Source organism: Bacteroides sp. B1-V-101 (assembly GCF_023656585.1).
In the GTDB taxonomy this organism is placed as follows: domain Bacteria; phylum Bacteroidota; class Bacteroidia; order Bacteroidales; family Bacteroidaceae; genus Bacteroides; species Bacteroides thetaiotaomicron.
Window position 1 is genome coordinate 1 of sequence record NZ_JAMOKH010000033.1, and the last position, 57,671, is coordinate 57,671.

45 protein-coding genes and 1 tRNA gene (1 of these 46 running past the window's edge) are annotated in these 57,671 nt (G+C 41.6%); 20 read left to right on the forward strand and 26 right to left on the reverse strand.

Going from position 1 to position 57,671, the window contains the following annotated elements:
* Positions 1–439 precede the first annotated feature (439 nt).
* Positions 440–982: a glutathione peroxidase gene (locus tag NBH01_RS19755; RefSeq protein ID WP_016269479.1), complete on the forward strand. Its 543-nt coding sequence runs from the start codon at positions 440–442 to the stop codon at positions 980–982.
* On the opposite strand, the gene NBH01_RS19760 is transcribed toward NBH01_RS19755, so the two are convergent.
* Together NBH01_RS19760 and NBH01_RS19765 are read right to left on the reverse strand one after the other, a co-directional pair.
* Positions 960–1,502: an NUDIX hydrolase gene (locus NBH01_RS19760; protein WP_008760888.1), complete on the reverse strand. Its 543-nt coding sequence runs from the start codon at positions 1,500–1,502 to the stop codon at positions 960–962. The two genes, NBH01_RS19755 and NBH01_RS19760, sit on opposite strands and share 23 nt — an antisense overlap.
* 20 nt (positions 1,503–1,522) lie before the next feature.
* Entirely contained in the window at positions 1,523–2,743 is a 1,221-nt protein-coding gene (locus NBH01_RS19765) for an S-adenosylmethionine:tRNA ribosyltransferase-isomerase (protein ID WP_008760889.1), read from the reverse strand.
* Between the two features lie 515 nt (positions 2,744–3,258).
* Here NBH01_RS19765 and NBH01_RS19770 point away from each other — a divergent pair.
* The 9 genes from NBH01_RS19770 to NBH01_RS19810 all read left to right on the forward strand — a co-directional run bounded on the left by NBH01_RS19770 (position 3,259) and on the right by NBH01_RS19810 (position 10,945).
* Positions 3,259–4,536, forward strand: coding sequence for a site-specific integrase (locus NBH01_RS19770; RefSeq protein ID WP_055278650.1), 1,278 nt, complete (start codon positions 3,259–3,261; stop codon positions 4,534–4,536).
* 392 nt (positions 4,537–4,928) lie between these two features.
* Entirely contained in the window at positions 4,929–5,285 is a 357-nt protein-coding gene (locus NBH01_RS19775; protein ID WP_070099494.1) for a helix-turn-helix transcriptional regulator, read from the forward strand.
* 1 nt (position 5,286) lies between these two features.
* Positions 5,287–5,661, forward strand: a complete 375-nt coding sequence (locus NBH01_RS19780) for a DUF6291 domain-containing protein (protein ID WP_143919454.1) — start codon at positions 5,287–5,289, stop codon at positions 5,659–5,661.
* A gap of 54 nt (positions 5,662–5,715) precedes the next feature.
* Positions 5,716–6,717, forward strand: coding sequence for a PriCT-2 domain-containing protein (locus tag NBH01_RS19785; RefSeq protein WP_055278647.1), 1,002 nt, complete (start codon positions 5,716–5,718; stop codon positions 6,715–6,717).
* Positions 6,718–7,267: 550 nt separating this feature from the next.
* Positions 7,268–8,260, forward strand: a complete 993-nt coding sequence (locus NBH01_RS19790) for a PGN_0703 family putative restriction endonuclease (RefSeq protein ID WP_055278646.1) — start codon at positions 7,268–7,270, stop codon at positions 8,258–8,260.
* Between the two features lie 53 nt (positions 8,261–8,313).
* Positions 8,314–9,462, forward strand: a complete 1,149-nt coding sequence (locus tag NBH01_RS19795; RefSeq protein WP_055278645.1) for a hypothetical protein — start codon at positions 8,314–8,316, stop codon at positions 9,460–9,462.
* 34 nt (positions 9,463–9,496) lie between these two features.
* Entirely contained in the window at positions 9,497–9,781 is a 285-nt protein-coding gene (locus tag NBH01_RS19800; RefSeq protein WP_055278644.1) for a hypothetical protein, read from the forward strand.
* 7 nt (positions 9,782–9,788) lie between these two features.
* A complete protein-coding gene (locus NBH01_RS19805) occupies positions 9,789–10,259 on the forward strand; it encodes a hypothetical protein (protein ID WP_055278643.1) in 471 nt (156 codons plus the stop codon).
* A 2-nt stretch (positions 10,260–10,261) separates the two neighbouring features.
* Positions 10,262–10,945 (forward strand): hypothetical protein, encoded by a 684-nt coding sequence (locus NBH01_RS19810; RefSeq protein WP_055278642.1) that lies wholly within the window; start codon positions 10,262–10,264, stop codon positions 10,943–10,945.
* Between the two features lie 113 nt (positions 10,946–11,058).
* Here the strand turns inward: NBH01_RS19810 and NBH01_RS19815 are convergent.
* A tRNA-Pro gene (locus NBH01_RS19815) sits at positions 11,059–11,132 on the reverse strand.
* 295 nt (positions 11,133–11,427) lie between these two features.
* Here NBH01_RS19815 and NBH01_RS19820 point away from each other — a divergent pair.
* Positions 11,428–12,291 carry a helix-turn-helix domain-containing protein gene (locus tag NBH01_RS19820; protein WP_008760890.1) on the forward strand — a complete coding sequence of 288 codons (864 nt, stop codon included), beginning with the start codon at positions 11,428–11,430 and terminating at the stop codon, positions 12,289–12,291.
* Between the two features lie 123 nt (positions 12,292–12,414).
* Here the strand turns inward: NBH01_RS19820 and aroB are convergent, their stop codons facing one another.
* On the reverse strand, positions 12,415–13,476 hold the full coding sequence (gene aroB / locus NBH01_RS19825) for a 3-dehydroquinate synthase (RefSeq protein ID WP_008760891.1): 1,062 nt from the start codon (positions 13,474–13,476) through the stop codon (positions 12,415–12,417).
* Between the two features lie 80 nt (positions 13,477–13,556).
* Here aroB and NBH01_RS19830 point away from each other — a divergent pair, with 80 nt between their 5' ends.
* The 3 genes from NBH01_RS19830 (at position 13,557) to cls (ending at position 18,554) form a co-directional block, all read left to right on the forward strand.
* Positions 13,557–13,961: a hypothetical protein gene (locus tag NBH01_RS19830; protein WP_008764219.1), complete on the forward strand. Its 405-nt coding sequence runs from the start codon at positions 13,557–13,559 to the stop codon at positions 13,959–13,961.
* Between the two features lie 80 nt (positions 13,962–14,041).
* Positions 14,042–16,972, forward strand: coding sequence for a TonB-dependent receptor (locus tag NBH01_RS19835; RefSeq protein ID WP_225679745.1), 2,931 nt, complete (start codon positions 14,042–14,044; stop codon positions 16,970–16,972).
* Positions 16,973–17,114: 142 nt separating this feature from the next.
* Positions 17,115–18,554, forward strand: coding sequence for a cardiolipin synthase (cls, locus tag NBH01_RS19840; protein ID WP_008764220.1), 1,440 nt, complete (start codon positions 17,115–17,117; stop codon positions 18,552–18,554).
* A gap of 41 nt (positions 18,555–18,595) precedes the next feature.
* On the opposite strand, the gene NBH01_RS19845 is transcribed toward cls, so the two are convergent.
* From NBH01_RS19845 to NBH01_RS19855, 3 genes are read right to left on the reverse strand one after another with little or no spacing between them, the layout of a single operon-like run.
* The gene (locus tag NBH01_RS19845) at positions 18,596–19,129 is read right to left on the reverse strand and encodes an RsmD family RNA methyltransferase (RefSeq protein WP_225679747.1); all 534 of its coding nucleotides are present in this window, start codon (positions 19,127–19,129) and stop codon (positions 18,596–18,598) included.
* The gene (locus NBH01_RS19850) at positions 19,120–19,890 is read right to left on the reverse strand and encodes a DUF3822 family protein (protein WP_225679749.1); all 771 of its coding nucleotides are present in this window, start codon (positions 19,888–19,890) and stop codon (positions 19,120–19,122) included. The genes NBH01_RS19845 and NBH01_RS19850 overlap by 10 nt, the downstream gene beginning before the upstream one ends.
* The gene (locus NBH01_RS19855) at positions 19,890–20,576 is read right to left on the reverse strand and encodes a hypothetical protein (protein ID WP_008760896.1); all 687 of its coding nucleotides are present in this window, start codon (positions 20,574–20,576) and stop codon (positions 19,890–19,892) included. Before NBH01_RS19855 ends, NBH01_RS19850 begins: the two co-directional genes overlap by 1 nt.
* 95 nt (positions 20,577–20,671) lie before the next feature.
* On the opposite strand from NBH01_RS19855, the gene NBH01_RS19860 reads away from it, so the two are divergent.
* The gene (locus NBH01_RS19860) at positions 20,672–22,090 is read left to right on the forward strand and encodes an ATP-dependent DNA helicase (RefSeq protein WP_055216480.1); all 1,419 of its coding nucleotides are present in this window, start codon (positions 20,672–20,674) and stop codon (positions 22,088–22,090) included.
* Positions 22,091–22,271: 181 nt separating this feature from the next.
* On the opposite strand, the gene NBH01_RS19865 is transcribed toward NBH01_RS19860, so the two are convergent.
* From NBH01_RS19865 to alaS, 12 genes are all read right to left on the reverse strand, one after another.
* The gene (locus NBH01_RS19865; protein ID WP_225679751.1) at positions 22,272–23,774 is read right to left on the reverse strand and encodes a BACON domain-containing protein; all 1,503 of its coding nucleotides are present in this window, start codon (positions 23,772–23,774) and stop codon (positions 22,272–22,274) included.
* A gap of 36 nt (positions 23,775–23,810) precedes the next feature.
* Positions 23,811–25,232, reverse strand: a complete 1,422-nt coding sequence (locus NBH01_RS19870) for a BT_3987 domain-containing protein (protein WP_225679753.1) — start codon at positions 25,230–25,232, stop codon at positions 23,811–23,813.
* A 25-nt stretch (positions 25,233–25,257) separates the two neighbouring features.
* Entirely contained in the window at positions 25,258–26,427 is a 1,170-nt protein-coding gene (locus NBH01_RS19875; RefSeq protein ID WP_225679755.1) for a DUF1735 and LamG domain-containing protein, read from the reverse strand.
* Positions 26,428–26,436: 9 nt separating this feature from the next.
* Positions 26,437–27,501, reverse strand: coding sequence for a glycoside hydrolase family 18 (locus tag NBH01_RS19880; protein ID WP_225679757.1), 1,065 nt, complete (start codon positions 27,499–27,501; stop codon positions 26,437–26,439).
* 62 nt (positions 27,502–27,563) lie between these two features.
* Positions 27,564–29,159, reverse strand: a complete 1,596-nt coding sequence (locus tag NBH01_RS19885; protein ID WP_225679760.1) for a RagB/SusD family nutrient uptake outer membrane protein — start codon at positions 29,157–29,159, stop codon at positions 27,564–27,566.
* Positions 29,160–29,172: 13 nt separating this feature from the next.
* Positions 29,173–32,565, reverse strand: a complete 3,393-nt coding sequence (locus NBH01_RS19890; RefSeq protein WP_250700235.1) for a TonB-dependent receptor — start codon at positions 32,563–32,565, stop codon at positions 29,173–29,175.
* Between the two features lie 397 nt (positions 32,566–32,962).
* Positions 32,963–35,233, reverse strand: coding sequence for a GH92 family glycosyl hydrolase (locus tag NBH01_RS19895; protein ID WP_225679764.1), 2,271 nt, complete (start codon positions 35,231–35,233; stop codon positions 32,963–32,965).
* Positions 35,234–35,256: 23 nt separating this feature from the next.
* A complete protein-coding gene (locus NBH01_RS19900) occupies positions 35,257–37,542 on the reverse strand; it encodes a GH92 family glycosyl hydrolase (RefSeq protein WP_225679767.1) in 2,286 nt (761 codons plus the stop codon).
* Between the two features lie 31 nt (positions 37,543–37,573).
* Positions 37,574–38,584 (reverse strand): FecR family protein, encoded by a 1,011-nt coding sequence (locus NBH01_RS19905; protein ID WP_225679769.1) that lies wholly within the window; start codon positions 38,582–38,584, stop codon positions 37,574–37,576.
* 37 nt (positions 38,585–38,621) lie between these two features.
* The gene (locus NBH01_RS19910) at positions 38,622–39,176 is read right to left on the reverse strand and encodes an RNA polymerase sigma-70 factor (RefSeq protein WP_195591639.1); all 555 of its coding nucleotides are present in this window, start codon (positions 39,174–39,176) and stop codon (positions 38,622–38,624) included.
* Between the two features lie 27 nt (positions 39,177–39,203).
* On the reverse strand, positions 39,204–41,435 hold the full coding sequence (locus NBH01_RS19915; protein ID WP_225679771.1) for a GH92 family glycosyl hydrolase: 2,232 nt from the start codon (positions 41,433–41,435) through the stop codon (positions 39,204–39,206).
* A gap of 270 nt (positions 41,436–41,705) precedes the next feature.
* Positions 41,706–44,324 carry an alanine--tRNA ligase gene (alaS, locus tag NBH01_RS19920; protein ID WP_225679773.1) on the reverse strand — a complete coding sequence of 873 codons (2,619 nt, stop codon included), beginning with the start codon at positions 44,322–44,324 and terminating at the stop codon, positions 41,706–41,708.
* A 107-nt stretch (positions 44,325–44,431) separates the two neighbouring features.
* Between alaS and NBH01_RS19925 the strand changes: the two genes are divergently transcribed.
* Both NBH01_RS19925 and NBH01_RS19930 read left to right on the forward strand, forming a co-directional pair.
* Complete coding sequence (locus NBH01_RS19925) at positions 44,432–45,400, forward strand: M23 family metallopeptidase (RefSeq protein WP_061474349.1); 969 nt, start codon at positions 44,432–44,434, stop codon at positions 45,398–45,400.
* 21 nt (positions 45,401–45,421) lie between these two features.
* The gene (locus tag NBH01_RS19930) at positions 45,422–45,763 is read left to right on the forward strand and encodes a MerR family transcriptional regulator (protein ID WP_008760912.1); all 342 of its coding nucleotides are present in this window, start codon (positions 45,422–45,424) and stop codon (positions 45,761–45,763) included.
* Position 45,764: 1 nt separating this feature from the next.
* Here NBH01_RS19930 and NBH01_RS19935 read toward each other — a convergent pair whose 3' ends face one another.
* The 5 genes from NBH01_RS19935 to NBH01_RS19955 all read right to left on the reverse strand — a co-directional run bounded on the left by NBH01_RS19935 (position 45,765) and on the right by NBH01_RS19955 (position 51,964).
* Positions 45,765–48,008 carry a RelA/SpoT family protein gene (locus NBH01_RS19935; protein WP_250700236.1) on the reverse strand — a complete coding sequence of 748 codons (2,244 nt, stop codon included), beginning with the start codon at positions 48,006–48,008 and terminating at the stop codon, positions 45,765–45,767.
* Positions 48,009–48,080: 72 nt separating this feature from the next.
* On the reverse strand, positions 48,081–49,376 hold the full coding sequence (locus NBH01_RS19940; RefSeq protein WP_008764235.1) for a lytic transglycosylase domain-containing protein: 1,296 nt from the start codon (positions 49,374–49,376) through the stop codon (positions 48,081–48,083).
* Between the two features lie 33 nt (positions 49,377–49,409).
* Positions 49,410–50,297 (reverse strand): DUF5683 domain-containing protein, encoded by an 888-nt coding sequence (locus NBH01_RS19945; protein WP_225679778.1) that lies wholly within the window; start codon positions 50,295–50,297, stop codon positions 49,410–49,412.
* Positions 50,298–51,188, reverse strand: a complete 891-nt coding sequence (locus tag NBH01_RS19950; RefSeq protein ID WP_008760916.1) for a ParB/RepB/Spo0J family partition protein — start codon at positions 51,186–51,188, stop codon at positions 50,298–50,300.
* An 11-nt stretch (positions 51,189–51,199) separates the two neighbouring features.
* Positions 51,200–51,964 (reverse strand): ParA family protein, encoded by a 765-nt coding sequence (locus NBH01_RS19955; RefSeq protein WP_016269488.1) that lies wholly within the window; start codon positions 51,962–51,964, stop codon positions 51,200–51,202.
* 360 nt (positions 51,965–52,324) lie between these two features.
* Here NBH01_RS19955 and surE point away from each other — a divergent pair, with 360 nt between their 5' ends.
* The 3 genes from surE (at position 52,325) to NBH01_RS19970 (ending at position 55,160) form a co-directional block, all read left to right on the forward strand.
* Positions 52,325–53,104: a 5'/3'-nucleotidase SurE gene (surE, locus tag NBH01_RS19960; RefSeq protein ID WP_008764237.1), complete on the forward strand. Its 780-nt coding sequence runs from the start codon at positions 52,325–52,327 to the stop codon at positions 53,102–53,104.
* A 51-nt stretch (positions 53,105–53,155) separates the two neighbouring features.
* A complete protein-coding gene (gene lpxB / locus NBH01_RS19965) occupies positions 53,156–54,292 on the forward strand; it encodes a lipid-A-disaccharide synthase (protein WP_008764238.1) in 1,137 nt (378 codons plus the stop codon).
* 91 nt (positions 54,293–54,383) lie between these two features.
* Positions 54,384–55,160 (forward strand): NigD1/NigD2 family lipoprotein, encoded by a 777-nt coding sequence (locus NBH01_RS19970; RefSeq protein WP_008764239.1) that lies wholly within the window; start codon positions 54,384–54,386, stop codon positions 55,158–55,160.
* A gap of 112 nt (positions 55,161–55,272) precedes the next feature.
* Here NBH01_RS19970 and NBH01_RS19975 read toward each other — a convergent pair whose 3' ends face one another.
* Both NBH01_RS19975 and ftsH read right to left on the reverse strand, forming a co-directional pair.
* Positions 55,273–56,115: a phosphatidate cytidylyltransferase gene (locus NBH01_RS19975; protein ID WP_008764240.1), complete on the reverse strand. Its 843-nt coding sequence runs from the start codon at positions 56,113–56,115 to the stop codon at positions 55,273–55,275.
* 16 nt (positions 56,116–56,131) lie between these two features.
* On the reverse strand, positions 56,132–57,671 hold the 3' portion of the coding sequence (gene ftsH, locus NBH01_RS19980) for an ATP-dependent zinc metalloprotease FtsH (RefSeq protein ID WP_062695721.1). The gene runs 605 nt beyond the window's last position; only the last 1,540 of its 2,145 coding nucleotides appear in the window; the start codon falls outside the window, past its right edge; it ends in the stop codon at positions 56,132–56,134.

Consider the following 57,671-nt stretch of genomic DNA (forward strand, 5'->3'; position numbering starts at 1 on the left):
AAGTAAACCGGAGGCAGGAATAATAAATAATAAAGTAAACAGCTGCCAGGGTTAGTAATATTTCTAGTCAACACATAGCAGCTATTAGAGATAAACAAGTCAACCATTATTAGGGAAGTACATGGTTAGATCTCAATGACTTATAGTTTCCTGTCATTTCTTGTAATGGAAACTGTCGTTTCCCGGTGAGGGAACGGTCGTTCCTTATAATGGAGACGACCGTTCCTTTTAAAGGGAACTGGCGTTTCCTCCGAGGAAACCAACGCTTGCCCCATATGATACTGATGCTTGATTTATATGGACTGACAATTTAGCTTATAACTGAATCGTTGTTGAGCCATTCGGCATGGATACGAAGAAACAAGCAATCTCATGCTACGGCAGAACATTTCTTTGCATAACCTCGTTTATTATATAACAAACTAAATATATATTCAGTATGAAGTCATTCATCTTAATGGTTATAACAATGGTATGTGCAATCTCTCTGGAAGCGCAGAATAAGTCTTTCTACGACTTCAATGTGACCACGATTGATGGTAAGGAATTTCCGCTTTCTTCTTTGAAAGGAAAGAAAGTGCTGGTAGTAAATGTAGCCTCCAAATGCGGACTGACGCCACAGTATGCCAAACTGCAAGAGCTATATGATAAATATAAGGATAAGAATTTTGTAATCATCGGCTTTCCTGCCAACAACTTTATGGGACAGGAACCGGGAAGCAATGAAGAGATCGCTCAGTTCTGCTCCTTAAAGTATGACGTTACTTTTCCGATGATGGCCAAGATTTCCGTCAAGGGCAAAAACATGGCGCCACTTTACCAATGGCTGACGGAAAAGAAACTGAACGGCAAAGAAGATGCGCCCGTCCAGTGGAATTTTCAGAAGTTTATGATTGACGAGAACGGAAACTGGGTCGGCTTTGTGGCCCCCAAAGAGAGTCCGCTCTCGGAGAAAATCGTTACTTGGATAGAGCAGGAGTAGGAGCAGGGAAAAGAGACGGAATAAGGGATACTTTCTTTAATTCCCCTTCGAAGTTGGGGGTGAAAATACCTTTTCCGAGGTTTTCTTCTATTTCTTCGATGGTCCAGAATCGTCCGCCGTCCAGTTCGTCACTGGGGTGCAGTTCACCGTCGTAAACAGTTTTGTGAACAAAGACAAGTTCTTTCTCACGATCCGATTCGAATACATAGCTGGTTAGCAGTTCGGGAGTAAAGTCCGTGATGCCTAGTTCTTCGCGGACTTCCCGTTTGAGTGCGATTTCTACGCTTTCGCCCAGGTCAATATGTCCGCCAACGGCTGTGTCCCATTTTCCGGGCTGGATGTCTTTCCATTCCGGACGTTTCTGCAGATATAAATCTCCTTTCGAATTGAAAACGTGAAGATGGATGACAGGATGAAGGAGCTTGCTTCCGCTATGGCATTCTCCGCGTGTGGCGGCTCCGGTGATGTTTCCCTGTTCGTCTACGATGGGAAACATTTCTTGATTATTATCGCTTGGCATAGTTGTTTTTATTTTTTGGTTTACGGTATCAGCAGAGAAGAATCTCCATAGCTCAGAAAACGGAAATCGTGCGCCAGCGCATAATCATAAATTGTGCGCCAGTTTCCCTTCACGAAGGCGGAAACCAAAAGTAACAGCGTACTTTGCGGCTGGTGAAAGTTGGTCACCATCGCTTTCACTATCTTATACTGATATCCCGGAGCTATGATAATCTGCGTACTGCTGTGAAGGGCTTCCAGCCCGTTCCTGTCGAGGTAACCTAAAATCTTTTGCAGTGCGACTACAGGCGGAATCTGATCATACTTTTCGTATGGCTGCCATTGCTTGACGTGCAGTTCTTCTTCCGTAGCATCGGGATTTTCTGCCAATGTTACTCCGATGTGATACAGGCTTTCGAGCGTACGCACCGAAGTGGTGCCTACAGCAACAGCGCAACCGTCATGATCGATCAGCTTTTTGATCGTAGCCCGATTGACGGAGATATACTCCGTATGCATCTCATGTCCTTCTATCTCTTCGCTTTTCACGGGCTTGAAGGTTCCTGCGCCTACATGAAGTGTCAGTTCTTCCAGATCAATGCCTTTTTCCTGCAATGCTTCCAGTACACGGGGAGTGAAGTGCAGTCCGGCTGTCGGTGCGGCTACCGAGCCTTTTATTTTGGAATAAACGGTCTGATAAGTTTCTTTATCGCTCTCTTCCGTATCCCGGTTCAGATATGGGGGAATCGGCAGTTCTCCGAACACTTCGAGGATATCGGCAAAGGTTACTTCCGGATTGTCCCAGGAGAAATCAATCCAGTGGCTGGTGCCCCTGCATTCTCCACGGGTAGCGGTCAGAGTGATCGGGAAACCTTTTACCGTCATCTCCCGTTTCAGTGCTCCGTCTTTCCATTTCTTCAGGTTACCGATCATGCAGAGCCAGGCAGCGTGTTCCGTCTGCTGGAAGTTCAATACATAATCGTTGGGCTGAATCGGTTCCAGACAGAAGACCTCGATCAGCGCCCCCGTTTCTTTGCGGAAGTGGAGGCGTGCCTGAATCACCTTCGTGTTGTTGAATACCATCAGGCTTCCTTTCGGAAGATAGTCCGGCAAGGATGTGAAGACATCTTCGCTTACTTCACCGTGGCGATATACCAACAGTTTTGACTGGTCTCGTACTGCTAAAGGAAATTTGGCGATTCGTTCATCCGGTAGTGGATAGTTGTATTCGCTGATGTGAATATGTTTCGGGTCTTCTTTCATTCTCGTTTCAATAAAAAAAGCATCAATAACCCATCGATTATCAATGCTTTGTCGGTAGTCGGGATGACAAGATTCGAACTTGCGACCACACGCCCCCCAGAGGTATTTTTATGATAATCTATTGGTTATATTACTTTATATTAATTGTGTATGTAGCTGTAAATCAAAAGAGTATCTTTTATTGAGTTTTACTTATTTTGATTACATGTGTTCCAAATGTGTTCCACTAAACAAAGAGCTATATACACGTTATTTCAATTTGGGTACAAAGATAATGAATAAAATTGTTTTCTGAACCGATTCGTTTGTCTAAATGTCGAGGTATTATTAAAGGATAAACCTTGAACTTTTCTATCTAAATGCTTTAGATATTTTTAACCTTAAGGATATAGCTTTGATTATCAGTTTGTTGCCGTTTTATGACGCACGAAAAATAGGAATCTCAGTTTCTTCTTATCGTATTAGAGAATATAGAGGTATTAATACTCCTCATAACGATATAAAAGATATTGAGCATGATAAGTTTTATAAAAAGGAATGATGTTGCTAATGCACAAGGATTATATGCTGTTCGTTTGAGAATATGTAAGGAACGGCAACGCAGGTATTTTTCCTTAAACATATTTGCGGATAATGAGTACTGGGATGAGGAAAACGAATGTTTCCGTATTCTTAAGAATGTGAGAGATAAAAAGCAGAAAGAAGAAAACGAACAACGCAAACAGTATAATTATTTGCTGAATAGCTATAGGATGCAAGCGCAAGAAATAATAGAAAGTTTTCGGAGAGAGCACATAGATTGGACTTTGAATCAATTTGCAGATGCTTTTTTGAATAAATCGAAGCAGGGGAAAATAAAAGCTTATTTGGAGGATCATATCAATATTTTACGTGAAACGGGACATGTTGGCAATGCTAATTGTTATGCTGCAACTTTAAATATGCTTGAACATTATGATAGCAAATTGGATAAGAAAGTATTTTCAGAGATTGATATAAAGTTTGTAAATGGATTCGATATTTATCTTCAAAAAAGAGGATGCAAAGGAAATACAAGAAAGTATTATTTCAAAGCATTGCGCAGCATATTAAATAAGGCTATTCAAGAAAAGGAAGCAACGGAAAAAACTTATCCTTTTGGTAAAGGTGGTTTTCAAATCGCAAAATTGGATGAAGAAACAGAAAAGCGTTATCTTCCTGTAGAATATTTGAATAAAATAAAAAATACCGTATCGGAAAAGCCGCAACGAGAGTACGCCCGCAAGCTATTTCTGTTGTCATATTATTGCTATGGAATATCATTTATTGATATGGCATATTTGACAAGAAGCAATATTGTAAAGTTCAATGGTGGAGAGTATATTGTCTACAAACGCCATAAAATACAACATCAAAAAGGGGTGAAACCTATTAAGATTAAAATAACGAAAGAAATTGAGCGTTTATTAGATAGCCTTAAAGAGAATAGCCCTACAGTGGATGATTTTATTGTACCAATAGTTTCTATAAGTGGATATACAGGAGAAAAACTATATAATCACATCCGTTACAGGTATAAAAAATATAATGATTATTTGGCAGAGTTAGCAAAGGAACTGCAAATAACTGATATGAAATTGACAACATATGTAAGTCGGCATACTATGGCGATGATGTTGCAACGCAATGATGTTTCCCGTGAACAAATTTCCCAAATGTTGGGACATGCAGATATGAAAACTACCAATACTTATTTAGATAGCTTTGATACAACTGTAATAGATGAGGCTGCAAAGGTTTTATATGACGTGTAATTTTGAGATAGCATTTCTGTGGGTATTCGTAGTTTATTAAACCTAAGTAGAATTTAAACTAAAATATAAAATAGGCTTTTAGAGAAAAGACTTATTTTAAATCAAAATGTTTATGGCTTTATTCCGATTCTTAAAGAACGGATGAATATAAGTTACTTGATAATTCCTCTTAAAAACATCCAACGAAACAATCTGAAATATGTGATGTTTCTCTTAAAAAAAGGTGTATAAAAGGATATGCTTTGTTATGTACATGATTTTCTTTTTAATTTATTTGTAATTACCTGAATATTAGCATTATAGTCTTGCTGAACTTTTTGTTGAATGGATTCGTTAAATAGTTGAGTTAAATTGCTGTTTTAGAATTCTAATTATAGCGAAAAAAAATGATTATGAAAAACGAATTTATTTGCAATGACTTGTTGGTTGTGCATTTAACAGTTAGTCAAATAAAGGCTATCATTGAAAGTGCACTTAAAGAAGCAACATTATCGAAGAACGTTCAAACTGAAATGCTGACTATTCAAGAGGTTTCAGAGTTGACAGGTTATAAACGAGCTACTATTTATAAGCTTACTTGTGAGCGGAAAATTCCTTTTCATAAGCCAGCGCATGGCGGACGGAGAATTTTCTTTAAACGGGAGGAAATCAATCAATGGTTAGAATCTAATTGCATTGAAACTCTTGAAGAATCTTTTAAAAAACGAGAGAAGAAAGAAATTAATTTTAAACCAAGAAAAAATGATTAACATGAAAACAATGATTAGTAAAGAAAACATGGAGAGAGAAACTTTTGTTTTTTATCGCTCATATTTTGATGCGATAGAACTGTTAAGTAAGAAAAACAGGTTGTTAGCGTATGAAGCGATTGCAAAATATGCTCTAACTCAAGAAGAAATACAAGATTTGCCACCACAAGTAGCGATTATCTTGAAAATGGCTAAGCCTAATATTGATGCGACTATTCGAAATTACAATCGAAGAGTTAAGAGTAAGAGACAAAAAAAGACATCTGATTTTGAGGATAAGCTTAATGAAGAGGTACAATTACCAAGAAAAAAAAGTTCCTCAATTATAGACGATAGCTTTGAAGATAATGATGAAAATACGCTCTATTTAGAATAAATCTTGTTCCGTTTTAGAATAGAAAACACATTTAATCCATTAATAATTAATCATATGGATATCATGAAAAACGTCCTTAATAAGAATGACAATTCTAATAAGGAAAAGAAAAAAAATAAAAATAAAAAGAAAGAGGAAAGTTGCATAATCTTTACTTCTCCTTTTGAAGAACCAATAGTATCTTTATTTGAAAACTTTTATAGTAAAGAACCAATTAGGGAAGTGAAGCTAAGTAGTTTTTTGCATACTCGTAAATTTAAAGAAAAGGTCGAGTTGTATAGGACTAATACCGATGAAAAAATAAGGAAAAAGATAAAAGAAAGTATTGAATGTGTCACGCCAAGTGGCACATTCAATCAAAGGCGAGAGTCTGCCCTTATTAAACATACTAACTTATTATGTATTGATATTGATTCTAAAGATAATCGAATGGTTGATTTGCCGGAATGTAAAGCTATATTGGGAGAATACTTTAATAGTTTATATTATGCCGGAGTGTCAATTGGTGGAGACGGAATATTTCTGATTTTTAGAATATCACACCCGGAATTTCATAAACAGCATTTTGCGGCTCTTGAATTGTTTCTTAATAAGGTGTTTCATTTACAAGTAGACAAAGGTGTAAAGAGCCCTGTTAGTTTGCGAGTAGGAAGTTATGACGCAGAGCCTTATTATAATCCAAATCCCATGCCATTTACACATATGCTGGAAATAGATAAGTGGGCAAATGATATGATAAGACCGGTAACGGAAAGGAATGAAACCCGTGACCGCATTGAAAAAGCTGTCTCGTTTATTGTGGAAAATGGAATTGATATTACTTCTAGATATAAAGATTGGTTTAAGGTAGGATGTGCATTAGCGTCTGAGTATGGAGAAAATGGACGATATTGGTTTCATTTGGTTAGTCGTATGTATAAAGGATATTATGGGTACGATGAAGGTGAGTGTGACTATCAATATAATAAATGTCTGAAATATCAAAGAAATGAGGGAGGAATTAAAATTGGAACATTTTTCTATTTATGTGAATGTCATGGAGTAAAATATAGGTAATAGTGATGAGTTACAATCTCCATAATGTCTTTTAATAGTTAAATAATGATAATGAACTAAAGGGGGTAAACTTGCAAATTAATAAAGTAATTCAATTAAATTGTTTATAATCAATATTTAACGGACTTTAGATAATAAAAATTAGAAAAGAGAAGAGTGAAAAAGTGTTTTTCTTCTTCTCTTTTCTAATTTTTATTATCGTATTAATAATATAACCCAAAGCAAAGAAAACAATACTCCTTAATCAGAGTGTTTTAAGTATTTTACTATCTTTGCAAAGTCACAAATAGTGGCAAATGTAATAGTGAAAGTGTTTCGCTTTTATCCTGTGTAGGAAATCTGACAGTTTCAAAAAAGCAGGGGTAAGCAATGACATTCATCACTTGGGTAGCGTATGTTCAAAAGACATATACTAAACAGGTGTGGAGTATTGTTTATTTGCTTTTGGGTTTTGTCAGAACCTCCTACACAATAAACGAATGGCTCCACACTTTCTTTTTGTCTAATCCTGTCATTAAAGGAGTCGAATGGCGCAACTTTACTAATTACTATGAATGGATTAGATTTTATTAAATCGAAACAACAGAGTTGGGCAAAAAGAAAAAACTTCAATTTACTAGGAGGTACAATTCCCAACAAAGGAGAGAAAAACTATTTGTATAGTTTAGCAGATAATTTGTTTGAGCCGTTGTCTAAGGAGAATTTAGATTCTTATAATTCGGGTGACGGGAACGAAACAAAAGACTCTAAAACACGATTGGCAAAAATGAAAGCACTTCATTCATCTTCTGCGATTGTGGTTAATCTGTTCCAATATTGGCAGGGAAAAGATGTTTGCCCGATTCTAAATGTATGCAAATTAACTTCAAGAACTACTAAGGTAGGCTATCTGATTAAGAATGTCGGTTCTGTTTCTCCTGAAAAAATTCCCATAATTCCCTCTCCACTCAATTACGAAATTAAATTTGAAGAGCAGTTTGAAATAAGTGAAGATAAATCTCAATTTCCACATTCACCTAATATTGATGTTGTGATTTATACTCCACTGTCTACTATTGGTATTGAGTCTAAATTTACAGAGCCATATAGTAGTAGAAAACATAAAGGATTAAAACAAAAGTATGTTGAAAATCTCTCTTTTTGGAACGGATTGCCTAATCTGTATGAATTAGCAAAAGAAATTTCTCCTGATGATACTAAGTTTCAGTATTTAGATGCGGCACAATTAATAAAACACATATTGGGACTGAAAAAGAACAGTGACGAATATAATGCAAATCTTGTTCAAAAGCATCATTTTGTAGAAGGTAAAAGGAATTTGATACTCAAACGCAATTTTCATCTCTTATATCTTTGGTACGATGTAATAGGGAAAGAGGGAAGTAAGCATAGAAAAGAGATAGAGCAGTTTGCAGAAATTGCTAAAAAGGACAATATAAAGTTTAGTCATATAACCTATCAAGAAGTGATAGCGAAACTGTTAAAAGAATTTTATAATGGCAATGAATCTTATTGCAATTATCTAACGGATAGGTATTTGTAAAACGTATAAGTAATTCTAATAAAAGTGTTTGTTCAATTTAAAGATAAAAAAACATGAAAACTATTATTTTAGGTATGTTATTTGCGTTGTCTTGTAATTATTGTTTTGCACAACTAAAAATAGAAAATTCAACTCCAAAACCAGAAAAAAAAGATGTTTATGATGTATCTCAAGACCTTTATATACGAGAATCACATCGAGGGAGGTTTAATGATTCTTTAGACTATAAATCTTACCACAAATTTATCAATCAACGAATTTTCTGTATCTCGGACGAGGCTTTTGCTCCTTATGGAAACCGTTACGCTTTGAAACGTCAGCTTGTCGATCTTCCTACTCCGATAAAGGGTTGCATTCAGTACAAGAAAAAAGAACTGGACTTTTCTATTAATCAAATAGCAACTTACTTGTATCATCCAATCATTAAATCTGTCGAACCTCAATCTTCTAATGTAAAGGTTATTGATGATATGAGAGGGGATAATGCTAATTGGTCCTGTTATGAGAAGGACGATAAAAACCGGAAACCTTATACAATGGTTTTATATAATGCATACGCTCCTGATAATGTTGTAGTAAACGAACATGTTTCTTTGGTAGGAGATTCTTATCTTATTAAGAAAATATTAACTCTTGATGAAGCCTTGAAACTTCTTGAAGAAGACCCACAAATAAAGCTTATTACAAAAAGTGAAAGTACACATGGTTTGGGTAAAAGAGAAACCTATTATTATGAATCACTTGTTTCAGGGAAAACATTTTTAACCCCATCTGTACAAAATGATATTTTGATTAAAAATGACATAGAATTTGGTGGAAGTAATGATTGCGAATCTCCCATCTTTTTGATGGAAAGTAAAAGCGGAGAACTTTTTCTCACACGGCTGAATGAAGACAAGTTTATATCAGGAATATCAATGAAGGATGGCTCTGCGTTTGCTTATACAACTTATATTTTAGAGAATCATATAGAATACTTGAAAGAAAAGTTTATAGGGAAACTGTATTCCATACAACATTACCCTAATCCTAACGAGAAAGGTCTGATAGAAGATATTGTACTTCGGGATAATGCATTGAGTGTAAAATACGTAAATGTAGAAACAAAAGAAACAGGATATAGGTCTATGGAATGGGATTCTACAAATAAGCGATGGGTAGTTGCTGATGCAGGCGAGATTATGCCAAAACAAACTAAATAAATATGTTGAATATTAACCGATTAATATTGATATTATGAAATTTATATGTAACTTCTTATTAGTATTGAATTATATTGTTTATATCATTGCCGATGTTAGTGCATGGGCGACAGATGTAAAATATGGACTTTTGTTTCTATTGCCTTTGATTGTATTTCCAATTGTTGTAAAATTAGCCCATAAGTTTGCAGTTTCGCAAGCTGATAAGTTTTTCAAATCAGAATGGAATGTGTTTTTGAAGAAATTAGAATGGGGAAATTCTGTTGTTGTAGCAATCGTTGCTCTTTTTTATTGGCTGTTCTTAAGTAAACCAAATTAATAATCATATGATTGTTACCAAGATTGATACACCGTTTAGAAAGTTTTTGGAAAGTTTGAAAGTTCCGTCTGCACCACGAATGAAAGGCGGAACAATTTTCAACCCTGATGAGATAAACTATCTTGCACGATATTCAATTCCATTGGTTTATGAATTTGTGCAAGAGAATGAAACCGATAGGGATTTTTATGAGAAGTTTGTTAAATGGCTACATGAAGAAATGCCTGTTTATGGGTATGTTGATGTTTATATGGTCGTTTACTTACGTTATGGACAATATTTAAGTAACGATGAATTTGAGTATTTGGAAAGGAATGTTCCGGAGTGTTTCGAGAAAGGGCATGTATGGCTCTATGAAATAAACTATCGTAGGCGTTTCCGTTTGCGTATTCAATTGATTCGTTGCTTAAAAAAGGACTTTCAAAGAGTGATTCGGAAGGGTATTCATAAAATTGATTCCACAACAAATAAGTTATAATTATGTATTTCAAGAGCATATTTTTAAGTATTATATGTAGTGCGATAGCATTTACTGCTAAGGCTCAAAAGAGTCTTCCTGTATTCCAATCTTGGAATAAGGATAATTATCCCGTGTATGTTTCTCATATAGAACCACTAACTAAGGGAGCTAATAAACTTCCTCAAGAGACTATTCTGGAACTTAAGTCTCAATATTGTGCAGACAATGGCGCAATTCTATCCAAACTCACAAAGAAAGATATCATAACCTCTGATCCTATGGTCACCATAGTCCAGTTAAATGAATCAGAGCATGTAATTATTCCTACTTTGTTTTGGAATGTCAATCATTCTTCTAAAGATTGGTTAGAGATGTTTCAGATAAATGATTTTAAACAGAAGAACTGTGAAGCTGTAGCAATAGTAGATGGCAGTATCACATTCTTTGTTAGGAAAAGTTCTACCGAAGTAACTGTATTTTATTATAAGGATTTGTTTGCATTTATTTCACATAATATGAAAAAGAAAGTTTCTTTGACAGAACCTGGAATAGAAGAATTAATTAAATGGTTGCATTATGTTCCTGTTAAAGATATAACAAAAAGTGTAGAACATATAATCAAGGATATTAAGTCTAAGAAAGGTGATTTCTATTCTTTTGATTTTGATAGTTCTGTTTTTGATAGACAATTGAAAGACTTATAAAACTGAATTAATGTCTAATCATGCTACTTTTATTTGTAGTTTGTGTTCCAAATGTGTTCCACTAAAAAATAAATCAGCCACTTACTTAGTTGTAAATGGCTGATTTCCAGTAGTCGGGATGACAAGATTCGAACTTGCGACCACACGCCCCCCAGACGCGTACTCTACCGGGCTGAGCTACATCCCGAATTGCGGTTGCAAAAGTAGTGCTTTATTTTTAAATAGCAAATAAATAGCCTGTTTTTTTCCATTAGCTGATTTTAGGATAAGTTTCCGTTTGCGGAATAAAAAGTCCTTTAGTCCATAATAATTCTAAATAATATAGGTGGTTGCAAACTAACATAACAGGGTTTTGTTTATGAAATTAAGTGAATAGATAGTGCGTAACTTCTTTAAAATGAAACCATATCGGCATACGAGACATGAGAGTAGTTTAGGATAGTATATTTTTGTATTTAGTTTTATTTAATGAGGGGGTAAATGTGTATAATAAAAATAGAGAAACGTTAGAAGCTTATGTCTTAGGTGATGATTTTAAGTATTTTCAGAATTTGAAGTATCTTCCCCTAAGCGTTTATCCTTCTAATATTCAGTCTGCTTTGGTCGTGTATTGCTTCAGCGGAAAGGCCAAGCTTAATGTATATGATGATTCGCATTGGATACAGCCGCAGGAATTGATTATTCTGTTGCCGGGACAATTCGTTTCGTTCACCGAGGCCAGTGATGATTTTCTGACTACTACGTTGGTGGTGTCGCCTACAATGTTCAGCGATGCGCTGAGCGGTGTGCCTCGCTTTTCACCGCATTTCTTTTTCTATATGAGGACCCATTATTGGTATCCTCAGACCGAAAATGATACCCGGCGGTTGATGAATTTCTTTGGAATGGTAAAGGATAAAGTGACGTCTAATGATATATACAGGCGTGAGCTGATTATTCATTTATTAAGATACTTATATTTGGAATTGTTTAATGCTTATGAAAAGGAGGCATCTCTGATGACTACCCGAAAAGATACTCGTAAAGAGGAACTGGCTAATAAATTCTTTGGGTTGATAATGAAGCACTTCAAAGAGAATAAGGATGTTGCTTTCTATGCTGATAAGTTGTGTATCACATCCAAATACCTGACGATGGTGATCAAGGAAGTGAGCGGCAAATCTGCCAAAGACTGGATTGTAGAATACATCGTACTCGAAATAAAGGCTTTGCTGAAGAATACGAATATGAATATTCAGGAAATTGCCGTGAAAACAAATTTTGCCAATCAGTCGTCTTTGGGACGTTTCTTCAGGAAACATACCGGAATGTCATTGTCCCAATACCGGATGAGTAACTTAGGATAATATTGAAGATGCCTGTGGGGAATAAAGGCATATGTGGGGAGAGGAGAATGGGAAAGGGAAAGAAGAAATGGGAAACCTTTTAGGGAATCCCATTCTCCTTCATTATTATAATAAGTTTCAAGATCAGACTCCCATACATTCGCGATAGAAGTCAAGCATTTCAAAAATTGTGTCTTTATCAGCTGTCTGGTTGATGCAAATATCTCCGATCTCTTTCAGTAAAGTAAAATTGACCGTTCCTGAGGTATTTTTCTTATCATGTTGCATAAATGCGTAGAGTTGTTCGTACTGCTTACAGTCGAATGCGAATGAACCATAATTCTCTTTGATGAATTGGATGGTCTGTCGCATCTTGTCTTTCGGAAAGCCGACTTTGAGGTGTGACAGGTAAAGCTCGCATACGATTCCCCATGCTACGGCATAGCCATGCAGCACGGGGCGATTCTCAGCCAATGCCAGACTTTCGAAGGCATGTCCTGCTGTATGTCCCAGGTTCAGTGCTTTACGGATGCCACGCTCGAAGGGGTCTTGCTCCACAATGTCTTCCTTCACCTGTACCGATCGTCCCACCATATTTTTGAGATATGCATAATCAATGTTATTGGTATTGAAATCCAGTAATTCGACCCAGTGTGCGGTATTGCTGATTAATCCGTGCTTTAACATTTCAGCATAACCGGAGAAGAAATTCTGTGCATCGAGGCTGCGCAGGAATTCAGTTTCAATCAGCACACTGTCTGCCGGAGCAAACGAGCCTATCTCGTTTTTCAGTCCGTTGAAGTTGATACCTGTCTTACCGCCGACGGATGCGTCGACCATAGCCAACAGTGTAGTGGGTATATTGATATAAGAAATCCCCCGTTTGAAGGTAGCGGCGGCAAAGCCTCCCAAATCTGTTACCATGCCCCCACCAAGGTTGATGAGCAATGAGTGACGTGTAGCCCCTTGCTGACTCAGTGCCATCCATACGGAGGCCAGAGTCTCCAGTGTCTTATGCACATCTTCGGCTCCGATACAGATTTCGACTGCGTCTTTCAGAAACGATACCTCTTTCAATGAGGGCAGACAAAGACGCTGGGTATGTTCGTCTGTGAGGATGAATAACTTGTCATGCGGACACCTTTCAATGGCACGACCGAGGCTTGTTTCCAAGCTTTCGCAGAGAATGACTTCTTGTTTACTCATGATTCTTTTGCTTTTTCTTGGTGCAAATGTATATAAAATATCTTTTTTTACTTACTTTTGTCTCGTTAAAACGTTCAATTATGAAAGCATTGTTTCCTGTATTTTGCCGTCCTTTGGGATATGTGGTGTTGTTAGTAGCTTTGTTTCTTCTTCCGATTTTGCTAATGCAAGGGTTGATAACCGACCATAACCTGCTATTTTATAAGGAATGTACGAAGCTGTTGATGATGGCAGGATGCTTGCTGATCATCTTTGCCTTAAGCAAGAATGAAAGCCGCGAGACGGAACAGATTCGTAATGCGGCAGTCCGGAATGCAGTCTTTCTGACTTTTCTGTTTGTTTTCGGTGGTATGTTGTGGCGTGTTCTGCAAGGAGATGTGATCAATGTGGACACTTCTTCTTTTCTCACCTTTTTAATCTTTAATGTGCTTTGTTTGGAGTTTGGTCTTAAAAAAGCGCTTGTTGATCGATTCTTCAAAAGATAATTTTCTATTAAATTAAACCTTTTACGATTCTATTTGTCAAAAAGACATTGTTATTACTCTACTAATCGTAATTAAGGTAAATGAAAAGATTATCAGTTTGGTGGGTGCTTACACTGTTATGCACCTTCTCTATTTTTGCACAGAATAAGGTGATTACCGTTTCGGGGCGTGTTGTCGAATCTGACTCTAAAGAGCCAGCTGCACAAGCAACTATTCAATTGTTATCGTTGCCGGATAGCGCTTATGCAGCCGGTATAGCAAGTAGTAATAAGGGTTGGTTTACGCTCCCTAAAGTGAAAGCGGGGAAATATTTGTTGAAGGTTTCTTACATCGGTTTCCGTACGAAATTCGTTCCTGTACAATTATCCAACAATGTGACTGAAAAGAAAATGGGGACAATCTCTCTGGACCCTGATGCAGTGATGCTGAGCGAGGCTGTGATTACGGCGGAAGCTCCGCAGGTAACGGTGAGGGAAGACACACTGGAATATAACTCTACCGCCTATCGTACTCCCGAAGGCTCCATGCTCGAAGAACTTGTGAAAAAACTTCCGGGTGCTGAAATTGATGACGACGGAAACGTGAAGATCAACGGAAAAGAAGTCAAGAAAATCATGGTGGATGGCAAAGAGTTTTTTGGTGGTGATGTGAAAACCGGATTGAAGAATCTGCCTGTCAATATGATCGATAAGCTCAAAACATATGATAAGAAATCTGACTTGGCACGTATCACCGGAATAGATGACGGAGAAGAAGAAACCGTACTCGATCTGAAGGTGAAGAAAGGTATGAATCAAGGATGGTTTGGTAATGCAAGTGCTGCTGCCGGTACTGAAGACCGTTATGCTAGCAATCTGATGCTGAATCGGTTTGTCGAAAATAGCCAGTTCTCATTGATTGGTTCTGCCAATAATGTAAATGACCAGGGATTCTCCGGTGGAGGTGGCGGCGGTCGTTTCCGGACTAATAATGGTCTGACCGCTACTAAAATGCTGGGTGCGAATTTTGCTACTCAGACGGATAAACTGGAATTGGGAGGTAGCGCACGCTATAATTATAGCGACAGAGATGCTACTTCGATGAACTATTCAGAACGTTTTCTGAAAGGTGGAGGAGGAAGTTCATTCTCTAATTCGAACAGCAAAAACCGTAATAAGAATACGAACTTTAATGCTGATTTCCGATTGGAATGGAAACCGGATACATTAACGAATATCATTTTTCATCCGAATGTCTCTTATGGTAAATCAAATGGGGCTTCTGTTTCCGAATCCGGAACTTTTAATCAGGATCCATTTAATTTTGCAACAAATCCTAATGATTACTTGAATCTGAAATGGCTGGAAGAACATCCGGATGAAGATCCTCTGCAAGGTCGCATAAATACCAGTAATAATCAGTCTTTGTCTGAAAGTAATAGTTTGTCAGCAAATGCTTCTTTACAAGTAAACAGGAAGTTAAATAACCAAGGACGTAATATTACTTTTCGTGGAACATTTGGCTATGGTGATAATGATAGTGAACAATTTACTGATTATCAGACATATTATTATGATAAAGATAAGAATGATATCCGTAAACAGTATATAACCAGTCCGACGAAGAATTATGATTATACAGCTCAATTGACATATAGTGAACCGATTGCTCGTGCAACTTTTTTGCAGTTAAGTTATAGGTTTCAATATAAACACAGTGAGAGTGATAAGAGTACATATAGTTTGATTCCTGAAGATGAAAAGGAACAAGATTGGCTTTGGGAGTTGGGAGATAATTTGCCTGAGAGATATAAAGAGAATTTTGTTGATAGTTTGAGTAAAAATGCCAAATATGATTATTACAACCATGAGATAAATGCTGGTTTGCGTTTTATTCGTGAAAAATACCAGTTGAATATTGGTGCATCTTTGCAACCGCAGAATACAAGATTGGCATATCGCAAAGAAGAAATAGATACAGTAGTAAAAAGATCAGTTTTTAATTTTTCTCCAAATGTTGATTTTCGTTACAGATTCTCTAAAGTAACTCAGTTACGCTTCACGTATAGAGGGCGTGCTAGTCAACCAAGTATGGAAAACTTGCTGGATATTACGGATAATTCTAATCCATTGAATATTCGGATGGGTAATCCTGGTTTGAAACCTTCTTTCTCTCATTCAGTCCGCTTGTTTTATAATACTTATAACGCGGATAAACAACAGGGCATAGTAGTACATGCTAATTTTAATTCAACACAAAATAGTATCACCAATTCTACTACTTATATAGAAGAGACGGGAGGGGTCATTGTGAAACCGGAAAATATTAATGGTAACTGGAATGCTTCAGGTATGCTTGGCTATAATACAGCTCTAAGAGACAGGCGTTTTACTATTAATACATTCTCTACTGGTACTTACTCTAATAAAGTAGCCTATCTTTATGATAGAAGTACGCATATGAATGATAAGAACACAAGTACTACGCTGACTTTGGAGGAAAGACTAAATGGAACTTTCCGGAATGATTGGTTTGAATTTACGGTGAATGGGGCGATTAAGTATAACTTTGAGAAAAATAAACTAAACCCTGATGCAAATCAGGAGCCTTATACCTTTGGTTATGGTGCGAGCACTAATATCTTTTTGCCTTGGAATATGTCAATATCTACCAATATAACGAATAATGCACGCCGTGGATATCGTGATGCAAGTATGAATCGGAATGAGGTTATCTGGAATGCACAGATTGCTCAGAATTTCTTGAAAGGTAAAGCCGCTACAGTTAGTTTTGAAATATATGACATTCTAAAACAACAAACTAATATCAGTCGTGTAATGAATGCTGATATGCGCTCTGTCTCTGAATATAATGGTATCAACAGTTACTGTATGCTGCGCTTTACTTATCGTTTGAATGTCTTCGGTAATAAAGAAGCTCGTGGCAATATGCGTCAGGGCGGTTTTGACGGCGGTGGTCCTCGTGGTCCTCGTGGCAATTATGGCGGCGGTGGCAGACCTATGCGTTTCTAAATCGTGACTAGCTCTGAATAAAAACGGGAAAGTCCCGATGGCAATGAACATGACTAACATGACTTGCTATCGGGACTTTTTTGTTTATCCGATAATTTGCTTTATATTTGTTGTTTAGTATCCATATAAAAAGGAGTATCCTATGATTGACTGGAACATACTAGTTAGCCAGATAGCTACGGTTGCTTTTGATATCGTTTATTTTGGAGCCATTATCAGTACGATTGTCGTTATCATTCTTGATAACCGGAATCCGGTGAAGACTATGGCATGGATACTCATATTACTTTTCCTCCCAATTGTCGGTCTTGTTTTTTATTTCTTCTTTGGTCGGAGTCAACGTCGGGAACGTATCATCGGTCAAAAAAGTTATGACCGCCTCCTAAAGAAACCTATGGCGGAATACATGGCGCAAGACTGTTCGGATGTACCTGAAGAATATGCCCGCCTTATCCAACTTTTCCAGCATACCAATCAAGCTTTCCCATTTGAGGGAAACCGTATTGCTGTGTATACGGAAGGCTATACCAAATTGCAATCATTGCTTCGTGAGCTCCAAAAGGCGAAACAACACATTCATATAGAATACTATATCTTTGAAGATGATGCTATAGGACGTCTGGTAAGGGATGTACTAATCGAAAAAGCATCTCAGGGGGTTGAAGTAAGAGTAATTTATGATGATGTGGGGTGCTGGCATGTACCTAACCGCTTTTTCGAGGAAATGCGTAATGCAGGTATTGAAGTCAGGAGCTTCTTGAAAGTACGCTTCCCTTTGTTTACAAGCAGGGTCAATTATCGTAACCACAGAAAAATAGTCGTGATAGACGGACGTATCGGTTTTGTGGGAGGTATGAATCTGGCAGAACGTTATATGCGTGGTTTCTCATGGGGGATTTGGCGTGACACCCATATTCTGATAGAAGGAAAGGCTGTGCATGGTCTGCAAACGGCCTTTTTGCTCGACTGGTATTTCGTTGACCGTACATTGATTACAGCTTCACGTTATTTCCCAAAGATAGAATCTTGTGGAAGTTCATTAGTGCAGGTGGTTACCAGCGAACCTATCGGTCCCTGGAAAGAAATCATGCAGGGACTGACTATGGCGATCAATGGAGCGAAGAAGTATTTCTATATGCAAACTCCTTATTTCTTACCGACAGAGCAAGTACTTGCCGCTATGCAGACAGCCGCACTGGCGGGAGTAGATGTGCGTTTAATGTTGCCGGAACGTGCCGACAACCGAATCACTCATTTGGGATCGCATTCTTACCTGGCAGATGTGATGCAGGCAGGTGTCAAAGTCTATTTTTATAAGAAAGGGTTTCTGCACTCCAAACTGATGGTTTCTGATGATATGCTCTCTACAGTAGGGTCTACCAATGTCGACTTTCGTAGTTTTGAACATAATTTTGAAGTAAATGCCTTTATGTATGATGTGGAAACGGCTCTTGAAATGAAGGAGATATTCCTTCAGGATCAGCGGGAAAGTACACAGATCTTTCTGAAAAACTGGGTGAAACGTTCGTGGAGGAGGAGGGCAGCAGAGTCTGTCGTTCGTTTGTTGGCTCCGCTGCTTTAAAAAGGATGATTTCCTTATCTGCTATACTTTTATCTTATATTTTATCTGAAAAGCGAGAAGTTAACACTTCCATAGACTCTTCTTTCTATGAAATGCGGATGATCCTCAAAGTTATTTTGCTTACCATGCTCCAATACAAACAAACCTCCTTCTTTGAGCAGGTTGTTTTTGAATATCAGCTCCGGTATTGATTCCAGCTCCTTTAAAGCGTAAGGAGGGTCGGCAAAGATAAAATCAAACTGCTCTCGTCCGCTGTTGATAAACTTAAATACATCGCCACGGATAGGCAGACATTTGTCAGTTTGTACTTCTTTCATTATTTTGCAGATAAACGAGTGATGAGCAGGATCTTTCTCGATACTGATCACACGATCACATCCTCGGGATACCAATTCGATACTGATACTGCCCGTGCCTGCAAATAAGTCAAGTGCAGTTATTCCTTCTTCAAAATCGATATAATTATTAAGTACATTGAACAGATTCTCCTTGGCGAAATCTGTTGTAGGGCGTGCTTTGAATGTACGTGGTACATCAAATCTTCTTCGTTTATAAATACCGCTGATTACTCGCATGTTAATAAGGCTTGCATGTCAATATTGTTGGCAGGATTCATAATGAATACCTGTAGAATGAATTTTTTCAGTTCGTTCATCAATGTCTCTTTGTCCGACAGAGTGCCTGTCAGATGTAGTTCATCACGTTCCTGATTAAATTCTAGTTGCTTCCAGACATATAATAGATAATAGATACGATCTTCGGTTTGCATGCACTCGAAAGAGTTGGCCAAAAGTAGCTGGCCCCGTTCGAAACAGTAGATGTCAATGGCATCTTTGCGCACTGAAGCATACATTTTCTTACTATTCCCCAGTCTGCTTTTGATAGAAAAATACTCGATGAGCGGGGTAGACTGAGAGTAGAAGCGGGCTTCGGGATATTGTTCATTTAAGAATGTATAAGTGCTTTTGTCTATGCCGAAGATTACGACTACATTATTCTTTTTCAGAATATTGTATATCACTATTTCATTCTCCCGTTTCTGATGATTGTGATAGAATAAAAGTTCTGCCTGCTCTTCCTCAAACAGTTCTAATGGTATCATGGTAAAGCGTTTGCTCGCTATCATGATGTTCACTCGTTTGTAGGAGTAGCTTAAAAAGTCCGATTCGTGGAAAACGTTTTTAAGATTGGCTGTCAGAGACAGAGAGGTGTCTACCTCTTTTTCGAACAGCGACTGCGAATTGTCGTTAATCGGATTGTAGATAGAAAAAGAAAATCCATCCGTACTAAGACGGATGGATAAAGTATATTGTTTTGATTTTGTAAAATCAATCATTATTCCCAGTTACCAGCACCATTGTTAGGATTGTCAATAGAACCTACCATCAAACCTGAGTATCTGCCCAGTTTTTCATTAAGGTCTTTCAAATTGATAATTTCTTGTCTGTCAAGTCCGCCCAAATAAGTTTCATATGGAGCTTTCACTTCAAACAAGTATACAGGAGCACCTGATTTAGCTGTGTCGTTTTTAACATTCATTTCAAAGATAGCGCCGTTTCCGTAAGGAATGTACTTCATTGAATCTGCATTGAAACCTTTTGGATAGATGGTGTCCATTACAGCTACCCACATGGTGTCACGCTTAAAGTTTTCAAGTCCGTTTTTCTTAACTTCATCATACTTGCCTGTCTTTTTAGCTTTGTTGATGATTGCCATTGCTTTCTTCTCAGTCAAGCCGCTTTCCAATTGGTCGTCTGTCAGCTGACCAACTTTCATAACGAAAGGTAATTTTTGATTTTTAACGAAATCAATCAGTGTGTCAAAATGTTCTGTGTACATTCCGTGATGAAGCGAACGGTATTCCTGTTGTGCTTTACGGATGTCGATCAAACGGGCAATGACAGCCTGCTCTCTTTCCTTTTTCGCTTTTTCAAAATTGATAGGACCCATAATACTGCTATAGCAAATGTAGATTAATGCAGCAGCACAGAGTACTAATACAATATTAAATACTGTTTTCATGATAAATTATGTTTTTAGTTGTTATATTCGCATCGCAAAAATAGAATAAATAAATTTAAATACGATAGTTCCGGGAACTTTTTTCTCGTACAAAAATGATAAATAACTATTTAGAAAGGCAAATTAAGGAAAATTTTCCTTATCAACCAACTTTTGAGCAGGAAATAGCTGTAAAATCTCTTTCAGAGTTTCTGCTTTCCACACTGGCGGATGAAGTATTTATCCTCAGAGGCTATGCTGGTACTGGTAAAACATCTTTGGTCGGGGCATTGGTAAAGACGATGGATCAGTTACAGCAAAAGGCTGTTTTACTGGCTCCTACCGGTCGTGCTGCAAAAGTTTTTTCATCATATGCCGGTCACCCGGCTTTTACAATTCATAAGAAAATATATCGGCAGCAGTCGTTTTCTAATGAAACCAGTAATTTTTCAATAAATGACAATCTTGCTACGAATACTTTGTTTATAGTCGACGAAGCTTCAATGATTTCCAATGAAGGATTGTCGGGCAGTATGTTTGGGACGGGAAGATTGTTGGACGACTTGATACAGTTTGTTTATTCCGGTCAGGGGTGCCGTCTTTTGTTGATGGGAGATACTGCGCAGCTTCCTCCGGTAGGTGAGGAGTTGAGTCCGGCACTTTTTGCAGATGCATTGAAAGGATATACCTTGGAAGTGAGGGAAGTTGACTTGACGCAAGTGGTTCGTCAGATACAGGAATCCGGTATTTTGTGGAACGCAACACAATTGCGTCAGCTGATAGCGGAAGATAATTGCTATTCCTTACCTAAAATAAAAATAACAGGTTTTCCGGATATAAAGATGGTACCGGGTACGGAATTGATTGATGCCATCACCAGTTGTTATGATCATGACGGCATGGATGAGACGATTGTGATCTGTCGTTCTAATAAACGCGCGAACCTATATAATAACGGAATACGTGCACAGATCCTTTGGCGGGAAGATGAACTGAATACGGGAGATATGTTGATGATAGCTAAAAATAATTATTATTGGACAGAGCAATATAAGGAAATGGACTTCATTGCCAATGGAGAGATTGCAGTCGTGCGTCGTGTCCGTAAGACGCGTGAGATGTATGGTTTTCGCTTTGCGGAAGTGACTCTCAGGTTTCCTGACCAGAATGATTTTGAACTGGATGCCAATCTGCTGCTGGATACCCTTCACTCTGATTCTCCCGCATTGCCGAAAGTAGATAATGACAGATTATTTTATACCATACTTGAAGATTACGCAGATATATCTAACAAGCGGGACCGTATGAAAAAGATGAAAGCAGATCCACACTACAATGCGTTGCAGGTGAAATATGCTTATGCGGTAACTTGTCATAAAGCACAAGGCGGACAATGGCAGAATGTTTTTCTTGATCAGGGATATATGACGGATGAATATTTGACTCCGGATTATTTTCGCTGGTTGTACACGGCATTTACTCGCGCCACGAAGACATTGTATTTGGTGAATTATCCCAAAGAACAAATTTTATAAAAGATTGATGACTTATATTAATGAGGATTTTACATTATCGAATAAATAAGTTCACTGTAATGGTTCACTAAAAGGTATTTCTTTCAAGAAAATCCCCTTATTATCACTCCTGATTTATAGAAAGCAAGGAGAATAATAAGGGGGATTGTACTAAAATATCTTCCTGTAAACTGTTTGTTTATTATTTATAAACAATTGTAGTTGTAGTATTCTTAGTCAGCTCCGGAATTGATTGACCAGTTTTCAAATAAAGTGTTGTAATCTTGTTGCTGCGTTTAGCATTTAAGGTCTTTAGCGACGGACATTCTGAAACATCAATAGATGTTACTTTATCAGAACTTTCATACCATGAATATATCGACAAATTAATTGCTTCAATTTTACTACCACTTATTTTAAGACTTTCTGCGTACGAATATGAATAAAAACCACCAGCGTCGAAACTTGTAATTGGATTATCTCCCAAATTGAATTCTTCACATTGACGAGTAGAACTGAATTCCAATGATGATACTTTATGCAATCCTGAAATATCGAACTTTTTCATGTTAGAGCAATATCCAAGGTTCAATGTGGTTAAGTTGGGGAAATTCTCTATTCCGGTAAAGTCATTAATTTCATTGGAATATGAAGTGTTAGTTAATGAAGTGGCTTCTAGTCCGGCTTCAAGAATAACACATTTGGAATCAGAAATTGCTAGAACCCATCCATTGGATACACAAAGCGAACGGAGAGTATTATCAGGAATTTCTGATAGTTCGGCGTCCGGATCTTTTTGGATAATGGAAACATCATTGGTTAATGAGCCTTTTGTTTTAGCGATTCGGATTATTCCCCCGCGTGTAATCGATGCATTACTAAGGTTGTAGCTCAGAGTGATTGTTGATAAACCATCATCACCGATTTGAGGTTCGGAAATCAATTGATTGGTAATCCATTTGTCTCCTTGTGGAATAGTGATTGTGTAATCAACATTATATTTCACCTTGAATGAAATAGTGCGTGCTGCAAGATCATACATTAACGAGTTTGTCTCTGAAATAATGGCATCTGTCTGTTCCTGGGTCAGCTTAACGTTAACAGGTTCTGCGGTAAGCGGACTGGAAAAGGTGATCGTAGTAGAACGATTTTTATACGTCTCATTTTTGGAGCTTGTAAAGGAGAATATTGATTTTCCACCAAAATCAATTCGTTTATCAAATGTCAACCACTCTTCGCCACCATCACTTAAAGTGATGGTGGGATCAGCTATGTTAGTATTAAGCTCTATTTTTACCATATTTTTCTCTCTTGATATGGAAGGATTGGCATCGGAGAGTAAATTCATCATGTAACCGGCTTCACATTCTATTTGTAATGGTGCAACTGAAGAACCAGTGAAGAATTTGAAAGTAGCAGTGCGCTTTTCATCTACTTTACTGGCATTGATGGTGAAAGTCACCACATCACCGCTTTTTCCTGAAGTTATCGATGGATATGCCCAATCGCACACACCTGATAATCGCCAATCACCAGTACTTGTAACAGTAACTGTTGCATCACCTCCATTTTTATCCACTTGAATTATATCGGTCGACAATGAGATAGTAGCGATATCACTGTTTGTCGATTCGTCATCATCGGAACAGCTCCACAACATGAGAGTTGCCGACAGTGCAATCATTAGTTTATTTTTTAAATTCATTTTATCTTTTTTCTTAAGGTAAAACATTAGCTTTATTTAGAAAGCTTTACGTTCACTGCTGTTTTTACTGTAGTAATAACTTGGATATATTAACTCTTCGTCATACAATCCCCTGCAAACAGATTGACAACGAGATACTTGCCAACTGTATTTTGAAGGATCAAGTGCAAAGAACATATAATATCCATAACCTGCTCCTTTTTTGGAGCGTGCTGTTGATTCACTGGAATCTCCACTACCTCGATTAAGCTCTATTGACATTCCACCGCATTGTTTTAATGTCATACCTGTGCCAGGACCAGCAGAACCACCATAATCAGCTACAGCGTAGTCGCAATACTGACCAGGTTCAACTTCATCAATTACTTGGAGACTACTTGAGTACATATTACCAAGATTGTAGAGTGAAACAATTTTCTCGGGCATTATAGCTTTACATTCATACATCAATCGTGAACCTGCATAAGATGATGGGCTTGCAAGCCACGGATTTGATAAATCCGGATAATTAGAATATTCATCATCGAAAGCCACGCCATCTAAATTATAAGCACGACAGTAAGCAGCCAGTTCGCGTGCGAATTCTTTAGCTCCCATGTCTGAAAGTTGGGCGACACCAGCTTCGTCATGGTTGCCAAGGATACTGATAATTACCTTCATACCTGCTTTGCGGAGAGGTTGTAGATATTTGTCGTTATTGTCAAGCAAGAATTGGACATTTTCGTTATTTGCCAAATATACACGTTTTTTTTCTGCATCCCAATTGATATTAGCAGCAAAAAGAACGACATGGTCGAAGAAATATTTACCGCTTTCAGTAAGGAATTCAAGCGCATTGAGAGGATTGGTGTCGTTGATCTCAAAGTAAAGAACTGTTTGTACCGCATTTTTGCCCTTGTCTGTGTTTGGTATATTACGATAGTCCTTTACGAGAAGCACCATGTGCTTGGATGTTTCCGTGAATGTTACTCCTTCAGTCGAAGAGGTTGCCGTCAAGGGTATGATATATGTTTGGTCTTCTTTCATTCCTTCGAATGCAGTCAGTGTTACTTTCACGCTTGGAGTCACTTTGTCGTCCGGCGCGAGCACGAAATTCCCGTCGTAGGCAATCTTGACGTTGGCAGCGGGGAATACTTCAAAATCAGTCTCATGAACCGCATTGTAAGTTGCTGCATAAGATTCGTCTACCGCTATTTTGACATCTACTCCTTTTTGGGGTAATTTAGAGAGACGGAATACAACGTTTGTGCTGTATTCGTTTTCACGGAGTTCAATCACCGAATTGTTCTTGTTAGTGGTTTCATCTACTAACAGACCGTTTAATTGGGTAGAAGCTATGTAGGGGGATTCATCTACCGCCTTTCCTATCTCGATGTTCTCGTCGCAAGATGTGAGGACTGTTGCGGCCAGCATCGCTAATGATAGGGAGCTATATTTGATATTATTTATTATATTCATATAGGATTCTTTATTTTGTTAGTTACTATTTGGGTAATGAAACAGGTTCCCATTGAGGTTCGACATCGATTGTCAGGTCATTCTCGTTCACACTGTAGTCTTTGGCTGTTTTGCCCGTACCGTCGTTGAATTTCCAGTAAGCGATTAATCCTTCAGAGTCGGGTTCTACCGTGTAGAAGTGGTTTGTCGCTTGAATTTCTTCGGCTGTAAGTGCGCGATTCCAGATTCTGACTTCAGAAACGGCTCCGTCGAAGAAGCGATTTTTATCATATGAATAACCTATCCAGAAGCAACGTGGCTTTCCACCGGATTCATCCGAGTGTTTAGCGCCAAGACTAATTGAATTTAATGATACTTTATCTGATAACTTTTCTATGCCGTTAATATATGCTTTGATGTTACCTTTATCGAATGTGACGGCCAGATGATACCATTGGTTACTTTCAAACTGAAGATCGGTATTGGTCAGGTTATCTTTGGATGTGGCAATTTGAAGCTGGTTAGAGGGAACGCCTGCATCTCCAAGACGGAGCAGATAGTTGCCTTCTATTCCCATTAATGTGTTTAATTGGTTAGGGAATGAGGTCGCTTTAAAGAGTATTTCCATCGTGTTTTGGGTCAGGTTGTTAAAGATCGTCCCATCTTTCCAGTCCGGATATGCGCGGTTCTTGCTGATATTGCACACTACATTGATCAGCGATGCTCCACGGAATACGTAATAGTAGTTTTTGGCACTTTGTAACACTCCGATTCCTTCAACTGACTTGATCGTTACAGGAAGTACATAGGTTGTGTTGAGGTCTAATTCGCCTGTATTAATAAATTCAATAGGTAATTCGGGACTGATCATACTACCAGATTTAATGGTAGTGACAGATTCGGGCATTGAATAGTGCTCTGCAGGCAAAAGGATGGCTGCCTCGTCGTAATATGCCGATTGATAAGTCGGTAATAATTCGGGAGCCGGTTCCATAGTCACTTTAATATCATGTTCCTCGGGTTTGGCAATGGCTACCGTAAGATTATATTTTACACTGGTGTCTCCTGATTTAAAGAATGTTTCCTGAGTGAAACTCGATCCGGAAATGAAGACCTTGTTATCATAGTGTTGCTCGTTCTCGTCAGCATTCTCGCAGCTGGCAAAAAACATTGAGAAACCGGCAAGAGTTGCGATCATTAATTTATTTAGTTTCATAAGGTAGATTTATTTAACAGTTGGACTCAATATATTAATAGCTTCTCTGATATTAGGATAAATCTTGGTAATATTGAAGTAATCCTGTTCGGCAGCATCAATCGAGATTCCTGCTTTGGTATAGTCCGGGGTTTTAACTATTGCCCATTGTGCAGCTCCTATAATAGCGGACGAATCGTCGCTGAATTTGCCATTAAGCGCTCCCGTATTAGTGAGATAAGGCGTCGTTGTACCCATTACGAAACGATCGGTTGGGACATCTTTTACTAATGCCATAAGTGTGAGGTAAGACATTTCAGATTGATTCTTAGCGCTATGTGCATTGATAATGATGTATTTGCAATCTGAAAGAAGGTCTTTACTTATAATATTTTGGGGAGCCCCTTTGAATATAAGTGTTTTATTGACATTTGCTTTTTTCCAGTTGATAATCGCATCAAAGAATGCTGCCTGACGTGCCGTTTCAGCAACTATACCTTCTTCATTAAGTACGTTAAGGTCGAAGCCGGTAAAGTTTACAATGATTCCATCTGTTCCCAATGCATCAGCTGCGGTGATTCTTTTAGCCACTTCGCTTTTGCAATACTCGATGAAGCGTGTTGCATTATCAACAGTTTCCGAACCTTCTTCTTCAGCATCGGTGTTGGCGGCTGTATTGGCTTCTTCTTCAAGAATGGCTTTCCATGCGCTTTCTATAGCATCGAAATCTGCCAGACCTAAAACTTTGGTACCTAATTCGCGTACTTCTTTCATCTCGGATATATTCACTTCATTTACTTCCATTATGTTGTTCAGGCAAATGTAGTCAATACTGTCCGGCATGTCGGTAAGATGCTGGCTACGTGAACTTGGCATACTGCTGACATTATCTATTGAAGCTATCACAACTTGATGTTCCGATGTTTTATAATCATTGAGTGATTTAACATATTGGGCATATAACTCCGGATTTTGCTCTTCGATAGATGGAATATGTATATTCAGGCTTTCCGGGTCCGTCCAGTCAGAACATGAAAAGAGTATCATGGAGCATGCTGGTATGACAGACAGGATATGTTTAAAAATATTTCTCATATATATTATCGTTTTAATGATTCATTTATAATGCTCTATTGCAAGTATATTACTTCTAGAGTTTAATTGTTAGGCTTACATGCCCACCATACGTCTGTAGCCATATTGTCCGCTTTCTTCAGATAATTGTCTACAGCATATTGTACATTTGCTGTATTATCTGTATATTCAGCAGATGGATAGGGCATACGGCGTGCTCCTCTTTTGCTATCCACAATACCACCGCTTAAATTGCCGGCATCTGTAGCAGGTATTAGTTTGGGATATCCCGTCCGACGATAATCCGCCCACGCTTCGTTACCTAGCATCCAATTAGCAATCCATTTTTGAGTGATGATACGTTCTTGTTTTGCTTCATCAGTTGCCGATTCATCCCATTTAACGGTGATAGTTGAAACTTTTGAGTTGTAAGTGTTGACTCCGGCAGGATCAATATAAGTAGTAGGGGTACTACTATCGTCATTCAAATATGCATCTACGTTGCCAGCTCCCCATTGCTCAAATGAGAGGCGTATACCTTGATTATAGAAAGCTCCGGCTTCTCCTCCCATGTCAAACTTGAAAATGGCTTTTCCTTCTGCTCTTAAGAAAGCAACTTCAGCAGCATTCATCCAAAGAATAGGGTCGGATGCCGAGATCTTTATCTTGGAATAGTTGATGAAATAGTCTTTCGCTTTCTCAAGATTGATACCACGGCGGAGGCCTACGTATTCTTGATCTTCCCATTTGGAATTTTCAAAATAAGCGGCACGGCGTTCGTCTTTGTAACCATTCATGTAACAAATGATGTCTGCTGCCACATGACTATCTCCACCACTTGTTTCTTCGTTATAGCGAACTGCTGTATATAACGGATTGGGAATTGTACCGAAATAGTTCCATTTTGCATTATCTGCATTGGATTCAATGACACCTATTTCATGTTTTACGGCACTCTCTGCCATTTCTTTAGCTTTTGTAGGATTGGCATAGGCAATACGAATAGCCAAACGTAACTTTAAAGAGTTAGCGAGTTTAATCCATTTTTCTACGTTTCCACTGTACACATAATCAGCTGAGGCAACCAGGGCTGAACTTCTGTTTTCGGTCAATATTCCTATTGCGTGGTCCAATTCTTCGAAAAATTTGTCGTAAACTTCTTTTTGTGGATCGTAAGGTATGGTTATTTTTCCGTCTGCCCCGATCTTTGAATATGGAATAGGGCCATAAGTATCTGTCACACGACTCATAGCTGCTACTTTTATAACCTCTGCAATGGCATAGGGAACCGGATTATTGGTCGTTTCTGATACACTTTTTACAGTGCTTAAATTGCTATATAATACAGGAATAACTTTGTCACTCTTCAAAAATACACGTGTCCAGTCATCCGTTGCATTAAAATTGGAAATGGTAAATGCCCAGGCACTTTTAGAATCAGCGAAGTATCCTCCCAGCGGACCTCCCATCAAACAATCCGTAAACTGTGCTGTATTGACATCCGAAGAAACAACACAACCTGCCAGATTACTCATTGCCGAACCTAAAGCATAATCATCAGGAACTAAACTACCCGGTTGATATGGGTTTGAATTTATATCCATGTACTGACTGGTGCATGATATGAAAGACATAGTCAATGCTCCTAAAACCAGTTTATTTATAATCTTATTTTTCATATGAATGCATTGTTTAGAATTTGAAACTTAAGCTAAAACCGATATTACGTAAAGAAGGCATCATAAAGTAATCTATTCCCTGATAGAAATTGTCAGTAGAAGCGATGCTTTCCGGATCGAACGGAGCTTTGTTGTAGATCATCCAAAGGTTACGTCCAATAACAGATACTTTGATGTCACAGATGTTGCGAAGCATCTTTCTTGGGAACGTATAACCTAAAGAAACCTCCTGCAGACGAACATTGGTAGCAGAATAAGTGTAATATTGAGGAACAGAAGTTCCGCCACCGATTATTCCATACCATGTTTCCGGGTTTATACGGTCATTGTTGTTGATAGATACGTAACCTTGATCTCTGGCATCGGCAGTTGCTTCCGAAACACCATAATAGTCTAGCATTGCTTGTGTACGTGAGAATACGACACCACCTAAACGGGCAGAAACTAAGAAGCCTGCATTGAAATTGTTCCAATTGAAGTTATTGCGCCAAGCCAAATTACCTTTAGGTAATACGCTGCCTAGTTTAATGTATTTATTGGGATCTTTGATGGTTTCTGTTGTCATCTTACCCTCTTGGTCTACATAAATCTTATTATTGCTGTCCCGTTTCAAGTCTATCAGCGAATATAAGTCTCCCATGCTTCCACCTTCTTTCAATAAGAAGCGAGCTTCACCTAAACCACCCATATTGAGTGTGGTGATGGAGAAACTTTCTCCTGTGATGGGATTGATCGCGTCACTGGCCAACGTTAAGATTTTGTTTCTGTTCATTGAGAATGTCACTCCTGTATCCCATGTGAATTTATTCCATGTATTCTTGAATCCTAAAGAAAGTTCAAGTCCTTGGTTGCGTACTGCACCTGTTTGAATATACATCGCTGACCAACCACTGACAGGTAACTGTGGGTTAAATGTCTGGTTCATAGTTTTAGCGTTGTAGTATGTAATGTCCAAATCAAAATTCTTCAGGAAACGCATCGTTAATCCGACTTCGAAGGATTGAGTTCTTTCCGGTTTCAAGTTGTACAAAGGATATTTGGTCATGATGCTCCATTGAGCAGAGTTAGCTGTCCATTCGTAGCGGGGGTTAGCAAGGTATCTTCCAAATGCACTACCTACAGATGCCCAAGAACCACGGAGTTTCATATATGACAAGTAATCTTTATTCAGATTTGGCATTAACTCGGAAAGAACCACAGAGGCACCAACTGACGGATAGAAAAACGATTTACTTTTTGAGTTGGGACCTGCCAACTGAGATGGCCAGTCATTACGTCCGGTCAAAGTTAAATAATAAGTACTCTTGTATCCTAATTCAGCTGAAGCAAATATGGATTGAGTTTGTTCTCTCCAGCCTTCCTGCATACGTTCTGTTTTGCTTGCGCTAAGGTTTTGAATTGCGAAGAAGTTAGTTAACCCGACTGTTTCGCCCTTAAAAGGATCACTTCCGTCAGCTATCGGACCACGAACCTTCATAGCATCAGAACGGATATCTGAAATAGAACCACCAAGGTTTGCCTGCAATGAAATAGTTTCACCAAACATCTTATTGATATTCACCAAGAAGTCTGCATATAATTGTTTGTCATTCGTTTTGGTAATGCCATACAATCCACGAGTTGATTTTTCAGTCAACTGAGTATTAGTAGAAGCATAGAACTTTTCTGTATAATCATTATTTGAATTATCCAGACGAACGCGACCTGAAACATTTAACCAGTCCAATACCTGATAACTTAAACTTGCATTCAGCATATAGCGGTCTTTTTTGTTTTCCCGCAGGTTACGATAATTTACCCAATATGGGTTTTGCATTGTCATCGCTTCATCACCTACCGGCCAGTATTGGGTATAAATCTTGCGAGCCGGATCATAACGCTCGTACATGCTGATATCTTCCCAGTCATTGCCACGTGGAAACAGGTAAGCGCCTACCAATGGGTTATTATATGTACCTTGGTTCGTCATGTTTCTATCGTTTTGCAGGATATAACTTGCTCCAAAATCCAACGTCATTTTGTCATCCAAGAAGGAAGTGGTATTTCGAACGGTAAAGTTGTAACGGTTATATTTATTATTGGGAACAATACCTTTTGAATTTACGGCAGCTGCCGATGCGTATGTTTGATTTTTCTCTGTTCCGGCAGAGAATGAAACACTTTCTGTGGCAATTACACCTGTCTGAAAATAATCATTTTGCGGATCATAGCCATAATAGTTGGCATCCGTCAGTTTCCGTCCCCAGCTTCGGGCACCAGATACGCTTTGCATACCTTCCATTCCTGTGCCATAACTGTTTTGGAAACGTGGCATAACGAAAGGAGACGTAAATTCAGTGTTTGAATTGACTGTTATATTTACACGTCCTTCTTTTCCTTTTTTAGTAGTGATTACAATGGCACCGTTAGCTGCTTCCGAACCATACAAAGCTGCAGCGGCTGCACCTGTAAGAACTGACATTGACTCGATATCTTCTGGATTGATATCTGCAATAGGTTCACTTGCACCGCGTGAATCAAATTCCGTACCTCCGCTCTTTGTGGAACGACCTGAGAAAATGGGCACACCGTCTATCACATACAAAGCATTGGATGATTGCATAATGGATTTTGTACCACGCATCACTACTTTCGATACACCGCCTACACCGGATGAAGATGCGTTGATATTGACACCTGCTACTTTTCCGCTTAAGGAGTTGACGAAGTTGGCATCTTTGTTGGACGTTATTTCATCTGTGTTTACTTGTTGTACATTATAGCTCAAGGCTTTTTCTGAGCGCTTGATACCTAAAGCCGTTACAACAACTTCGTCAATTACCTGAGTGTCATCATGCAGGGTAACATTAATGGCTGACTGACCTTTTAATGGAATTTCCTGTGTTTTATAACCGACATATGAATAAACTATGATTGGGTTAGCACTTTTAGTCACTACTTTATAGTTACCGTCCAAATCTGTAATTGCACCGTCAGTTGTTCCTTTTACCAGGACGCTGACTCCGATGAGTGCTTCCCCTTTAGAGTCTAGAACCTGACCGGTGATAATTTGTTCTTTTCCGCTTTGTTGCTGGACTGCGCTGACTGTTTCTTTTTCTGACAAATAAATAATATTGTCCTCTATTTTGTAAGAGACATTTTTGTTCTTCAGAAGTGTATTCAATACTTGTTCTAAAGAAGCGTCTTTCACTTTCAATGGTTCAACTGTAACAGTTGATAATTTGTCATTGTAAAAGAACTGATACTTTGATTGTGATTGGATTTGTTTGATTACAGTTCCTAAAGTTGTGCGGGGAGTAGACAATGTCAATTGTGCTGCTGCCCATTGTACAGGAACTGCTATCAGCATAAGAATCAATAAAGCCCGAAATAATTTCGATCTTCGAAGCGAATATTTGCTTTCCATACATCTAATTTAATGGTTATACATTTTATTAAATTCACAAAGAAGAGTGTCGACTTTCCTCTCCTTTGATTAATAAAACAACACTAATATAATAAACACTTACTCTGGTTCTTCTTTTTTTCAAAGAAAAATAAATTAAGTCAAGCTTCTTGTGCGTTTGTCTGTTATCGGTTGAAAGGGATTTAGTCTTTTTATCCGGTTTTACTTAGGTTTTGCCACTTTTCTATCTCTAATATGTCGAACTGGTTTATTCTTGTTTTTAATGTGTAACTAATAAGTTTTTCACTACTACAGACTTGAATTAATAAATCCACCCCTGCTACAAAATATTGTAGCGAGAGTGGACTTTTGTTCGAGAGTTATTTATAACTCTTTGTTGTTTACATTTGTCGGATGATTACTGTTCCTTAGAAAAAGAATAAGGCATATCCTCTTCTTTGGTTCCTCTGTTCAGATTCGGTCGATTACTCATGTCTACTTTGATAGTACCTCCCTTGAACAAATCTTCATGACGCAGATAGTTCTTGGTATGACCAGCACCGTTGAAGCTCATGGAATCAATATAGAAATTCTCTTTGCTGTTATTGGGTGCGTCGATAACAAGACTATTGCCGTTCTCGAAGTGAAGAGTAGCCTTTTTGAACAGAGGAGCTCCCATCACATATTCGTCCGTTCCCGGGCAAACAGGGTAGAAACCCAGCGCAGAGAACACATACCAGGCAGAAGTCTGTCCGTTGTCTTCGTCTCCGCAGTAACCGTCCGGTCCGGGCGTGTACATTCTGTCCATTACCTGACGCAACCAATATTGAGCCTTCCACGGTTGTCCCGCATAGTCATAGAGGTAGATCATGTGCTGGATCGGCTGATTGCCATGTGCATAGTTGCCCATATTCATCACTGTCATTTCACGAATTTCGTGAATCACTTGTCCGTAATAGCTGTCATCAAAAATGGGCGGTACGGCAAATACAGAATCCATCATGGTAACAAACATCTCTTTCCCGCCCATCAGGTCAATAAGTCCCTGCGGATCGTGGAAGACAGACCAGGTATAATGCCAGCTGTTTCCTTCCGTAAAGGCATCTCCCCATTTCAGTGGTGAGAAAGGAGACTGGAATGTACCGTCTTCGTTGCGACCACGCATTAGCTTGGATTCTTTATCGAAAAGATTCTTGTAATTCATGGCACGTTTGGCAAACAGGTTGATTTCTTTCTTGGGACGTTTCAGTTCCTTTGCCAACCGGTAGATACACCAGTCATCGTATGCATATTCCAGAGTACGGGCGGCGTTCTCGTTGATTTTCACATCGTAGGGTACGTATCCCAGTTTATTATAGTACTCGTATCCCAATCGTCCGGTAGAAGAAACCTCCGGATGCACATTCTCCGTTCCGTGAATCAGTCCTTCATACAGCGTCTTGATATCATCGACTTTTACTCCCTTCATATAGGCGTCTACCAGGATCGATGCGGAGTTATTTCCAACCATGCAACCTCTGTGTCCCGGACTTGCCCATTCGGGAAAGAAACCGCTTTCAAGGTATGTATTGATCAACCCTTCCTGCATCTCCTTGTTAACCGACGGGTACATCAGATTCAACAGCGGGAAGAGGCAGCGGAATGTATCCCAGAAGCCGGTATCGGTAAACATATATCCCGGAAGTACCTGTCCGTTATACGGACTGTAATGAATAGGCTGACCGTTCGCATCCAGCTCATAGAACTTGCGCGGGAAAAGCAGTGAACGATACAGACAGGAGTAGAATGTACGGTACTGATCCAGATTGCCGCCTTCTACTTCTATTTTGCCCAGCACCTGATTCCAGGCATCTTTTCCTTTTTGGGCGAGTTGTTCTATGTTATCTTTGCCCAGTTCGTTCATATTGGCGGCAGCCTGCTCAAAGCTGATGAAAGAAGAGGCGATGCGTGCATTCACCTGCTCTCCTTTGCGGGTTTTGAATCCGATGATCGCTCCGGCATGGTCGGTTGTCTGTTCCGCTACGTTCTCTTGCAGATTTCCGTTCTCTACCGTAGCCTTATAGGTGAAAGGCTTGTCGAACTCGATGATAAAGTAGTTCTTGAAGTTTTCAGGAACACCACCGCTGTTGCGTGTCGTATAACCGATTATCTTATTCTCTTCCGGAATAATTTTGATGTAAGAACCTTTGTCGAAGGCATCTACGACCACATAAGAATGATCATTCTCCGGGAATGTGAAACGGAAAAGTACGGCACGTTCCGTCGGTGTCATTTCAGTGACTATATCGTGTTCTGCCAGGTATACTTTGTAGTAGTAAGGAGTTGCCACTTCCCCTTTATGTGCAAACCAGCTTGCCCGTTTCTCTTCGTCAAACACCGGTTGGCCCACTATTGGCATTATCGAGAACTGACCATAATCATTGATCCATGGACTGGGCTGGTGTGTCTGTTTGAATCCGCGGATTTTGTTGGCGGTATAGGTATATTGCCATCCGTCTCCCATTTTGCCTGTCTGTGGAGTCCAGAAGTTCATACCCCAGGGACGGGCAATAGCCGGATAGGTATTACCTGTTGATAACTCAAAAGTAGACTGGGAACCCATCAGTGGATTGACATACTGCGTCCAGTCTTTGGCTTGGGACAATAGCGTACAACTAAGTACACAAGCTATCAATAAGAGTCTTTTCATGATAAGTAATGGTTTTTATATGATTATTGAGAAGAGTTGTTACTTCCCCATTGTGTAGGATGGTCAGTCATTTTGATCTCCATGATTCCGCCTGCTACAATGTCCTGATGTCCGAAGAATGGCGTGTCCAGAGGTTTGCCGTTCAGTAATACGCTTTCGATGTACTTGTTGCTTTTGGAGTTGTTCTTCACCACGATGCTAAATGTCTTTTCACCGGGGAGATTGATTACAGCCTTGTCGAAAGCCGGACGTCCGATAGAATACACCGGTTTGCCCGGGCATACCTGATAGAATCCCATCGAGTTGAGTATATACCATGCCGACATCTGTCCGCAGTCTTCATTGCCGGACAGCCCGTCTACATTGTTGGCATACTGGCTCCGGTAGACACTGTCCACTAATTCCTGCGTTCTCCACGGACGATTCACATAGTTGTACAGATGAATCACGTGATGACTCGGCTCATTGCCATGTGCATACTGACCGATTAGTCCGCTGATATCTGCCGAGGTGGTTTCTCCGTCCAGACTCGAATCGACTGTAAACAGCGAATCCAGCTTTTCTACAAAAGCGTCCTCGCCTCCCATCAGTTTCACAAGTCCTTCCACATCGTGCGGAACAAACCAGGTCCATTGCCAAGCGGTTCCTTCGCAATAGTCATCGCTACGGTGAGTGGAGGCACGCGGGTTGAACGGGGTGCGCCATTCGCCATTCGAATCCAGTCCGCGCATGAAGCGGGTCGATTTGTCGAAATAGAACTCATAGGCTTTAGCGAAACGTTCATACTTTGCTTTGTTTTCGAAGTCGTTCATCGCTTCGGCAAAGATGGAGATACACCAGTCGTCGTAGGCATATTCCAGCGCTTTGGCTACAGATTCATTTTCGCGGTCGCAGGGGATGTAGCCGATAGCGTTTTTATAATACTTCGCTTTGGGCATCAGATGCGGCAGCACCAGATCGGGGCATTTGATGCCTGTCGTGTCATATTCGGCTGCGCGCAGACTGGCTTTGTATGCTTCGTGAGCATCAAAATTGCGGTAACCTTTCATATAGGCATCCACAATAACGGGGACCGCATGATATCCGATCATCGTTCCAGTGTAGTTGGAAGCCAGATCCCACATCGGGTATATTCCGCCTTCCTGATGTTTCCTGATCAGTGAATTGATGAACTGATTGTTCAGATTCGGGTCGATGATCGTCATCAGCGGGTGCAGTGCACGGAACGTATCCCACAGGGAGAAGACAGTATACAGCGGATTAATGGTATCTCCCTGATGTACTTCGAGATCCATGCCGAGATAGCGTCCGTCCGCATCCGTAAACAGGTTCGGGCTGATAGCCGTATGATACAGAGCGGTATAGAAAATGGTTTTATCTTCTTTATCGGAAGTGGTGATGTCTATTTTAGACAGATAATTATTCCAGGCAGTGCGGGCATCTTTTCGTACCTTGTCGAAGTCCCATTCGGGAATTTCGGATTCCACATTCTTGCGTGCGCCGGCGATATCGACGGCGGATACACCCACTTTTACCAGTACTTCTTCGTCTTTCTTTGTATTAAAGTGCAGTACGGCTTTGCATACTGGCAGGCGCTTGCCGTTGTCCATCGTGACAGAGTCGGTGATGAGGGTATATGCGAACGGTTTGGAGAACTTGGCGTAGAAGTTAATATACTGGTCGAAAGCCCAGTAAGTCGTCTTCTTGTGTCCGCAGATTTCCGTGTCGCTGATTACTTCGATTTCCATCTCGTAGTTGGTCTGCCGTTGCAGGCTGTAGTCCAGATCGATGATAAATCCGGATTCTGTGCTTTCGGGGAAAGTGTAGCGGTGGATGGCGCCGCGTTTGGTAGCCGTGATCTCTGCTTTTACCTGATAAGTGTCGAGGAAGACGGAGTAATATCCGGGTTCCGCTGTCTCATTCTCGTGCGAGAAAGCAGAGGCGTAAGCCAGTTTCTGGCTTTCCGGATCTGTTGTCAGATACTGCGGCTTGCCGACAGTCGGCATCAGTAATACGTCTCCGTAGTCACAACAGCCTGTACCGCTGACGTGGGTATGCGAAAAACCGTTGATCGTGTTGTCGTCGTAATAATAACCGGAGCAAGCGTCCCAGCCGTCGATCCGGGTGTCCGGACTGGGCTGGATCATACCGTGTGGAACTACGGCTCCGGGGAAAGTATGTCCATGTCCGCCGGTGCCTATGAAAGGATTGACATAAGCACTATAATCTTTTACACTGGGGGACTCTGTGCAGGAGTTGAGCATTATAAAGCCTCCGAAACATCCTATCAGAAGTGTCTTTAATTTCATGTCGTTTATTAGTTTAAGTTTAACACAGGACTCATTTCTTATCTGAAGAGATAAAGATATTGTTTCCTACGATTTTATATTCAATAGGTATGGAATTCTGCAAGGATTTCAATACCGATTCGATGGTTGATTTTTTCTTCAATACACCCGAATATGTTTTGTCCGACCGAATGTCAGGAGACAGAATGATCTTCACGTCGTAGAAGCGTTCCAGTGCCTTGGTGATGGTAAATATGTTTGCTTTATTGAATGGTATCAGATTGTCACGCCATACAGCATCCAGTTTCGCGTCGACCTGTTTCACCGTCAGTCGTCCGCTGTTTCTGTTCAGTTCGGCACGCTGACCGGGGGCGAGGACAATTTGTCCTTCGTCCTTGTTGCCTTTCACTTCGATTTCTCCTTCGATCAAGGTTGCTTCCGCTATCCGGCAACGTTTGTCGCATTTGAAGTTGAAAGTGGTTCCCAGTACACGTACGCGCATAGCGTCACTTTCTACCGTGAATGGTTTATGGCGGTTCTTGGTCACTTCGAAATAGGCTTCTCCGTCCAGATACACATTACGTTCTTTTTCGGAGAATTCGCGCGGGTACTTCAGCGTGGCGGCATTGTTCAGCCAGACTTTCGTCCCATCCGGCAAGACAACTTCCTTCACGATGCCTTCATTGGCAACGGCTACCAGCATCTGATGCTCCGGCCGGTTGTAGAACCAATATCCAGCTCCTCCGCCCATTAGTAAAGCAACGGCAAGGATGGCCGCATATTTCATCCAGCGATGCATATGCAGTACTTTATCTTTCTTCTTTTTCTCTTGCGACAGTTGTTTATAAAGCCTTTTTTCCGCATTAGCCATTCTCTGTTCATCGGCATAATGGTCGAATTTACCCAGATGATAAATTTCTTCCATGCGGAACAACTGGCGGGCATTTTCGTCCGATTCGCTGATCCAGGCATTCACCTCGATCAGCTCTTCTTCAGAACACTGACCTGTCAGATATTTGTTTATTATTTCTTCGCTCAGATTTCTCATTTTCTTTTCCTTCATATAAGTAATACAATTGAAACCCCAAAAACACTTATCTTTAATCCAATAAAAATAAGAGGAGAATGAACCAAAGATGTCCGAGACGATTTCGCAGGAACTTCAATGCCTTATACATATGTGCCTCTACCGTGCGGAGTGAAACCCCCAGTACATCGGCTATCTCCTTATTTTTCATGTCGTGCAGATAGCTGAGCTTGAAAACTTCTTTGCACTTGTCCGGAAGCTCATTGATCGCATCGTGAATCTCTTTTCGCAATTCCCGGTCTTCGATCTTGCGGATCACTTCGTTGTTGTCCGGCTGATAAAACTCTGCACGCCTCCGGTTTATCTCTTCCATGGCGGCGCAATAGCCATCTTCTACATTACGATGTTTCAATACGTTAAGGGCACGTGTATAGACAGCACGATAGAGGAAAGCCTGAATCTGCTCTCCTATCTCTATGCTGTCTTTTCGTTTCCAAAGCTCTACGAACACGTCCTGCACTACATCCTCCGCCTCTTCTTCTCCTACCAGTCGGGTGGCATAGAATAGCAGGCTGGGGTAGTACCTGCGGAATAGAGCTTTGTAGGTTAAGTCGAAGTTTTCATTCATTTTTCCGATAGATTAGTTTAGGTGGACCTACTGGGTCTGTTCTTCAAATTCGACTTCCACTAAGGGAGTATTCCCCATTTCAAATTCGACGGTGGCACCGCTCATAATCTGTTCATGGGTAAGGTAGGTCTTATCGTACGGTTGACCGTCTACTTTGATAGATTGAATGTAAATATTCTCTTTGCTCACTTTGGGAGCAAGAACTGTAAATGTCTTTCCGTTAGCCAGATGCAACTTCATCTCCGGGAACAGGGGAGTACCTATTTCATACTTTCCGCTGACCGGATTGACCGGATAGAATCCCATCGCGCTGAATACGTACCAGGCAGACATTTGTCCGCAGTCTTCGTTTCCACAAAGACCGGCAGGCTCGTTCTTGTAAAGCTCGTTCATTACTTTGGCAACGTATTTCTGTGTCAGGTTCTGTTGTCCTACGGCATTGAAAAGATAGATTACGTGATGGCTCGGCTCATTGCCGTGAGCATATTGCCCGATCATTCCCGTGCTGAAGATGGGAAGTTCTTCGTCGTCTGCCGGATGATAGGTAAACATGCTGTCCAGTTTCTCTGCAAAGCGGCTTGTGCCTCCTGTGAGATCAATCAGACCGTCTATGTCATGCTGCACGGACCAGAAGTATTGCCAGCCGTTGCTTTCGCAGATATGCGGAGTATATTCGTCGGCTTTGAAGTCTTTGATAAAGTTTCCTTTATCGTCACGCGGCTGCATGAACGAAGTGGCCGGGTTGTAAACATTCTTGTAGTTCTGGGAACGTTTGTAGAATTCGTCCGCTATCTCTTTCTTGCCCATCTTGTTCGCCATCTCAGCAATGCAGTAATCGTCAAATGCATATTCCAATGTTTTGGACAGTGACCAATTTTCGGCGTTGTAATGATCTGTCACATTGTAAGGAATATAGCCTAATTGCTTGTATAGCCCGATGCCCCGGTAGTTATCCAAGTTGGCGGTAGCTACGCAGGCGGCCAGTGCTTTCTCCGCATCAAAGTTGCCTATACCTTTCAGATAAGCGTCTACAATCACGGGAACGGCATGATAGCCGATCATCATATCGGTTTCACTCCCGTAGAAGTTCCATACGGGCAGGCGTCCGTTCTGTTCAAAGAAGGCGATGAAGGATTTTACCATGTCGTTGACACGTTCCGGTTCGGTATATGTGAAAAGGGGATGGGCGGCACGGTAGGTATCCCAAAGGGAGAAAGTGCTGTAATTCACCCAGCCGTCACTCTGATGTACTTTTTTGTCGGGACCGTAATAGGCTCCGTCTACGTCACTGTAAATCGTAGGTGCGATCATCGAGTGGTACAGAGCTGTATAAAAGTTTACTTTATCGTCTTGATTGTCACCCTCGACTTCGATCTTTCCCAGTTGGCGGTTCCAGTTTGCTTTTGTTTCTGCCAGATACTTGTCGAAGTCATTTTCGGGCACTTCGGCTTGCAGGTTCTTGGCTGCGCCTTCCATGCTGACGCCGGAAATGGCGGTATTGACGAGAATCTGTTCTCCTTCTTCGGTATGGAAGTCAAAACGTGCGATGACAGCCGTACCGATGTGTTGCTTGTCTTTGATAATGGCAGTCGTATCCAGTTTCACCTTGTCGAAAGGCTTGGAGAAGCGGGTGCGGAAGTAGATTCGCTGGTCGCGTGCCCAGCCATCGGAGTAACGGTATCCTTGAATCGTTACAGAGTCCACTACCTCGATGTGCGAATCGTTCGTGAAGTCCCAGTTCATGGCTTTCTTCAGATTCAGGAAGATGGCGGCTTCGGCTTTGGGGAAGGTGTATCGCTGGATGCCACAACGTTCGGTTGCGGTCAGTTCCACGTTGATATGGTAGTCTTTCAGACGTACTTGATAGTAGCCTGCATAGGCGCTCTCTTCATCGTGAGAAAACTTGGAGTAGATGCCCAGCGGCGCTTCTGCCTCTTTGTAGGGCAGTGTGACCGGCATAAAAGAGATGTCGTACAGGTCGCCTGCACCTGTTCCCGAAAGGTGGGTATGGCTGAAGCCGGCGATTGTGCTGTCCGGATAAAAATAGCCGGATATGCGGTCCCATCCCGGAAGTCCGTTATCCGGGCTGAGCTGCACCATGCCGAAGGGGGCTTGTGCGCCGGGATAAGTGTTTCCTGTGAAATCGGTGCCAATAAAAGGATTTACATACGATGTGTAATCAATTTCAGCTTGTGTCTGTTTGGCGTTGCAGGATGCAAAAATACAAACGATTAGAAGTAGGTAAATAGGTGTTTTCATCGGTGTACGGGTATTGGTGATTACTTATTTTATTATTTGAAGGATAAGAAAAATAATTAATCTGTTTACAAAGGTAGGAAAAAGTTGTGATAATTGAGTTTATATCACGAATATTTTTGGCAGGAGGCCGGTTGGTTGCAGATGGCGCCGGAGTTTTCCGGTGTCGGGAGGTGTCCTCATCGGTGCCGGAATTAGAAATAAAAAACCGTGTCTTAAAGTGCGGGTGACTTTAAGACACGGTTCTTATATTGGATGTATATTACTGCTTTCTTAGATACCTGCGAGTTCCAGTACTTTTTCGATAGCGGCATTCAGTCCGTCTGTATTCTTGCCTCCGGCAGTAGCGAAGTGAGGTTGACCGCCTCCGCCGCCTTGAATCAGTTTGGCTGCCTCTTTCACCAGGTTGCCTGCTTTCAAGCCACCGGCCACCAGATTGTCGCTCAGCATGACGGTCAGCATAGGTTTGCCATGGTCGAGGCTTCCGGCCACAAAGAACAAGTTTTCTGTGATTTCGCCGCGAAGCTGGAAAGCGATATTCTTCACCACTTCCGCCGGCAACGGAGCACAGAACTTGATTACCTTGATACCGTGAATTTCCTGTATATTCTTCAGCAGTCTTTCTTTCAGCGAGGCTTCTTTCTCTTTCATGTAGTCTTCTACCTGCTTTTTCAGTCCTGCATTTTCCTCAATATACTTGCGGATGGCAATACCCAGGTCGGGTGCGTTGTTGAAGAGTGATTTCAATTCACTGATCGTATCCTGAATGGTATCCAGCATTTCTTCCACACGGGCTCCCGTATATGCTTCGATACGGCGTACACCGGCTGCAACAGAACTTTCGGAAATGATCTTTACCATACCGATATTTCCGGTTGCGGCTACGTGGATACCTCCACAGAATTCGATAGAAGAACCGAACTGGATCACACGTACTCTTTCACCGTACTTTTCGCCGAAGAGGGCGATAGCTCCCAGCTCTTTCGCTTCCTCGATAGGAATGTTGCGGTATTCCTTCAAAGGGATGTTGGCGCGAATCTTGGCATTCACCAGGTGTTCTACCTGGCGGATTTCTTCGTCGGTCACCTTCTGGAAGTGAGAGAAGTCGAAACGTAGTGAATCCGGTGTTACTAACGAACCTTTCTGTTCGATGTGCTCGCCCAGTACTTCACGCAGGGCAGAGTCCAGCAGGTGAGTTGCCGAGTGATTGGCTGCGCAGGCTGCCCGTTTGTCGGTGTCTACACAAGCCATCATCGGAGCTTCCGGATGTTCCGGCAACTTTTTGGTAATATGTATCGGTAGATTGTTCTCTTTCTTGGTGTCGATCACTTCGATGGTCTCGAATTCGCTGACCAATACACCAGTGTCGCCTACCTGACCACCACTTTCTGCATAGAACGGAGTACAGTCAAGTACGATCTGATACAGTGTCTGGTTTTTCTGCTTGATCTGACGATAGCGGAGAATAGACGCTTCGTATTCAGTATAGTCGTAACCTACGAATTCGGTTGTTCCTTCTCTCAGAGTCACCCAGTCACCGGTTTCGATGGCGGCAGCGTTACGTGCACGCTGTTTCTGCTGTTGCATTTCTGCGTTGAACTCTTCGATGTTGACTGTCATTCCGTTTTCACGAAGAATCAGTTCTGTCAGGTCTAACGGGAAACCGAAAGTATCATATAAGGTAAAGGCATCTTTACCGCTGATTTCTGTCTTTCCGGCAGCCTTTGTATCTTCCATTGTCTTATCCAGCAGACGGATACCTGTTTCCAGCGTGCGAAGGAAGGCTTCTTCTTCTTCCTTGATTACTTTTTCGATCAGACCTTTCTGTGCGATCAGTTCCGGATAAGCGTCTCCCATGTTATCGATCAACACCGGAAGCAGCTTGTACATGAATGACTGTTTCTGTCCGAGGAAAGTATATCCGTAGCGAACGGCGCGGCGGAGGATACGGCGGATTACATAACCTGCCTTGGCATTGGAAGGCAGCTGACCGTCCGTAATGGAGAAAGCAATCGTACGGATGTGGTCAGCGATTACACGCATGGCGATGTCCTGCTGTTTGTCTTTTCCGTACTCTGTGCCTGACATTGCTGCAATCGCTTTCAGCATCGGCTGGAATACGTCTGTATCGTAGTTGGAAGTCTTGCCCTGCAAAGCCATACAGAGGCGTTCGAATCCCATACCTGTATCGATAACCTTTGCAGGAAGTGGTTCGAGGCTGCCGTCAGCTTTACGGTTATATTGCATGAACACAAGGTTCCATATTTCAATCACTTGGGGATGATCGTGGTTGACGAGATCACGGCCGGAGATTTTGGCACGTTCTTCTGCCGGACGGAGGTCGATGTGGATTTCCGAACAAGGTCCGCAAGGGCCTGTATCACCCATTTCCCAGAAGTTGTCGTGCTTGTTGCCGTTGATGATGTGATCTTTCGGCAGATACTGTTCCCAGTAAGAAGCGGCTTCGTCGTCACGACTCAGTCCTTCTTCGGGGCTTCCTTCGAATACGGTGGCGTACAGGTGTTCCGGATTCAGTTTCAATACTTCTACCAGATATTCCCATGCCCAGTTGATGGCTTCTTTCTTGAAGTAGTCACCGAATGACCAGTTGCCCAGCATTTCGAACATGGTGTGGTGGTACGTGTCGTGTCCCACTTCTTCCAGGTCATTATGCTTTCCGCTTACACGCAGACATTTCTGAGAGTCCGCGACTCTGTGGTATTTGGCCGGGTGGTTACCCAAAATAATATCTTTAAACTGGTTCATCCCTGCGTTGGTAAACATCAGGGTAGGGTCATCTTTTATCACCATCGGAGCCGAGGGAACAATGTGGTGTCCTTTCGACTCAAAGAAATTCTTGAATGAATCTCTGATCTCTTTTGCAGTCAACATATTCTTCTATATATCTATTGTTGAGGTTAATATTCTCAAAAAACTGTGCAAAGATAGCTTGTTTTTATTACTTTTGCCGTATTAACAAGCGAAATATTTCCAAAAAGATGCGCAAAGTTTACTACATCTACAATCCAAGGACGCAGACTTATGACCGAATTTACCCTACCGTACGGCAGCGTGCGCTTAGCATTCTGCGCCGGCTTTTTATCGGTATGGGACTTGGAGCCGGATGCTTCATCGTCTTGCTTCTGGTGTTCGGATCGCCTTCGGAGAAGGAGCTGCGAATCGAAAATAGCCGTCTTTTGGCGCAATATAATGTACTTTCCCGCCGTCTGGATGATGCGATGGGGGTGCTGCAGGATATTCAGCAGCGTGACGATAACCTGTATCGGGTGATTCTGCAAGCTGATCCTGTTTCGCCGGCTATCCGTCAGGCAGGTTTTGGAGGAACGAACCGGTATGAGGAGCTGATGGATCTGGCAAACTCCAAGCTAGTGGTAAATACGACCCAAAAGCTGGATGTACTGTCCAAACAACTCTATATCCAGTCCAAGTCTTTCGATGACGTGGTGGATATGTGCAAGAATCACGATGAAATGCTGAAGTGTATTCCGGCCATCCAGCCTATCTCCAATAAAGACCTTCGCAAGACTGCTTCCGGATACGGAACACGTATTGATCCGATTTACGGTACGACGAAGTTCCATTCGGGAATGGACTTCTCCGCTCATCCGGGAACGGATGTCTATGCGACCGGTGACGGTACAGTGGTAAAAGTAGGATGGGAAACCGGATATGGCAATACGATTGAGATTGACCATGGCTTCGGTTATCTGACTCGGTACGCTCACTTACAGAGCTATAACACGAAAGTCGGGAAAAAGGTAGTACGTGGCGAGGTGATTGGAAAAGTGGGAAGTACAGGTAAGAGTACCGGTCCTCATCTTCACTATGAGGTATATGTGAAGGGAAAGGTTGTGAATCCTGTCAACTATTACTTCATGGACTTGAGCGCGGAAGATTATGAGAAGATGATTCAATTGGCTGCCAATCACGGTAAAGTGTTTGATTAATCTCTTTAAACAATGATTTCTATGCTGAATACGGACAAAGAACTAAAATTATATTACTCCATAGCCGAAGTGGCCGATATGTTTGGAGTCAACGCATCCTTGCTTCGTTTTTGGGAGAAGGAGTTCCCTCAGATTTCTCCCAGGACGACGGGACGGGGGATACGTCAGTATCGTAAGGAGGATGTAGAAACGATTGGTCTGATCTATCATCTGGTGAAGGAGAAAGGTCTGACGCTTCCCGGTGCCCGTCAACGGTTGAAGGATAACAAGGAAGCTACGGTTCGCAATTACGAAATTGTGAACCGTCTGAAAGGTATTAAGGAAGAGCTTCTGGCTATCAAGAAAGAACTGGACGGACGATAAATTATTCCTCCATCCGGTTCACCTGTTTGATGTTTTGAATCTTCTTCAGATTATTGCAGATTGTTTTTACATCTTCCACATCGTGTACCCATAGCTGAATCTTTCCTTCGAATATCCCGTCATTTGTTTCAATGGCAAGTTTACGGATATTCACGTTGAGCTGTCTGGAGATGACCTGAGTCACTTCGTTTAGAAGTCCCATACTGTCTATACCTCTTAAATAGATATATACGAGGAAAGAAAGTTCTTTGTGAGTATCCCATTCGGTCGCTAATATACGGTTGCCATAGCTGCTTTTCAGCTTGGCGGCAACAGGGCATTGGCGTTTATGAATAATAATGCGGTCGTTTTCATCAACGTAACCCAAAACATCATCACCGGGAATCGGATGACAACATTCGGCCATGATGTATTTCTTTTGCAGACTTTCTTCGGTCAGTTTAAGAATCTCTTTCGGATTGATCTTTTCTTTTTCCTGCGGTTCTTTTTCTTCCGGTTTTTCCTTGTTGCTGTTCCCGAAGGAGAACGTCAGGTATTTCTTCCAGTTGCTGGTTTGCTTTTCTCTCAGCTCGTTTTTGTCCGCTTCTCCCAAAGTAATGGCTTTACTGCCGATGGCGGCCAGTAACTCTTCTTCATTCTTGAAGTTGTGAAACTTACGCAACTTCTCGATGACAGCTTCTTCCGGACGTATTTCTTCCTTCTTTAGAAACTCGCTGAGTAACTCTTCGCCAATTTTCTGATTCGCCTTCCGTTCTTTGCGAAGAATCGCCGCGATTTTGGCACGGGCACGGGCGGTCGTTGCGAATACTTCCCATTGCGGTTGTACACGTTGGGATTTGGAAGTTAATATTTCAACCTGATCACCACTTTGCAGTTTATGGCTTAGCGGCACTAGTTTATGATTGACTTTGGCGCCGATACAATGGCTACCGATATCTGTGTGCAGTGAGAAGGCAAAATCCAGCGCCGTAGAGTTCTGCGGCATTGTCTTTAACTCTCCCTTCGGAGTGAACACAAAGATTTCGGAAGCAAACAGGTTCAGTTTGATCGTATCCAGAAAATCTATCGCATCCGGTTGCGGATCATCCAGTATCTCTTTAATGGTTTTCAGCCATTTCTCCAGTTCACCTTCGTCTTCGCTGCCTCCTCCTTCTTTATATTTCCAGTGGGCGGCAAAGCCTTGTTCTGCAACATCGTTCATCCGTTCGCTGCGAATCTGTACTTCAATCCATTGTCCGTTGTTTCCCATCAGGGTGACGTGCAATGCCTGGTAACCATTCGCCTTCGGATGGCTTACCCAGTCGCGCAGGCGGTCGGGATGAGGCTTGTATATCTTGGAAATGGAGACATAGATGTCGAAACAGTCGTTGAGCTCTTCTTCCACGTTGCGTGGTTCGAAGATGATGCGGACAGCGAGCAAGTCATAAATCTCCTCGAACGGGACGTGCTTGGTCTGCATCTTGTTCCAGATGGAGTAGATCGATTTCACACGTGCCAGAATCCGGTATTTCAGCCCCATCTTGTCCAGCTGAGTGCGGATCGGAGCTGTGAAGTCGTTGAATACTTTGTCGCGTTCGGCGGTGGTAGCATTCAGCTTTTCTTCTATTTCGGCATATTCTTCGGGGTGTTCATATTTGAAGCTGAGGTTTTCAAGCTCTGTTTTTATCTTGTACAGACCTAGGCGGTTGGCTAACGGGGCATAGATGTAGAGAGTTTCTCCTGCTATCTTGTATTGCTTGTTGGGCAGCATGGAACCCAGCGTGCGCATATTGTGCAAGCGGTCGGCTATTTTGATCAGGATAACCCGGATATCGTTCGACATGGTGAGCAGTAACTTCTTGAAGTTCTCTGCCTGTGCCGAAGCGCGGTCGCCGAAGATCCCTCCGGAGATTTTGGTCAATCCGTCTACAATCTGGGCAATCTTCGGTCCAAAGATATTTTCGATGTCTTCTACCGTGTAATCAGTGTCTTCCACTACGTCGTGCAGCAGTGCCGCACAGATAGAAGTAGAACCAAGACCAATTTCGTTACATACTATCTGTGCAACGGCAATCGGGTGCATGATATAAGGTTCGCCAGATCGGCGTTTGATTCCTTTGTGTGCCTGATTAGCGAAGTTGAAAGCTTTCGTGATGATTTCAACTCGTTTGCGATGTTTAGTATGGAGATAATCATTCAGAAGTTCCTGGAACGCCTGATTGATCATCTCTTCATCTGCTATTTCTTTGGGGGTTATATTATCCATATTCGTTATCCTTTCATTCGCTTATTTTTGCAAAAATAAGCAAATTTCCGAATGAAGCAAGCGGGAAGTCATTTATTTGTAGATTTTCAATTGTTTTCCTGCTGCGATTCTGGTGTTCGACATACCGTTCCACTGCTGTATATCTTTGACACGTACACCTAGCTTTTCGGCAATCGATGAAAGAGTGTCTCCACTTTTTATCTTATAATAAGTCAATTTTCCTTTACCGGCAACAGCACTTGTCTGTCTGCGGGTGGTTGGAGTTACTTCTTTCACGGCAACGGTTTTGCGGTTGCGGAATAGCTCGTCGGCACGATGTGCGTAGATCGTATCTTGCTTGTCAATAAACGTACTGATGGCGCCTTGTGGTAAACGTAATGTACAAGGTTTGGTCGTGCCGGGAATCACTTGTTTCTTGTATTGGGGATTCAGGCTCTTCACTTCCTCCAGCGGAACATTGCAAAGTTCGGCAATCTGCTCGAAATGAAGGTTTTTAGTGACTTGCACCGTATCTGTGCTTGCCGGAATGTTTGTTTCCATCGGACAGATGTTGTGGTCACAATAGTATGTCATCACATAGTTGGCTGCGATGAAAGCAGGTACGTATCCGCGTGTCTCTTTCGGCAGCAGGTTATAGATTTTCCAGTAATCCGTTTCGCCTCCGGCGCGGCGGATTGCCTTGTTGATAGTACCTGGGCCGCAGTTATAGGCTGCGATAACCAGATTCCAGTCTCCATAAATATCGTACATCTCTTTCAGATAACGGGCGGCAGCCCAGGTCGCTTTGATCGGGTCGCGGCGTTCGTCTATCAGACTATTGGATTCAAGACCGTAAATCTTTCCTGTTCCAATCATGAATTGCCACAGTCCCGAGGCACCGGCACGTGACACAGCTGAAGGATTCAGTGCAGATTCGATAATCGGCAGGTACTTCAGTTCCAGAGGAAGTCCGTAAGCGTCCAGTGCTTCTTCAAAAATAGGCATATAGAAATTGCAGGCGCTCAGCATGAATGAAACCTGATTGCGCAGGCGACCCGCGTACATATCGATGAATTTGCGTACAATGTCATTATAAGGCATCTCCATGACAGCCGGAATACGTGAAAGGCGGTCAATGTAGACAGAATCACTGAATAAAGGATTCACTTCCGCCGTACTGCAATCTTTGCCTAAATCAATATAGTTTTTAGCTTTCCAGTCGTTCAGCAGACTGTCGAGCGGGTAAGTCATACTCTTTGGAAGATCGATGCTTTCTTTGCGTTCGGTTCCGTTTTCACGAATAACTACATCTACACTTTGAGCTTTTACCTGTGTGGTTGCCAACAGGAAAAGGAAAATAATCGAACAATAGTTTTCTAATTTCTTCATGCTTTAATTATAAGTTCAATCTAAATTGTGTTTTTAAAATCGTAGTACGCATTGCAGTCCCACTGACTTATTCTTGTAACTGTTGGAGCGGAACTGACTGTTATTGTCGATGACAGTTGGCTCCAGCTTCATACTCAAGTCAGGTGAAATATCGAAGTTCGATAATTCCGCATCGACATAGGCATCGATGATGGAGATAAGGTATACTCCGATAAATGCAAATATACTAAGGTCCCGAAAACGACGGAACGAGTCCTTTCTTCGTTTCAAGGTGTTTTTCAGTTGCTCTTCATTATACTGGGCGTTCGGTGGCAGCAAATCTTCATAGCTCTTGGTGTTTGGATTACTGTCCATGATGTCCAGATAGGCCTGTGAATAGTCTTTATACATTTTCCCGTTCCAGCTGAGGGCATACGCACATCCTGCAAACCCTCCATATATAATAGGTAGTTTCCAGTATTTACGGTTGTAAATCTGTCCTCCGCCGGGGAATACGACTGCAAGCCATGTCGCTTTGGTCGGGTTGGGAATGAACAGTTTCTTGTTGAGATCCTGCACAGGAGGTACTGTGTCGGTTTTCACAACAATAGGTGTCGGCTGTTCTATCTTCTTCAGTTCTTTTTTATTGGCTGCGTCAAGGCTGTCGGCTATCTGTATTTTGGCAGCAGACAGACTGTCGGTTGCTTGCAGGCGTTCCGGATGCAATATCTTGATTGAATCCTTTTTCAACGAATCCATCACCTGAGCAGGATCCCGGTGCCTTCGTGCACGTGCTTTCGGTGCTTCCCGGCTCTGAATAATACTGTCTTTTTGTACCGGAGTCACAGGTTCTTGTGCATACACATCAATCCCTGCCACCTGTGGAAAACAGAGAAGCAGGGTGATGATGAGTAACTGATATTTCTTACTTTTTCTTGTCATCTACTTTTTTAGCGTATCGAAGATTTCCATGATACGTTCCAGTTCCTCCTCGTTGCTGAAAGGAATACTGATTTTTCCTTTCCCCTTTTCGGAGCAAGTCAGTTGTACCTTGGTGTTGAAAAATCCCGTGAGTTGTTGCTTTAGTAAATTAAACTCTTCCGGTAGTTTACTGCGTTTTGGAGTGATTTTCCGTGTGCCGCTTTTCACAGCTTCTCCTTCGCTCAGCGATTTGACAATCTCTTCTACTTTGCGGACGGAGTATCCGTGTTCCTGTATCTCTTCGAATATTTTTACTTGAAGTTTGGGGTCGCCTAATGAAATCAATGCACGTGCATGTCCCATATCCAGCTGTTTGTTTTGTAGAGCCATCTGTATAGGAGCCGGCAGTTTCAGCAGACGCAGGTAGTTGGCGATAGTAGTCCGGTTCTTGCCGATACGTTCGCTCAGGCGTTCCTGTGTCAGTTCATACTGGTCCAGCAGATGTTGATAAGCCAATGCTATTTCTACCGCATTCAGGTCTTCACGCTGTATGTTTTCAATCAGCGCCATTTCCATCATGTTTTCGTCGTCGGCAGTGCGGATGTAGGCAGGGATGGTTTTCAGTCCTGCTTTTTGTGAAGCACGGTAACGACGCTCTCCCGCGATGATCTGATACTCATCGTCCGAGAGTTTGCGTAGAGTGATAGGCTGTATGATACCGATTTCCGCAATGGAATCAGCCAGTTCCTGTAATGCCGTTTGATCGAATTCGCGGCGTGGCTGATTGGGGTTGACGGTAATCTTCGCCAACTCTATTTCACTAATGGAAGAAGAACCTTCGGTTTTCACATCATCCATTGAGAGCAGGGCGTCAAGTCCGCGTCCTAATGCATTTCTTTTTTGTGTTGCCATATCTTCTTCGGTTATTTATTTCTGTTGATAATCTCTTTGGCAAGGGCGAGATGGTTTTTGGCACCGGTAGAGTCCGCATCATAAAGAATGGTCGGGATACCGTAGCTGGGAGCCTCGCTCAGTTTCACATTTCGCTGGATCACACTGTTGAAAACTAATTCCTGAAAGTGTCTTTTCACTTCGTCGTAAATCTGGTTTGCCTGACGCAGACGTGAGTCATACATCGTCAGCAGGAAACCTTCGATTTCCAGAGCGGGATTCAGTTTCGACTTGATGATTTTAATTGTATTCAGCAGTTTGCTGATGCCTTCGAGAGCAAAATACTCAGCTTGCACGGGGATGATCACGGAGTCGGCTGCCGTCAGGGCATTGATGGTGATCAGTCCGAGTGAAGGAGAACAATCTATCAGAATATAGTCATATTCTTTCTTCAAGGGTGTGAGCACTTCTTTCAGTATCTTTTCGCGGTTTGGGAGGTTCAGCATTTCAATCTCTGCTCCTACAAGATTGATGTGCGAAGAGATCACTTTCAAAGAGTCGATTTCTGTGTCAAGAATAGCGTCCTGTACATTGGCTCTGTCAATAATGCATTCATAGATAGTGCATTCCGACTGCTTGATGTCCACTCCCAAGCCGGAAGAGGCATTTGCTTGCGGGTCTGCATCTACCACGAGTACTTTCTTTTCAAGTGTAGCAAGTGACGCTGCGAGATTAATCGTAGTCGTGGTCTTTCCTACACCCCCTTTTTGATTGGCCAAAGCAATTATTTTTCCCATATACTCTAAATTTATTGGCAGCGAAATAAGTGATAATTCCTTAGAGCGCCTACGAAAAAAGAGAAACTTTGCATTTTCTGTTGATAAGTCACCGGTTTTGTTAATAACTGCCGGACGAAACAGTTCCGAAACCCGGTTGATTTTATCATCATACTTTCTCTGTTCGAGCTTGCAAATATACATATTTATATTGGATATCTATTTCTTTTTTTACTCGCTTGCAGAAGATTAAGATTTGTAAACGGGTGTATATTCGTCAGATAGCGATGTGATTAATGTGATATTCGGAGATAAGCGGTTGGCAGTACGGTTACTTTTTGCTACTTTTGTGCGAACATTAAAAAGGAAAGGATTGAATATATGGAAAGTAAGAAGCCGTTGATCCTCGTTTCGAATGACGATGGTGTTATGGCTAAAGGTATTAGTGAATTGGTGAAGTTCCTTCGTCCGTTGGGGGAAATTGTTGTAATGGCACCCGACTCTCCGCGCTCCGGCAGCGGCAGTGCATTGACGGTGACTCATCCGGTTCATTATCAACTGGTCAAAAGAGAAGTGGGACTGACTGTGTATAAATGTACAGGAACGCCGACCGATTGTATCAAGCTGGCATTGGGCTCAGTGCTCGACCGGAAGCCTGACCTGATCGTAGGCGGTATCAATCATGGAGATAATTCCGCTATTAACGTGCATTATTCGGGAACGATGGGAGTGGTGATTGAAGGCTGTCTGAAGGGAATTCCTTCGATTGGTTTTTCTCTGTGCAATCATCGGCCCGATGCTGATTTTGAACCTTCGGGTCCTTATATACGCAAGATAGCTGCCATGATATTGGAAAAAGGACTGCCCCCGTTGACTTGTCTTAATGTGAACTTTCCCGATACTCCCAACCTCAAAGGAGTGAAGGTTTGCGAACAGGCAAAGGGATGCTGGGTGAATGAATGGGTAACTTGCCCCCGTCTCGATGACCATAATTACTTTTGGCTGACCGGTTCATTCACCGATCATGAACTTGAAAACGAGAATAATGATCATTGGGCGCTGGAAAACGGATATGTGGCTATCACGCCAACGACAGTCGATATGACTGCTTATGGCTTTATAGATGAACTGAATGGCTATTGTCAGCAACTGGAATTCTGACATACGCATTGTGCTGATTTCAAATTTCAAAACTCCTAATTCAAAATTCCCATGAAGTACTATCTGATTGTCGGTGAAGCTTCCGGAGACTTGCATGCGTCCCATTTGATGACGGCCCTCAAGGCGGAAGATCCTCAGGCCGATTTCCGCTTTTTCGGCGGAGATCTGATGGCTGCCGTCGGAGGAACGATGGTGAAGCATTATAAAGAACTGGCGTATATGGGATTTATCCCTGTACTACTTCATTTGCGTACGATCTTTGCAAATATGAAACGTTGCAAGGAAGATATTGTGGCCTGGAATCCCGATGTGGTGATCTTGGTCGATTATCCCGGTTTCAATCTTAACATAGCTAAGTTTGTGCATTCCGAGACGCAGATTCCTGTCTTCTATTATATTTCTCCGAAGATATGGGCATGGAAAGAGTACCGCATAAAGAATATCAAACGTGATGTGGATGAACTTTTCTCCATTCTTCCTTTTGAAGTGGAGTTTTATACTTTGAAACACCGCTATCCTATACATTATGTAGGAAATCCTACGGTAGATGAAGTGACTGCCTATCAGAAAGCTCATCCCAAAAATCCGGAAGCATTCTTGGCGGATAATAACCTGGAGGATAAACCGATAATCGCACTATTGGCGGGAAGCCGGAAACAGGAGATCAAGGATAATCTGCCGGATATGCTGAAGGCGGCTTCTGCTTTTCCCGATTATCAACTGGTACTGGCCGGTGCTCCCGGCATCGCTCCGGAGTATTACAAGCAATATGTAGGGCAGGCTAAAGTGAAAATAATCTTTGCCCAGACCTATCGTTTGCTACAACATGCGGAGGTGGCTTTGGCCACTTCGGGTACGGCGACTCTTGAGACAGCCTTGTTCCGTGTTCCTCAGGTGGTTTGTTACTATACACCGATTGGAAAAGTGGTTTCGTTTTTGCGTCGTCATATATTGAAAGTGAAATTTATTTCACTGGTCAATCTGATTGCAGACCGTGAGGTCGTAAAGGAGTTGGTTGCAGATACAATGACAGTCGGAAATATGCAGAATGAACTAAAGAAACTGATTGAAGATCAGGAGTATAAGAATCGTATGCTTGCCGAATATGAGTATATGGCAGATCGGTTGGGACCTGCAGGTGCTCCCCAGCATGCCGCTCGCAAAATGCTTGAACTGTTGAAAAAATAACTTTCTTTTTCTGAATAAACGTAAAGCCGGTGCAGTAAATGCCCGGCTTTTTTATTTATATAGCAGAAGAATTAAAAAGAGAGGAACAAATATGAAAAAATTTAATTGGCTTTTAGTAATGTTATTGCTCGCATTGGTACCTGCGCTGCAATCATGTGACGACGATGGGTACTCAATTGGAGACATAGGATGGGATTGGGCTACAGTTCGTGCCACCGGTGGCGGTGGTTATTATCTGGAAGGTGATCGTTGGGGTATGATTGATCCGGTGGCCAGTTCTATTCCTTGGTACAAACCGGTAGACGGTGAACGAGTAGTTGCTTTTTTCAATCCTTTGGCTGATACGGATAAGGGTGCTCAGGTAAAGATTGAAGGAATTCAGGAAGTGTTGACAAAAGAGGTGGAAGATATGACGGCTGAAAATGAAGAGGAATTCGGTAATGATCCTATCGTGATTTATCAAGGAGATATGTGGCTGGGAGGAAAGTTTTTGAATATCATCTTCCATCAGTATTTGCCTCGTTCTGAAAAGCACCGCATCAGTCTTGTACAGAATAAGATAGAACCGGAAGCTCCGGAAACACCGGAAGCTTTGAATGTGGATGAAGATGGGTATATACATCTGGAATTACGTTACAATACGTATGATGATGTAACTGGATACCGGGGATGGGGACGAGTTTCTTATAATCTGGAAGAGTTCTATCCAACGGCAAAAGATGCAGCTGAAACAGAATTTAAAGGATTTAAGGTGACTATTAATTCAAAAGAAAATGGAGAAGGAAGAGTGATCGTTCTTGATTTGGATCATCCGGTAGGCGTTCCGGAAAAAGCGAAAGATGTGCATTCTACTTCTTTTGTTAAATAGCAAAACTTTTATAAATAACTAAACCTAAACCTTGACGAACACTGTGTGTGAAAAAAAAAGGTCGGAAGTGCTTCAAAGCGGCTTCCGACCTTTTATTTTATTTATTCTGTTATTAAAACCAAGTTAGTGCATACAGATAAAAGACTGCTGCCGGTATAGCCATCAAAGCACTGTCGAAACGGTCGAGCATCCCTCCGTGTCCCGGAAGAATGGTCCCTGAATCTTTAACGTGCAGCTGGCGTTTCAGTAATGATTCTGTCAGGTCGCCCCATGTTCCGAAAACGACAACGACTAAAGCGAGACCTGCCCATTCCCACATCGACATAATCGTGAAGTAATGTGCCAAGACAAAAGAAGCTCCGATAGCTACTACTCCGCCGCCGATGGAACCTTCCCATGATTTTTTAGGAGAGATACGTTCAAACAAGCGGTGTTTGCCAATTAATGAACCGACGCAATATGCACCTGTATCACTCAGCCAAAGGAATATAAAGATGGACAATGGCAGAATCGGATTGTAGCTTACGCTGCTATATTCCGGATCAGTATGAAACGCCAAGACATTAAGCAAGGCAAACGGCAGGCCTATATAAAGCTGGCTGAGCATGGAATATGCCCAGTTAAGCATTGAACTTGCCTTTTTCAGATACAATTCGCTGATCATCAAATAGAGCAGCAACAGCAAATAAGGAATGAAAATCTTGGAGTCGGCTGCGTCGATACAGAATCCCATCACTGCGAGGAACAGGTAAGCTCCTCCCAGCATGATAATGGTTTTGTTTACGTTGACTCCTTCTGCACGGCTGTTGATTAACTGTCCGAATTCATAGATCGTCAGTGCACTGATCGCCATGAACAGAATGCCGAAGCTGAAAGAATTATAGAGTATACATCCCACCAGAATGGCGACAAAGAGTATACCCGTAATGGCCCGTTTTATAAAATTACTAATCAAAATCTTCGTGTTTTAATTATTTAGATTCGGTAGTTTGTTCTTTCTCATTGGATTTTGCTTCTATAGTAACTTTTCCTTCTACGGTTACTTTTTTTCCTTCCGCAGTGATTTTCGTTTCTGTAGTTGCTTCTTCCTGAGCAGAATTTTTAGCTTCCTCTTCTTTGATTTCTTGTTCTTCTGCTTTCAGTTTCTCGGCAAGTTCTCTTTCCGCTCTGGCAGCATCCTGGCTTTCTTTGGCAGCCATGATTTCTTCCGAGCGGGATGCCCACGGGCGTTTACCGAAAATACGTTCAACGTCTTCGGCAAAGATCACTTCTTTGTCGATCAGTAACTGAGCCAGTTCATTGTGTCCTTCCATATGTTCGGACAAAATCTTCTTGGCACGTTCATATTGCTCGTTCACCATCCGTTTCACTTCTTCATCGATGAGTTCGGCTGTCTTTTCGCTATACGGGCGGTTGAAAGAATATTCCTCATTATTATAATAGCATAAGTTGGGTAGTTTGTCACTCATACCTAAATAAGCAATCATGCCGTATGCTTGTTTCGTAACTCTTTCGAGGTCGTTCATAGCACCGGTAGAGATGCGCCCGATAAACAGGTCTTCGGCTGCACGTCCTCCGAGGGTAGCGCACATTTCGTCAAGCATTTGCTCTTTGGTAGTGATCTGACGTTCTTCCGGCAGATACCAGGCAGCACCCAATGCACGTCCGCGGGGAACAATCGTTACCTTGATCAATGGATTTGCATATTCCAGCAACCACGAGATAGAGGCGTGTCCTGCTTCATGCAAGGCAATCGAGCGTCTTTCCGCTTCTGTGGTAATCTTGGTCTTCTTTTCCAGACCACCGATGATACGGTCTACCGCATCCAGAAAATCCTGCTTGCCTACAAATTTCTTTCCGTGACGGGCTGCGATCAAGGCAGCTTCATTGCAGACATTCGCAATGTCCGCACCGGAGAATCCCGGAGTCTGACGTGCTAGCAAATCTACATCTACTGTATCGTCTATCTTGATCGGACGCAGGTGTACGCCGAATACTTCTTTACGTTCGTTAAGGTCGGGCAGGTCTACGTGTATCTGACGGTCGAAACGTCCGGCACGAAGCAATGCCTTGTCAAGTACGTCCACACGGTTGGTAGCGGCAAGGATAATCACACCACTGTTGGAGCCGAAGCCGTCCATTTCAGTCAGCAACTGATTCAGGGTGTTTTCACGCTCATCATTTCCACCCATTGCAGGGTTTTTGCCACGAGCACGGCCTACCGCGTCAATTTCGTCGATAAAGACAATACAAGGAGCTTTTTCTTTAGCTTGCTTGAACAGGTCACGTACGCGGGAAGCACCTACACCGACAAACATTTCTACGAAGTCAGAACCTGCCAGTGAGAAGAACGGAACGTTTGCTTCACCGGCAACAGCCTTCGCAAGCAATGTCTTACCGGTTCCCGGAGGGCCTACGAGCAATGCGCCTTTGGGAATCTTACCTCCTAGGTCAGTATACTTCTGAGGTTCTTTCAGAAACTCTACGATTTCTTCTACCTCCTGTTTGGCT

Coding starts and splice junctions, on each gene's coding strand:
- NBH01_RS19800 (WP_055278644.1), top strand. CDS start 9,497: ATGAAATTTATATGTAACTTCTTATTAGTATTGAATTATATTGTTTAT.
- NBH01_RS19835 (WP_225679745.1), top strand. CDS start 14,042: ATGAAAAGATTATCAGTTTGGTGGGTGCTTACACTGTTATGCACCTTC.
- NBH01_RS19880 (WP_225679757.1), bottom strand. CDS start 27,501: ATGAGAAATATTTTTAAACATATCCTGTCTGTCATACCAGCATGCTCC.
- NBH01_RS19885 (WP_225679760.1), bottom strand. CDS start 29,159: ATGAAAAATAAGATTATAAATAAACTGGTTTTAGGAGCATTGACTATG.
- NBH01_RS19785 (WP_055278647.1), top strand. CDS start 5,716: ATGGATATCATGAAAAACGTCCTTAATAAGAATGACAATTCTAATAAG.
- NBH01_RS19915 (WP_225679771.1), bottom strand. CDS start 41,435: ATGAAAACACCTATTTACCTACTTCTAATCGTTTGTATTTTTGCATCC.
- NBH01_RS19905 (WP_225679769.1), bottom strand. CDS start 38,584: ATGAAGGAAAAGAAAATGAGAAATCTGAGCGAAGAAATAATAAACAAA.
- NBH01_RS19945 (WP_225679778.1), bottom strand. CDS start 50,297: ATGACAAGAAAAAGTAAGAAATATCAGTTACTCATCATCACCCTGCTT.
- NBH01_RS19910 (WP_195591639.1), bottom strand. CDS start 39,176: ATGAATGAAAACTTCGACTTAACCTACAAAGCTCTATTCCGCAGGTAC.
- NBH01_RS19850 (WP_225679749.1), bottom strand. CDS start 19,890: ATGATTGATTTTACAAAATCAAAACAATATACTTTATCCATCCGTCTT.
- NBH01_RS19830 (WP_008764219.1), top strand. CDS start 13,557: ATGAAAGCATTGTTTCCTGTATTTTGCCGTCCTTTGGGATATGTGGTG.
- lpxB (WP_008764238.1), top strand. CDS start 53,156: ATGAAGTACTATCTGATTGTCGGTGAAGCTTCCGGAGACTTGCATGCG.
- NBH01_RS19935 (WP_250700236.1), bottom strand. CDS start 48,008: ATGGATAATATAACCCCCAAAGAAATAGCAGATGAAGAGATGATCAAT.
- NBH01_RS19770 (WP_055278650.1), top strand. CDS start 3,259: ATGATAAGTTTTATAAAAAGGAATGATGTTGCTAATGCACAAGGATTA.
- NBH01_RS19860 (WP_055216480.1), top strand. CDS start 20,672: ATGATAAATAACTATTTAGAAAGGCAAATTAAGGAAAATTTTCCTTAT.
- NBH01_RS19775 (WP_070099494.1), top strand. CDS start 4,929: ATGAAAAACGAATTTATTTGCAATGACTTGTTGGTTGTGCATTTAACA.
- NBH01_RS19925 (WP_061474349.1), top strand. CDS start 44,432: ATGCGCAAAGTTTACTACATCTACAATCCAAGGACGCAGACTTATGAC.
- NBH01_RS19855 (WP_008760896.1), bottom strand. CDS start 20,576: ATGAAAACAGTATTTAATATTGTATTAGTACTCTGTGCTGCTGCATTA.
- NBH01_RS19795 (WP_055278645.1), top strand. CDS start 8,314: ATGAAAACTATTATTTTAGGTATGTTATTTGCGTTGTCTTGTAATTAT.
- NBH01_RS19760 (WP_008760888.1), bottom strand. CDS start 1,502: ATGCCAAGCGATAATAATCAAGAAATGTTTCCCATCGTAGACGAACAG.
- NBH01_RS19955 (WP_016269488.1), bottom strand. CDS start 51,964: ATGGGAAAAATAATTGCTTTGGCCAATCAAAAAGGGGGTGTAGGAAAG.
- NBH01_RS19790 (WP_055278646.1), top strand. CDS start 7,268: ATGAATGGATTAGATTTTATTAAATCGAAACAACAGAGTTGGGCAAAA.
- NBH01_RS19805 (WP_055278643.1), top strand. CDS start 9,789: ATGATTGTTACCAAGATTGATACACCGTTTAGAAAGTTTTTGGAAAGT.
- NBH01_RS19900 (WP_225679767.1), bottom strand. CDS start 37,542: ATGAAATTAAAGACACTTCTGATAGGATGTTTCGGAGGCTTTATAATG.
- NBH01_RS19940 (WP_008764235.1), bottom strand. CDS start 49,376: ATGAAGAAATTAGAAAACTATTGTTCGATTATTTTCCTTTTCCTGTTG.
- surE (WP_008764237.1), top strand. CDS start 52,325: ATGGAAAGTAAGAAGCCGTTGATCCTCGTTTCGAATGACGATGGTGTT.
- NBH01_RS19895 (WP_225679764.1), bottom strand. CDS start 35,233: ATGAAAAGACTCTTATTGATAGCTTGTGTACTTAGTTGTACGCTATTG.
- NBH01_RS19890 (WP_250700235.1), bottom strand. CDS start 32,565: ATGGAAAGCAAATATTCGCTTCGAAGATCGAAATTATTTCGGGCTTTA.
- aroB (WP_008760891.1), bottom strand. CDS start 13,476: ATGAGTAAACAAGAAGTCATTCTCTGCGAAAGCTTGGAAACAAGCCTC.
- cls (WP_008764220.1), top strand. CDS start 17,115: ATGATTGACTGGAACATACTAGTTAGCCAGATAGCTACGGTTGCTTTT.
- NBH01_RS19845 (WP_225679747.1), bottom strand. CDS start 19,129: ATGCGAGTAATCAGCGGTATTTATAAACGAAGAAGATTTGATGTACCA.
- NBH01_RS19930 (WP_008760912.1), top strand. CDS start 45,422: ATGCTGAATACGGACAAAGAACTAAAATTATATTACTCCATAGCCGAA.
- alaS (WP_225679773.1), bottom strand. CDS start 44,324: ATGTTGACTGCAAAAGAGATCAGAGATTCATTCAAGAATTTCTTTGAG.
- NBH01_RS19865 (WP_225679751.1), bottom strand. CDS start 23,774: ATGAATTTAAAAAATAAACTAATGATTGCACTGTCGGCAACTCTCATG.
- NBH01_RS19950 (WP_008760916.1), bottom strand. CDS start 51,188: ATGGCAACACAAAAAAGAAATGCATTAGGACGCGGACTTGACGCCCTG.
- NBH01_RS19970 (WP_008764239.1), top strand. CDS start 54,384: ATGAAAAAATTTAATTGGCTTTTAGTAATGTTATTGCTCGCATTGGTA.
- NBH01_RS19875 (WP_225679755.1), bottom strand. CDS start 26,427: ATGAAACTAAATAAATTAATGATCGCAACTCTTGCCGGTTTCTCAATG.
- NBH01_RS19755 (WP_016269479.1), top strand. CDS start 440: ATGAAGTCATTCATCTTAATGGTTATAACAATGGTATGTGCAATCTCT.
- NBH01_RS19870 (WP_225679753.1), bottom strand. CDS start 25,232: ATGAATATAATAAATAATATCAAATATAGCTCCCTATCATTAGCGATG.
- NBH01_RS19780 (WP_143919454.1), top strand. CDS start 5,287: ATGAAAACAATGATTAGTAAAGAAAACATGGAGAGAGAAACTTTTGTT.
- NBH01_RS19765 (WP_008760889.1), bottom strand. CDS start 2,743: ATGAAAGAAGACCCGAAACATATTCACATCAGCGAATACAACTATCCA.
- NBH01_RS19810 (WP_055278642.1), top strand. CDS start 10,262: ATGTATTTCAAGAGCATATTTTTAAGTATTATATGTAGTGCGATAGCA.